The organism is Kineosporia mesophila, assembly GCF_021129235.1.
GTDB lineage: Bacteria > Actinomycetota > Actinomycetes > Actinomycetales > Kineosporiaceae > Kineosporia > Kineosporia mesophila.
In genome coordinates this window covers 690917-748587 of record NZ_JAJOMA010000001.1, presented here as the reverse complement: position 1 = coordinate 748587, position 57671 = coordinate 690917, and the positions used below count along the sequence as shown (strand labels likewise).

The 57671-nt window shown below is 69.6% G+C and carries 33 protein-coding genes and 1 pseudogene (2 of these 34 running past the window's edge); 25 read left to right on the top strand and 9 right to left on the bottom strand.

What is annotated here, in order from left to right:
* Positions 1–89, bottom strand: the beginning of a protein-coding gene (locus LR393_RS02615; protein WP_231481339.1) for a hypothetical protein. It extends 508 nt beyond the left edge of the window; only the first 89 of its 597 coding nucleotides appear in the window; the start codon lies at positions 87–89; its stop codon lies beyond the left edge, outside the window.
* A 162-nt stretch (positions 90–251) separates the two neighbouring features.
* Here LR393_RS02615 and LR393_RS02610 point away from each other — a divergent pair, with 162 nt between their 5' ends.
* From LR393_RS02610 to LR393_RS36885, 3 genes and pseudogenes are all read left to right on the top strand, one after another.
* On the top strand, positions 252–1088 hold the full coding sequence (locus LR393_RS02610) for an alpha/beta fold hydrolase (RefSeq protein ID WP_231481338.1): 837 nt from the start codon (positions 252–254) through the stop codon (positions 1086–1088).
* Positions 1081–1650 carry a TetR/AcrR family transcriptional regulator gene (locus LR393_RS02605; RefSeq protein ID WP_231481337.1) on the top strand — a complete coding sequence of 190 codons (570 nt, stop codon included), beginning with the start codon at positions 1081–1083 and terminating at the stop codon, positions 1648–1650. Before LR393_RS02610 ends, LR393_RS02605 begins: the two co-directional genes overlap by 8 nt.
* 110 nt (positions 1651–1760) lie before the next feature.
* A pseudogene (locus LR393_RS36885) lies at positions 1761–2048 on the top strand (NIPSNAP family protein); the annotation flags it as partial.
* Between the two features lie 48 nt (positions 2049–2096).
* Here the strand turns inward: LR393_RS36885 and LR393_RS02600 are convergent.
* Positions 2097–2597, bottom strand: a complete 501-nt coding sequence (locus LR393_RS02600) for a hypothetical protein (RefSeq protein WP_231481336.1) — start codon at positions 2595–2597, stop codon at positions 2097–2099.
* Between the two features lie 227 nt (positions 2598–2824).
* Between LR393_RS02600 and LR393_RS02595 the strand changes: the two genes are divergently transcribed.
* From LR393_RS02595 to LR393_RS02570, 6 genes are all read left to right on the top strand, one after another.
* Positions 2825–3874: an iron-siderophore ABC transporter substrate-binding protein gene (locus LR393_RS02595; protein WP_231481335.1), complete on the top strand. Its 1050-nt coding sequence runs from the start codon at positions 2825–2827 to the stop codon at positions 3872–3874.
* Complete coding sequence (locus LR393_RS02590; RefSeq protein WP_231481334.1) at positions 3871–4914, top strand: FecCD family ABC transporter permease; 1044 nt, start codon at positions 3871–3873, stop codon at positions 4912–4914. The genes LR393_RS02595 and LR393_RS02590 overlap by 4 nt, the downstream gene beginning before the upstream one ends.
* Positions 4911–5972 (top strand): FecCD family ABC transporter permease, encoded by a 1062-nt coding sequence (locus tag LR393_RS02585; protein WP_231481333.1) that lies wholly within the window; start codon positions 4911–4913, stop codon positions 5970–5972. The genes LR393_RS02590 and LR393_RS02585 overlap by 4 nt, the downstream gene beginning before the upstream one ends.
* Positions 5969–6772, top strand: coding sequence for an ABC transporter ATP-binding protein (locus LR393_RS02580; RefSeq protein ID WP_231481332.1), 804 nt, complete (start codon positions 5969–5971; stop codon positions 6770–6772). Before LR393_RS02585 ends, LR393_RS02580 begins: the two co-directional genes overlap by 4 nt.
* Positions 6773–6820: 48 nt before the next feature.
* Positions 6821–8344: a GGDEF domain-containing protein gene (locus LR393_RS36125; protein WP_231481331.1), complete on the top strand. Its 1524-nt coding sequence runs from the start codon at positions 6821–6823 to the stop codon at positions 8342–8344.
* Between the two features lie 66 nt (positions 8345–8410).
* Positions 8411–9298, top strand: a complete 888-nt coding sequence (locus LR393_RS02570) for an aldo/keto reductase (RefSeq protein WP_231481330.1) — start codon at positions 8411–8413, stop codon at positions 9296–9298.
* A 51-nt stretch (positions 9299–9349) separates the two neighbouring features.
* On the opposite strand, the gene LR393_RS02565 is transcribed toward LR393_RS02570, so the two are convergent.
* Entirely contained in the window at positions 9350–9658 is a 309-nt protein-coding gene (locus LR393_RS02565; RefSeq protein ID WP_231481329.1) for a type VII secretion target, read from the bottom strand.
* A gap of 348 nt (positions 9659–10006) precedes the next feature.
* Between LR393_RS02565 and LR393_RS36120 the strand changes: the two genes are divergently transcribed.
* The 3 genes from LR393_RS36120 to LR393_RS34900 all read left to right on the top strand — a co-directional run bounded on the left by LR393_RS36120 (position 10007) and on the right by LR393_RS34900 (position 14655).
* On the top strand, positions 10007–12349 hold the full coding sequence (locus tag LR393_RS36120; protein WP_231481328.1) for a putative bifunctional diguanylate cyclase/phosphodiesterase: 2343 nt from the start codon (positions 10007–10009) through the stop codon (positions 12347–12349).
* 126 nt (positions 12350–12475) lie between these two features.
* Entirely contained in the window at positions 12476–14530 is a 2055-nt protein-coding gene (locus LR393_RS02555) for an MMPL family transporter (protein WP_231481327.1), read from the top strand.
* A complete protein-coding gene (locus LR393_RS34900; protein WP_269326471.1) occupies positions 14527–14655 on the top strand; it encodes a hypothetical protein in 129 nt (42 codons plus the stop codon). The genes LR393_RS02555 and LR393_RS34900 overlap by 4 nt, the downstream gene beginning before the upstream one ends.
* Before the next feature lie 7 nt (positions 14656–14662).
* Here the strand turns inward: LR393_RS34900 and LR393_RS02550 are convergent, their stop codons facing one another.
* Complete coding sequence (locus tag LR393_RS02550) at positions 14663–15148, bottom strand: DinB family protein (RefSeq protein WP_231481326.1); 486 nt, start codon at positions 15146–15148, stop codon at positions 14663–14665.
* A gap of 145 nt (positions 15149–15293) precedes the next feature.
* Between LR393_RS02550 and LR393_RS02545 the strand changes: the two genes are divergently transcribed.
* Genes LR393_RS02545 through LR393_RS02530 form a run of 4 tightly spaced genes read left to right on the top strand, consistent with a single transcriptional unit; the run spans position 15294 to position 22707 of the window.
* Positions 15294–17039, top strand: coding sequence for an ATP-binding protein (locus tag LR393_RS02545; RefSeq protein ID WP_231481325.1), 1746 nt, complete (start codon positions 15294–15296; stop codon positions 17037–17039).
* 30 nt (positions 17040–17069) lie between these two features.
* Positions 17070–18257: an exonuclease SbcCD subunit D gene (locus LR393_RS02540; protein ID WP_231481324.1), complete on the top strand. Its 1188-nt coding sequence runs from the start codon at positions 17070–17072 to the stop codon at positions 18255–18257.
* Entirely contained in the window at positions 18254–21694 is a 3441-nt protein-coding gene (locus LR393_RS02535) for an AAA family ATPase (RefSeq protein WP_231481323.1), read from the top strand. The genes LR393_RS02540 and LR393_RS02535 overlap by 4 nt, the downstream gene beginning before the upstream one ends.
* Positions 21691–22707 (top strand): hypothetical protein, encoded by a 1017-nt coding sequence (locus tag LR393_RS02530; RefSeq protein ID WP_231481322.1) that lies wholly within the window; start codon positions 21691–21693, stop codon positions 22705–22707. Before LR393_RS02535 ends, LR393_RS02530 begins: the two co-directional genes overlap by 4 nt.
* Before the next feature lie 84 nt (positions 22708–22791).
* Here the strand turns inward: LR393_RS02530 and LR393_RS02525 are convergent, their stop codons facing one another.
* Positions 22792–23412: a TetR/AcrR family transcriptional regulator gene (locus LR393_RS02525; RefSeq protein ID WP_231481321.1), complete on the bottom strand. Its 621-nt coding sequence runs from the start codon at positions 23410–23412 to the stop codon at positions 22792–22794.
* A 128-nt stretch (positions 23413–23540) separates the two neighbouring features.
* On the opposite strand from LR393_RS02525, the gene LR393_RS02520 reads away from it, so the two are divergent.
* Positions 23541–25799: an MMPL family transporter gene (locus LR393_RS02520; RefSeq protein ID WP_231481320.1), complete on the top strand. Its 2259-nt coding sequence runs from the start codon at positions 23541–23543 to the stop codon at positions 25797–25799.
* Positions 25800–25850: 51 nt separating this feature from the next.
* On the opposite strand, the gene LR393_RS36115 is transcribed toward LR393_RS02520, so the two are convergent.
* Complete coding sequence (locus LR393_RS36115) at positions 25851–27632, bottom strand: sensor histidine kinase (protein ID WP_231481319.1); 1782 nt, start codon at positions 27630–27632, stop codon at positions 25851–25853.
* Positions 27633–27784: 152 nt separating this feature from the next.
* Here LR393_RS36115 and LR393_RS02510 point away from each other — a divergent pair, with 152 nt between their 5' ends.
* The 3 genes from LR393_RS02510 to LR393_RS34890 are packed head-to-tail and all read left to right on the top strand — an operon-like array spanning position 27785 to position 29802.
* Positions 27785–29176, top strand: coding sequence for a purine-cytosine permease family protein (locus tag LR393_RS02510; protein ID WP_231481318.1), 1392 nt, complete (start codon positions 27785–27787; stop codon positions 29174–29176).
* 22 nt (positions 29177–29198) lie between these two features.
* A complete protein-coding gene (locus tag LR393_RS02505; RefSeq protein ID WP_231481317.1) occupies positions 29199–29663 on the top strand; it encodes a nucleoside deaminase in 465 nt (154 codons plus the stop codon).
* A gap of 4 nt (positions 29664–29667) precedes the next feature.
* Complete coding sequence (locus LR393_RS34890) at positions 29668–29802, top strand: hypothetical protein (protein WP_269326470.1); 135 nt, start codon at positions 29668–29670, stop codon at positions 29800–29802.
* A 15-nt stretch (positions 29803–29817) separates the two neighbouring features.
* Here LR393_RS34890 and LR393_RS02500 read toward each other — a convergent pair whose 3' ends face one another.
* Positions 29818–30462, bottom strand: a complete 645-nt coding sequence (locus LR393_RS02500; protein ID WP_231481316.1) for an NUDIX domain-containing protein — start codon at positions 30460–30462, stop codon at positions 29818–29820.
* A gap of 138 nt (positions 30463–30600) precedes the next feature.
* On the opposite strand from LR393_RS02500, the gene LR393_RS02495 reads away from it, so the two are divergent.
* The 5 genes from LR393_RS02495 to LR393_RS02475 all read left to right on the top strand — a co-directional run bounded on the left by LR393_RS02495 (position 30601) and on the right by LR393_RS02475 (position 35613).
* Entirely contained in the window at positions 30601–31647 is a 1047-nt protein-coding gene (locus LR393_RS02495) for an XRE family transcriptional regulator (protein WP_231481315.1), read from the top strand.
* Between the two features lie 42 nt (positions 31648–31689).
* Positions 31690–32226, top strand: coding sequence for a hypothetical protein (locus LR393_RS02490; protein WP_231481314.1), 537 nt, complete (start codon positions 31690–31692; stop codon positions 32224–32226).
* 77 nt (positions 32227–32303) lie between these two features.
* Positions 32304–33152 carry a calcium-binding protein gene (locus LR393_RS02485; protein WP_231481313.1) on the top strand — a complete coding sequence of 283 codons (849 nt, stop codon included), beginning with the start codon at positions 32304–32306 and terminating at the stop codon, positions 33150–33152.
* A 144-nt stretch (positions 33153–33296) separates the two neighbouring features.
* Complete coding sequence (locus tag LR393_RS02480) at positions 33297–34769, top strand: hypothetical protein (protein ID WP_231481311.1); 1473 nt, start codon at positions 33297–33299, stop codon at positions 34767–34769.
* A 193-nt stretch (positions 34770–34962) separates the two neighbouring features.
* Positions 34963–35613 (top strand): hypothetical protein, encoded by a 651-nt coding sequence (locus tag LR393_RS02475; RefSeq protein WP_231481309.1) that lies wholly within the window; start codon positions 34963–34965, stop codon positions 35611–35613.
* Positions 35614–35626: 13 nt separating this feature from the next.
* Here LR393_RS02475 and LR393_RS34885 read toward each other — a convergent pair whose 3' ends face one another.
* Both LR393_RS34885 and LR393_RS02470 read right to left on the bottom strand, forming a co-directional pair.
* Entirely contained in the window at positions 35627–35752 is a 126-nt protein-coding gene (locus LR393_RS34885; RefSeq protein ID WP_269326469.1) for a hypothetical protein, read from the bottom strand.
* A gap of 556 nt (positions 35753–36308) precedes the next feature.
* Positions 36309–57671 carry the final stretch of a WXG100-like domain-containing protein gene (locus tag LR393_RS02470; protein ID WP_231481306.1) on the bottom strand. The gene runs 29400 nt beyond the window's last position, so only the last 21363 of its 50763 coding nucleotides appear in the window; the start codon falls outside the window, past its right edge — the gene reads right to left on this strand; the stop codon is at positions 36309–36311.

Below are 57671 nucleotides of genomic sequence, written 5' to 3'. Positions count from 1 at the left end.
GGGGTCTCGCTCTCTCTCGCGCACCCGGTCAGCAGGAGCCCGGCCACCGACATGGTGACGACCGACCGAACCAGCAGCGACCGCTTCACGTTCACATCCTCCAGGGCCTGGGGCGTCCGTTCCCCAGCAGCCGCTGAATCATGGCAGGTCGCTCTGTGATCACCAATCTCCCAGGAGAGCCCCCGTTGACATCAGAAGCTAATGCCTCTAGCTTTTAGCTAACGGAATTAGCCAAAGCCACGGAGGACGTCATGACCGAGTACCTGAACATCGCCGGCAACACCATCGCCTACGACGTCACCGGCGAGGGCCCCCTCGTCGTCCTGGCGCACGGCATGGGAGACAGCCGGCACTCCTACCGCTTCATGATCCCGGCCCTGGTGGCGGCCGGATACCGGGTCGCCAACGTCGACATCCGCGGCTGCGGCGACTCCGGCCTGGACTGGGACGGCTACAGCCGCACCGACATCGCCGGCGACCTGGTCGCCGTGGTGCGGCACCTGGGCGGGCCGGCCGTGATCATCGGCCAGTCGATCAGTGGCGGCGCGGCCACCATCGCCGCCGCCACCGCACCCGACCTGATCGCCGGCACCATCGAGCTGGCCCCGTTCACCCGCAAGCAGTCGGTCTCCCTGGGTACGCTGTTCCGGTCGAAGCGCTACCGGGCGGGCACCACCCAGCTGGGCCTGACGCTGGTGCTCGGCAGCCTGCCGGCCTGGAAGAAGTACCTGACCCTGGCCTACCCGACCAAGCCCGCCGACTGGGACAGCGAAATGGCGCGCATCGAGACGAAGATGGGCGAGCCCGGCCGGATGAAGGCCCTCCAGGCCATGTGCAAGGCCAGCCCCGCGGACGCGGGTGAGCAGCTGCCCAACGTCACCTGCCCGGTGCTGGTCGTCCAGGGCAGCCTCGACCCCGACTGGGCCGACCCGCGCGCCGAGGGCGAGAAGATCATCGCCGACCTGCCCGCCGGTCTCGGCGAACTGGCCGTCATCGAGGGCGCCGGCCACTATCCGCACGCGCAGAACCCCGACGAGGTCGTCGCCCTGGCTCTGCCCTTCCTGGCCAGGAACCTCTCCCTTGCCTAGAGCCGGGCTCGACGCGGGTTCGGTCACCGCGGCCGGGGCCGCGCTGGCCGACGAGATCGGCTTCGACCGGCTCAGTATGGGCCTGCTCGCCGAACGCCTCGGGGTCAAGGCGCCCTCGCTCTACAAGCACGTCGCCGGCCAGGCCGATCTCTCGCACCGGATCGGGATTCTCGCGATGACCGAGATCGCCGACGCGATCGGCGAGGCCACCCGGGGACGAGCCGGTCGCGACGCCCTGGTCGCCGGCGCGGACGCCATGCGCACGTACGCGCTGGAACACCCCGGCCGGTACACGGCCGGCAACGCGGCCCGGCCGGGCGGGCCCGACGACCCGCTCCGGGCCGCCGTCGACCGGCTGTTCGCCTCCTGGAGCGCCATGCTGCGCGGGTACCGGCTCGACCCCGACCAGGAGATCCACGTGCTGCGGTTGCTGCGCAGCACCCTGCACGGCTTCGCGAGTCTGGAGGCGACCGGTGGTTTCCGGATCGGCATCGACGTCGACGACAGTTTCACCTGGGTGGTGCGGTTCATCGACCAGGGATTGAGGACGACGCGACAGTAGGGCGCGGATGGCCGGTTTTTGTGACGGTTGGCTTTCCGGCCACTGGAGACCTGGGCGCCGGTCGGCGCATCCTGGTCGGGTCAGGCCTCGCCACCACCTCGGAGTTCCTCATGTTCTACGAAATTCGCCGCTACCAGACTGTTTCCGGACGACGTGACGAGTGGGTGCCGTACCTGGAGACCGTGGTCATCCCGTTCATGGAGTCTCGCGGCATGTCGGTCACCGCCTCGTTCGTGGACGCGGAGGACCCCGACGGCTACGTGTGGATCCGGCGCTTCGACGACGAGGCCCATCGTGTCGCGCTCTACGCCGCCGCCTACGAGAGCGACCGCTGGAAGAACGAGATCGCGCCCGTGGTCCACGAATTCCTCGTCCGCGAGAAGTCCGTCATCACCCGGGCCGTTCCCACCGCGACACCCGCCCTGCGCCGAGAACGGCCCCACGCCTCAGATCGGAAGCCCCAGAACCGAAACCGGGACGTCGCCGTAGCTGCCCGGCACGGACCCGCACCGACCCCAGGGCAGCGAGTTGACCCCGGTCACCGCCGGGGATTTCGTGGTCGCGCGCTTCTCCCGGCGACGGGACAGCAGGGCCCGCACCAGCCGGCCCCCCAGAGCCGTGTCCCCGCCGGGGGGACCGCAGAACTCGAGCAGCGCAAACGTCCTCAAGCCGTCTTCGAACACGAAATCGTCGCTCTGGTGGGGATCCAGACCGGCCCACCACGGCCCACCCGACGACAGGGGCAACCCGTAGACGCACCCCACCAGCGCGCGTCCCTCATAGGCGGCGACGGCCATGAACCCGGCGGACGCGGCCTGCACGGTGAGGGCGTCGCGGAAGTCTGCGACCGAGCGTCTCGGATAGGCCACGTGAAAGGCACCGCGCACGTCGGCGAAGTGCTCCATCGTCGCCGACCCGTCCCAGATGCTCAGCTCGGCAGCATTCATCCCTCTATATAACGCCTGTGAGGCGGCACACACCAGCCTCGACGAACCATAACGAAAGTACTACAGAACGATCACGTTCCGCACCGGTCATGAGCTATCTGGGGATTTGGTTAGGCTAACCTAAACAACGCCTGTGGATCGCGGTCTCCGTGATCCACGCACCCTGTGTCCCCTCACCACGCGCCCTCCTTCCGACCCAGGGAGGGGTCCGCGAAAGGAAGTTGCTCGTGTTCTCACGTCGTCGCCTGCTGACCGGGGCGGTCGCCACCGCCGCCGCGCTGGTGCTCGCCGCCTGTGGTGGCGGTTCCTCGGACTCCGAGGCCGAAAGCACCGGCTCCGCCGCATCCGATGCCGCGTTCCCGATCACCGTCAAGCACGCTCTGGGCGAGACGGTCATCGAGAAGAAGCCCGAGCGCGTGGCCACGGTCCAGTGGGCCAATCACGAGGTTCCGCTGGCCCTGGGCATCGTTCCGGTGGGCCTGGCCAAGGCCAACTTCGGTGACGCGGACGGCGACGGCTACCTGCCCTGGGCCAAGGAAAAGGTCGACGAGCTGGGCGGTGAGGCGCCGGTGCTGTTCGACGAGACCGACGGCATCGACTTCGAGGCCGTGGCCGACACGCAGCCCGACATCATCCTGGCCACCTACTCCGGCCTGACGGAAGAGGACTACAAGACCCTCTCCGACATCGCGCCGACCATCCCCTACCCGAACGGGCCGTGGGAGACCAGCTGGCGCGACATGATCAAGCTGAGCAGCCAGGCGCTGGGCCAGTCTTCGGCCGGTGACGAGCTGATCGCCTCGATCGAGAAGCAGATGACCGACGAGGCCGCGAAGTACCCGCAGCTCAAGGGCAAGAAGACGATGTTCCTGACGCACGTGGACACGTCCGACCTGAGCAAGGTCAGCTTCTACACCGACAAGGACACCCGCGCGCAGTTCTTCTCCGACCTGGGCATGGGCACACCGGACAGCATCGCCAAGGCCTCCGCCGCGACCGAGGAGTTCTCACAGGAGGTCAGCGCCGAGACCGTCGACACGTTCGACGATGTCGAGATCATCGTGACCTACGGCGACGACAAGCTGCTGAAGTCCCTGAAGGACGACCCGATCCTGTCGAAGATGCCGGCCGTCGCGAACGGCGCCATCGTCGCGCTGGACGGCACCAGCGAGGTCGGAACCGCCGCCAACCCGACGCCGCTGGCCATCAGCTACGTGCTCGGCGACTACGTGAAGATGCTCGCCGACGCCGCCGACAAGGTCGACGCGGCTCAGTGAGCACAGTCGAATCCGTAACACCCTCGGGCGCCGCCGTCGTGCGGCGCCCGAGGCGCGTGCGCCTGCTCTGGTTCCTGGTCTGCCTCGGGCTCATCGCCGTGCTGATCGTGGCGTCCATCGCGGTCGGCACCCGGTTCGTGCCGGTGCCCACAATTCTGGACGCGCTGGGCGGCGCCGACGACACGCTCGATCAGGCGGTCATCCGGGTCCGGATCCCCCGTACGGTCCTGGCCCTGCTCGCCGGGGCCGCACTGGCCGTGTCGGGGGCCGTCTTCCAGGGAGTGACCCGGAACCCGCTGGCCGATCCCGGAATCCTCGGCATCAACATGGGCGCCTCCCTGGCGGTCGTGGTCGGCCTGGCCTACTTCGGCCTCAGCAACCCGAACAGCTACATCTGGGCGGCCATCGCCGGGGCCGCGATCTCTGCCGTCTTCGTCTACGCCATCGGATCTCTGGGACGAGGCGGCCCCACTCCGCTGAAGCTGGCCCTGGCCGGGGCCGCGACCTCGGCGGCCCTGGTCTCCTTCGTCACCGCAGTGATCCTGCCCCGCAACGACATCGCCGAGAACGTGCAGTCGTGGCAGATCGGTGGGGTAGGCGGCGCGACCTTCGAGCGGATCTGGCAGGTGCTCCCCTTCCTGGGAGCCGGCCTGGCCGTCTGCCTGCTGTCCGCCCGCAGCCTCAACTCCCTCGCACTGGGGGACGACGTCGCGGCCGGTCTGGGTGAGCGGGTCGCGATCGCGCGGGGGCTCGCCTCCCTGGGGGCCGTGATGCTCTGTGGGGCGACCACCGCGATCTGCGGGCCGATCGGATTCGTCGGGCTCGTCGTCCCTCATGGGTGCCGTCTGCTCGTCGGACCGGATCATCGCTGGCTGCTGCCCTTCTCGGCCCTCACCGGGGCCGGCCTGCTCCTGGCCGCGGACGTGATCGGCCGGATCGTGGCCCGCCCCGGCGAGATCGACGTCGGCATCATCACGGCGTTCGTCGGGGCACCGTTCTTCATCTACATCGTCCGCCGGCAGAAGGTCCGAGCACTGTGAGCACTCCTGCGGACCTGCGACAGGCCTCCCCCGCCACCGTGGCGGCCGTCACCCGGGGCCGTACGCGCCGAAATCGTCGCCGCCGCATCGTCATCGGGATCCTTGTCGTCCTGATCGGGGCCATGGTCGCGGTCTCGCTGATGGTGGGACGAACCTTCTACCCACCCGGGGACGTCCTGAAGGTGATCCTCGGGCAGGACGTGCAGGGCGCCACGTTCACCGTGGGCCGGTTGCGGCTGCCGCGCACCTGCCTGGCCGTACTGGCGGGCGCGTCGTTCGGCCTGGGCGGCGTCACCTTCCAGACCATGCTGCGTAATCCCCTGGCCAGCCCGGACATCATCGGCATCAGCACCGGGGCGAGTGCTGCCGCGGCGGTCGCGATCATCACGCTGGGGCTCTCCGGCTCCGCGGTCTCGGTCTTCGCCATCACGGCCGGCCTGGGTGTGGCGCTGATGGTGTATCTGCTCGCTTACCAGGACGGGGTGTCGGGCATCCGCCTGATCCTCATCGGCATCGGGATCGCGGCGATGATGAATTCGATCGTCTCGTACGTGCTCTCGACCGCCGGGCAGTGGGACCTGCAGGAGGCGCTGCGCTGGCTCACCGGCAGCCTGAACGGGGTGCGCTGGGAGGAGACCGTCACCGTGCTGATCACGATGATCGTGCTGGTACCGGTGCTGTTCCTGGGCTCTCGCGACCTGACCGTGCTCCAGCTCGGTGACGACACCGCCTCCGCGCTGGGGGTCCGGGTCGACCGCACCCGCCTGCTGGTCGTCGTGTGCGCCGTCGGCCTGATCGCCTTCGCCACCTCGGCCACCGGCCCGATCGCCTTCCTGGCGTTCCTGGCCGGCCCGATCGCCGCCCGCCTGGCCGGGCCCGGCCATTCCCTGCTGTTGCCCTCGGCCCTGGTCGGGGCCCTGCTGGTGCTGCTGGCCGACTTCGCCGGGCAGTACGCCTTCGGCACCCGGTTCCCGGTCGGCGTCGTCACCGGTGTGCTCGGCGCCCCCTACCTGATCTACCTCATTGTCCGCGCGAACCGCGCCGGAGGATCTCTGTGACCACCGAACACCAGCTCACCGCCGAGAATCTCAGCCTCGGCTACAAGGACCGCACGGTCATCGAGGGTCTGGAACTGGCCGTGGCGCCCGGCCGGGTGACCGCCATCGTCGGGGCCAACGCGTGCGGCAAGTCCACCCTGCTGCGCTCCATGTCGCGTCTGCTCTCGCCCCGGGCCGGGCAGGTGCTGCTCGACGGCAAGGAGGTGCACAAGCTCCCGGCCAAGGAACTCGCCCGCACCCTGGGCCTGCTCCCCCAGTCGCCGCTGGCTCCCGAGGGCATCACGGTCTCCGACCTGGTCGGACGCGGACGGCATCCGCATCAGGGGGTGTTCTCCCGGTGGTCGGTGGCCGACGACACCGCCGTCGCCGCGGCGCTGGAGGCGACGCACACCGTGGAGCTGGCCGACCGGGCCGTGGACGAGCTCTCCGGCGGTCAGCGTCAGCGGGTCTGGATCGCCATGGCCCTGGCCCAGGAGACCGACCTTCTCCTCCTCGACGAGCCCACGACCTTCCTCGACGTGCAGCACCAGGTGGAGGTCCTCGACCTGCTCACCGACCTCAACCGCTCCCGCGGCACGACGGTGGTGATGGTGCTGCACGACCTGAACCTGGCCGCCCGCTACTGCGACCACCTGGTCGCCATCGCCGGTGGAAAGGTCCACGCCGCCGGCCGCCCCTGTGAGGTCCTGACCGAGGACACGGTGCGCGCGGTGTTCGGGCTGGACTCGAAGGTCATCATCGACCCGACCTCGGGCGGGCCGCTGATGCTGCCGATCGGGCGGCACCACATGGTTGCCTGACCTCGGCTGGGTCCTTGAATGTTCAGCGGCCGGGCCGACAGGCACCGGGTGAGCCAGGACCGCCCAGCCAGCCGACGCGCCACGACGGGCGTCCTCGGGATCGTCAGTCACTGGTTCGCCGCGGGACTGGATGCCGACTCGCAGCGGCAGCGCAAGGGGCGGATCGGAGCCTGCCTCTATCTGGGCGGTGCCGTCTACGGGGCGCTGATCGTCTGGCAGACACCCGATCCGCCGGTGTCGCAGACGGTCGTGGCGATCGCGGTCGCCGTCGTGGCCCTCGCCCTGATGGTGCTGCCCTGGCAGCGGGTTCCCGACTCGGTGCTGATCTGGCCGGTTCTGCCGAGCGCCTTCTTCACCACGCTCGGCTCCGGCTCGTCGAACATGCTCGGCCACTACCAGGCGATCTACCTCCTGGCCCTGGGCTACGCCGGGCTGGTACTGAGGCCGGGACAGACCGCGCAGGTGGCCGGAGTGAGTCTGGCCCTGCTGGCGGCGGTGGCCGGGTTCGGTCGGCAACGCGACAGCCTGGTCGAGATCACCGGGACGATCCTGTTCGCCGCCCTGATCGGTGAGCTGATCGCGGCCGCGATGTCGGCCCAGCACCGGCAGCGGGTGAAACTGGAGCACCTGCACGCCGGGGTGCGTCCGCTGCTCTCGGCCCATTCCGAACCGGAGGCCGCCCGCCTGGTCAGCGAGCTGGCGCTGGACCTGCTCGGCGCCGACGGAGTCGTGACCCTGGTGGCCGACCGGTTCGGCCCGCCGAGCGCGCGGGACACCTCGCTGAGCGCCCGGGGCGGCGCCGGGCTCGGTTCGGAGGTGGCCGCGGTGCGGTCCGGTGACCACCCACCCGAGTCGGGCATCGGAGCGGTCGCCCGGGACCGGCGTCCCCTGTTCGTCCCCGATGCCCGCAACTCTCCCGTGAGCCTCCCGACGACCGGGAACGAGACGGGCTGGGCGTCGGCCCTCTTTCTCCCGATTGAGGTGGTCGACCAGTTGGCCGGGGTGATGGTGGTCTTCTGGACGAGACCGGTGGACGACCTGGATCCCTTCGACGGCCAGGTGATGGAACTGCTCTCGCTCCAGGCCGGGCCGGTGCTGATGCGGGTGCGGCACGTCGAGGAGCTCGACCGGGCCGCGACCACGGACCCGCTCACCGGGGTCTCGAACCGGCGGGCCTTCGAGCAGGCGATGGCGAACCTGGAGGACGACGCCCTTCTCCTGCTGTTCGACCTGGATCGTTTCAAGGGGGTCAACGACACCCAGGGCCACTCGGCCGGGGACCGGGTGCTGCAGGCCTTCGCCTCGTCGCTGACGGCCTCCGTGCGGGACAGCGACCTGGCCTGCCGGATCGGGGGCGACGAGTTCGCCGTCCTGACGCACGGCGGTGACGAGGTCGCGCGAGCGATCCTGGACCGGCTCTCGGCCGCCTGGTCGTATCCGGAAGGGGTGGGATTCAGCGTGGGATCCGCCGAGCGACGGCCGGGTGAGTCCGCCGAGCACCTCAGCGCCCGGGCCGACGAGGCGCTCTACGCGATGAAGCACCGGCGCCGCGAGCGCGTCGAGGTCGACTGAATTCCTGCTCTGACAGGTAAAGCCAGAGCCAGTCAGACCCGCCGGTAAAGATCTAGCGTGGCAGCCATGGACATCACGCTCACCCTCAACAACGGGGTTCTGATGCCGGCCCTCGGGCTCGGCGTCTTCCAGAGTTCGCCGGAAGAGACCGCGGCGGCCGTCCGCTCCGCGCTCGAGACCGGTTACCGGCACATCGACACGGCCGCCATGTACGGCAACGAGCGCCAGGTCGGCGAGGGGATCCACGCCTCCGGCGTGGACCGGTCGGAGATCTTCGTCGAGACCAAGATCTGGGTCAGCGACTACGGCCGCGAGCAGACTCTGAACGCCTTCGCCAAGGCCTCGCGCAAGCTCGGTCTGGAGCAGATCGACCTGCTGATCCTGCACCAGCCGGCGACCGACCGGTTCGAGAAGACGATCGGCGCCTACCAGGCGCTGGAGCAGCTGCTCGCGGACGGCCGGGTGCGCTCGATCGGGGTCAGCAACTTCACCCCGCAGCACCTGAAGGACCTGTTCGCCGCCACGCAGATCGTCCCGGCGGTCAACCAGGTCGAGCTGCACCCGTACTTCGCGCAGCCCGAACTCCAGCGGGTCGACGCCGAGCACGGCATCGTCACCCAGGCCTGGTCACCGATCGGCGGCATCACGTTCTACCCGGGCTGGGGTGAGGAACGCAAGAACGTCATGCAGGACGGGACGATCGGCGCCCTGGCCAGGCAGTACGGGAAGTCCCCGGCCCAGGTGATGCTGCGCTGGCACCTCCAGCAGGGCCGCTCGGCCATCCCGAAGTCGGTGAACCCGGGCCGGATCGCCGAGAACTTCGACGTCTTCGACTTCGAGCTCACCCCGCAGGACCTGGCCGCGATCGACGCCCTCGACGCCGGTGTCCGCAGTGGCCCGGACCCGGACGTTCCGCGTCCGGAGCGCTTCGACACGGTGATCCCGCAGGACTGAGACCCCGGATCAGCCGTGGGCCGCCCCCTGGCCTACGGCTGATCCGCGCGTTCACCGGCCGCCGGGCACCAGCTTCGAGAACTCTTCGGCGCCCACGTCGTCCCCTCGCTGGTAGTCGTCGGCCGCGACATCGAGGTGCTCGCCGAAGGTCTGCATCTGGTCGTGCCAGGACTTGAGGTCGCTCTCCCACTTGCTGCCCACCTGGGTCAGCGCCGCGATGCTGTCGGCCCCGGGGATCCCCTTCCCCGCCGAGTCCAGCTCACGGCCGGGATCGAGCTGGCCGACCGTGCCGGCCGCCGACTCGGCCTTGCCCCCGGATGCTCGTAGCTCCCCCACGAGCACACTGAATTGCCCCTTCATGATGCCCCTCCGCCGTCTCGGAAGCCGCCCATCGTAGTTATCGGGCGGTTCCGGCATAACCCCTGAGGGCTACCGACCTGGGCGTTCTGACCCTGAGTGACATACTGGCCCATCTGGGTGGCCACCCTCCGGGGTCACGGTGATGCCTCATCACCCGTGCGTTCCGACCGATGGACCGCCCAGAACTAGTTGCCTGGGCAACATGATCGGTGGGAGAGAAACTCATGCGCGGATGCCTGTCCGGGACCGTTCAGGATGCCCGGGGCCGGTTCCGTGTCTGAGATGTCAAGAATCACCGCGCCGAAGCCGATGGCCTGGGGCGTAGGCATTCTCAGGAAGGACCCCACAGTGGTTGAGCAGGCGGTTCCGATCCGTCCGCTGACCGGTCTGCTGCGCGATCCGGTCCTGCGGGGACTGGTCGCGCTGACCCTGGTGGCGGCATTCCTGTTCCTGGTCTTTCCCGACGACCTGGCCCGCCGGGTTCAGATCTACTGGATCAGCCAGATCCCCATGGACGCGGCGCTGGCAGTCGGCGCGTGGCGGCTCCGGCATCTCGCGCCCGTCCGGTACCGGCGCTTCTGGTCGTTCATCGCCTTCGCCGGAACGTCCTTCACCCTGGGCGACAGCTATCAGGCGTTCGCGATGGTGCTGGGCCTCGACCGGCCCTCGATGGACGGCGGCGCCGTCCAGAGCGCGTTCTTCGCGGTCGGCATGTCGAGCAACGTGCTGGCCTGCCTGATCTTCCCCCAGGGACCGCAGTCGGGCCGGGAGAAGGTCATCTTCTGGATGGACTCGGCCACCGTCCTGGTCGGTGGCGCAGTGCTGGCCTGGTGCTTCGCAGTCAACCCGATCGACCGCAGCACCGACCGGGCCACCGCCAGTCTCACCGTGGCGCTGGTGATCGTGGCCGCTTTCGCGGCGACCAAGGTGGCCCTGTGCCCCGCACCGCCGATGGACCGGATCGCCGCCTGGCCGATGGTCGCCGCCCCGATCGTCCAGGGGCTGAGCACCTTCCTGCTCAATCTCTTCGAGCAGCAGGACCGGCCGTACGCGTTCGCCATCCGGCTGATGCCCTCGCTCCTGATCGCGATGGGTCCCCGCATCCAGGAGATCACGGTCCGGATCTCGGGCAACGAACCGCGTCCCAAGCGCCGACCCTACAGCCTGCTGCCGTACAGCATGGTCGCGTTCACCTTCGTGATGTTCTTCCTGGTACTCCCCTCCGACGTGTCCATCCAGCTGTGGGGGGCGATCACCGGCGTCATGGTGATCACCGCACTGGTGGCCGGGCGGCAGCTGATCGCCTTCCAGGACAACACCCGTCTGATCCGGCGCCTCGACGTGGCGCTCGGAGACCTGAAGGGCCAGGACGCGCTGCTGCGCTACCAGGCGACCCACGACGCCCTCACCGACCTCGTCAACCGCACGCGGTTCCAGGAGGAGATGGCGATGCTCCCCCCGGAGCTGCCCCACACGGTCCTGCTCATCGACCTCGACGACTTCAAGACGGTCAACGACACCATGGGTCACGCGGCGGGAGACGCACTGCTGGTCTCGGTGGCCCAGCGGCTACGGGCGGCGCTCCGGCCGGAAGACCTGGTGTCCCGGCTGGGCGGCGACGAGTTCGCCGTTCTGCTGCCCGCCACGGACCTCAACGATGCGCTGTCGGTCTCGGAGAACATCCTGCGCAGCTTCGCCGACGACGTGGACATGCTCGAGCACAGCGTCGCCGCCCGGGCCAGCATCGGCATCGCCGTGGCCCAGACCGGTTTCGACCCCTCGACCCTGCTGAAGAACGCCGACATCGCCATGTACGAGGCGAAGCAGCGGGGTAAGGGCATGTGGGCGCTCTACACCGACGAAATGGGCATGCGCATCAACGATGAGGCCGACCTGATCCGCGAGATGTCCACGGCCGTCGACGAGGGCCAGTTCACGCTCGAGTATCAGCCGATCGTGCGGCTGGAAGACATGGAGATGACCGGTGTCGAGGCGTTGATCCGGTGGCACCATCCGACCCGGGGCCGGATCTCCCCCGCCGATTTCATCCCGCTGGCCGAGAAGTCCGGCCTGATCGTGCCCATCGGACGCTGGGCCCTCGGCGAGGCCTGCCGCCAGGGCGCCGCCTGGCGGCAGGCCCACCCCCAGGCCGAGCACCTGGCCATCGGGGTCAACGTCGCCGGACGGCAGTTGCGCTCCGGCACATTCGTCGACGAGGTACTGAAGGTGCTCGCCGAGACCCAGCTGCCGGTGGCCAACCTCAGCATCGAGGTGACGGAGACCGCCGTCCTGGGCGACCAGGAGTCCACCGACGCGATGCTCCGACTGCGGGAGATGGGCGTTCGCCTGGCCCTGGACGACTTCGGCACCGCGGCCTCCTCCCTCGGCCTCCTGCTGACCTGCCCCGTCACCACGCTCAAGCTGGACCGCTCGTTCGTGGAGTCGATCATCACCGTCGGCCGGCAGGCCGCGGTCGCCACCGCCGTGAGCCAGATGGCCAACGCCCTGGACCTGGCCTCGGTCGCCGAGGGCATCGAGACCGAGGAACAGTGCCGCCTGCTGCAGGAACTCGGCTACCACTACGGGCAGGGCTACCTGTTCTCCCGGCCCGTACCGCCCGAGGTTCTGGCCGGGCGGTGGGCCGCGGTTGCTGAAGCCAGCCACTTCCCGCCGCCGTTCGAACGGCTCTGACCACCCACCGGGCGGGATTCGGCACCCGCACGGTCCTCGGCGGGCGACGCCGGGTCGGTATGGGTAACGTGCCCCGTGGTGAGTACGTGATCTTGGCCAGTCCCTGACGCTGCCGGAGGAATGCCCATGACTGCCCTCTCCCGCCTGGTGATCGCCGGACGCTGGTGGGTGGTGGCCTTGTGGATCGTGCTGGCCGCGCTCGGGGGGTTCGCGGCGCCGCGGGCCACGCAGCGGCTGACCTTCGACTTCGGGCTTCCGGGGCAGCCGGGGTACGAGGCCAACGTGGACATCCTGAAGACGTTCGGGTCCGGGGGGATCGGGGCTCCGGTGTTGCTCGTGGTGGGTGACGGATCGAGTGAGGTACCGGCGGCCGAACCGATCGCCCAGGCGGTGGCGAAGGCGGCGCCGGGAGCGCGGATCGCGACCTACGCCGATCAGAGCGACCTGCTGGCGGACGACGGCAGAACCGGTGTCGTACTGGTCTATCCGATCCCGATCGCCTCGGACCAGCCCTACGCCTCGGCGCTGGCGCAGTTGCGGCCGGCCGCGGAGGAACTCACCCGGGAACTGGGCACACCCGTGGTGGTGACCGGCCGGGACGCGCTCAATTTCGCGGAGGGCGACACCGGCGGCAACCCGCTCGCCGAGACCCTGGCCGGCGGGATCGGGGCCGCGATCGTGCTGGCCCTGGTGTTCGGGTCGTTCCTGGCCCTGATGCCGCTCGTCATCGCCGCCGCCTCGATCCTGACGACCTTCCTGATCCTCTGGGGACTGACCGGACTCACCGACGTGAGTTTCGTCGTCCAATATCTTCTCGCCCTCATCGGTCTGGGCGTCGCGATCGACTACGCCCTGCTGCTCGTGACCCGCTGGCGGGAGGAGACGGGGAACGGATCCACCCCGGAAGAGGCTGTGCGCACGGCCATGTCGACGGCCGGGCGGTCAATCCTGTTCTCCGGCATCACGGTGGCCGTCAGCCTGGCCGCTCTCATCGCCGTTCCGGTGCCCTTCATCCGCAGCGTCGGATACACCGGCCTGCTCATCCCGGTGCTCAGCGTCGCGGCGTCGCTCACCCTGCTGCCCGCACTGCTGCTGATCCTGGGCCGGCGCCTGAGCTGGCCGCACCGGCGCACCACCGATCCGGAGAGCCGACTGTGGCGCGGCGTGGGCCGTTTCGTGGTGCGGCACCGCTGGGTCGCGGCGACCGCGGCCGCCGCGGTCCTGATCATCCTGGCCGTGCCGAGTTTCGGGCTGCGGCTCGGTCAGGCCACCAACGACGCGCTCGCCGCCGGGTCCGGCCCGGCCGCCACGGCCGTCCGCAGCCTCGACGGCAACGGTCCGGGGGCCGGGCTCTCCGCACCGGTCGAGATCCTGACCGACACACCGTCCGAGGTGGTCGAGAAGATCAGGACAGTGGACGGGGTGGGCGGCGTGGCCGCGCCCGGACAGTGGCGCTCGGGTGCCGGTGAGTCGGTGGTGGACGTCTGGACCCAGGACGACGCCAGCTCCTCGTCCGGTGCCGCGGTGGCCGCCGAGATCCGCACGGTCGCCGAGGATCTCGGGGCCCGGGTGGGCGGTATCCCGGCGCAGGACGCGGACTTCATCCACACCGTGTACGGCAGCGCCTGGTGGATCCTCATCGCCATCGTCGTGGTCACGTTCGTGCTGCTGGCCGTGGCCCTGCGCTCGATCGCGCTGCCCGCCAAGGCCCTGCTGCTGAACGTCGTCTCGCTGGGCGCCGCGTTCGGCATCACCGTGTGGATCTGGCAGGGCGGCCACGGCACCGAACTGCTCTTCGACCGTCAGCCCTCGGGCGCGGTGACGGTCTGGATCCCCATCGCCATCTTCGCCTTCCTCTTCGGCCTGTCCATGGACTACGAGGTCTTCCTGCTCTCCCGCATCAAGGAGGAGCACGACGCCGGCCACACCACCGACGAGGCCACCGTGCACGGTGTCGCCCGCACCGGGCGCCTCGTCACCAGCGCCGCCCTGATCCTGTTCCTGGCCTTCGTCTCCCTCAGCCAGATCCCCACCGCCGACGTGAAGATCCTCGCCACCGGCCTGGCCCTGGGCATCATCATCGACGCCACGATCGTGCGGGGTGTCCTGGCCCCGGCGCTGGTCGCCGCGCTCGGCCCCGTCAACTGGTGGTGGCCGTGGGGCCCGAAGGAGAAACCTTGACCGTCCAGGTCAGACCGGCCACCGCTGCCGATGCCGAGGCCATCACCGAGGTCCATCTCGTCTCCCGGGCGGTGACGATGCCCTACCCGCCGCGCCGGCACAGCGACGAGGAAACGCCGGCCTGAACCGCCGTCAGAGCACCAGCCAGCGGCGACCGTCGAGCAGTTCCCTCGCCGCATCGAGATGTCCGGCGTGACAGGCAGTCTCCGTGATCACGTGCAGCATCGTCTCGTGCAGGTCGCGGTGCCGCATCGGGAAGTAGCCCGGCCACCAGGCGGGCGGCCGGTCGAGCGCGGTTCGGGTGATGATCTCGTTCGCGAGAGCGATGTGGGTTCGGTAGTCGTCCAGAACAGTGGACGATTCAACCCTCGCCGGCACCTGCCAGTAGTCCGGGTCGTCGTCGGACCCCTGCGCCTCTTTCACCCCGGCGACCACGCCCTGGAACCAGAAGCGCTCCACGTCGTGGGTCAGGTGGCTCACCAGACCCAGGCACGACCAGCCGGAGGGCAGGGCGGGCCTTCGGAGGTCTTCGTCCGGCAGTCCTTCCAGGATTCCCAGCACATGTTCGCGCTGAGAATTCAGGGACGACAGCAGACTCTCCACCTGCGGCGATGTCATGCGCCTCATCGTATCGGCCCGAAATGCACCTTTTGAAGACCGCGTTCCCGGTGAGTCCGGGGCGATCTTGTCGGTGGTCTTCCCTAGTCTCTTTTCGACAGACAGAGCAACGCACGCACGACCTGACGGAACGAGGGATGCACCAGTGAGCGACGCGGTCGGGTTGGTGGTCGGCACCGAAGACTCCACGCCCCTGAAGTTCCACGTCGCGGTCGCCCCCGACGCCTACCTCCAGCTGGACGACGTGGTCGTCACCCAGCGCCTGATCCCCGGGGTCGGGCCGGTGATGACGTCGGGCATCGTCACCGAGGTGCGCTCGCGTCACGAGGGCGCCAGCTTCGGCTCCGACGTCTTCCTCATCGCCGACGGCGTGCTCCCGGCCCAGGTGCAGGAAATCGCCGAGATCACCACCACCCGGGTCGACCCCGAGGTCTACGTGCCGCCCCGCCCGGGTGAGCCGGTCCGCCGGGCGCAGGGCGAGGAACGGGCCCGGGCCCTGTATTTCGACCAGATGGACAAGAAGGTTCCGGTCGGGCTGGGGCGCGACGGTCAGCCGGTGTACCTGAACCTGGAGTTCCTCAACGGTGTGCGCGGTGCCCACGTCTCGATCAGCGGCATCTCCGGTGTCGCCACGAAGACCAGTTTCGCGCTGTGGCTGATGCACTCGATCTTCCGCTCCGGTGTGCTCGGGGGCGGCGGCCGTAACTCCAAGGCGCTGGTGTTCAGCGTCAAGGGCGAAGACCTGCTGTTCCTCGACAAGACCAACGTGCGCCTGGACGACGACCTGCGCGCCGACTACGCCGGGCTGGGCCTGCCCGCCGTGCCGTTCGAGTCGGTGGGGTTCTTCGCTCCCCCGACCCCGCAAGACCCCACGGGCCGTCCCCACGTCACCGGTCGCACCAGCGGCGTCTGCGCCTTCTGGTGGACCCTGGCCGAGTTCTGCGCCGACGGCCTGCTGCCGTACGTGTTCGCCGACGTCGAGGACGAGCGCAACCAGTACACGATGGTCGTGCACAACGTCGCCACCCGCCTGAAGTTCGAGGCCCAGGCGGCCGGGGTCGACGGCGCGGTGACCATCGAGGGCAAGACCGTCCGCACCTACGAGGCCCTGGTCGACTTCGTCGTGGAGAAGCTCAGCGACGACAGCACGCGCGGCACCTGGGCCGGGCCGGCCATCGGGCAGGGCACTGCGAACGCCTTCATCCGGCGGCTCATCTCGTCGGTGCGGCCGTTGCGCGAGATCCTGCGGGGAGACCTGCAGAAGTCCGACGAGCGCGTCGTGTCCACCGAGGGCCAGCAGATCACCGTGGTCGACCTGCACAACCTGCAGGAACGGGGGCAGCGGTTCGTGGTGGGCGTGGTACTGGCCGCCGAGACCCGGCGCAAGGAGGCCTCCGGCACCGGCAGTCTGCTGTTCACGATGATCGATGAGCTGAACAAGTACGCACCCCGGGAGGGCAACAGCCCGATCAAAGACACGCTGCTCGACATCGCCGAGCGCGGGCGGTCTCTCGGCATCATCCTGATCGGTGCCCAGCAGACCGCCAGCGAGGTGGAGCGGCGCATCATCAGCAACAGCAGTATTAAAGTGGTGGGCCGGCTCGACCCGGCCGAGGCCAGCCGTCCGGAGTACGGCTTCCTGCCACCCTCGCAACGGCAGCGGGCCACCCTGGCCAAACCCGGCACCATGTTCGTCACCCAGCCGGAGATCCCGGTGCCGCTGGCCGTGGAGTTCCCGTTCCCGGCCTGGGCCACCCGGTTGTCCGAGTGCATCCCGGGAGATCTGGTAGCACTGCCGGCCCCCGCGAGCGGTGGCACGAGCACCGCCCCGGCCCCCAGCGTCTTCACCCGCCTTCCTCCCACTTTCGAAGACGACGAACCCCCCTTCTGATCCTGCTCTTTCGTAAGGAGTCGAGCCGCCGTGAAGTTCCTGCACACGTCCGACTGGCACGTCGGGAAGCAGCTCAAGGGCCGTGACCGGCTCGACGAGCAGAAGGCGGTGCTGCGCGAGATCGTCGAGGTGGCGCGCACCCACGAGGTGGACGCCGTACTGGTCTCGGGCGACCTGTACGAGAACGCGGTACCGGGCGCGAGTGCGCAGCAGCTCGTGGTGCACACGCTGATGTCTTTGCGTGACCTGGGGTGCGAGGTCATCGCTCTGGCCGGGAACCACGATCATCCGGGTAGTTTCGACGCCTACCGGCCACTGATGGGCCGGGCCGGCATCACGCTGCTGGGCAACATCCGGCGCCCCGGATCGGGCGGCGTGGTGAAGTTCAAGGCCCGGTCCGACGGGCAGGACACCTCCGTGGCCCTGCTGCCGTTCCTGTCGCAGCGGTACGCGGTGCGAGCCGCCCATCTGATGACGCAGACGCCCGCGGAGAGCTCCGGCGCCTACGACCAGATGGTGCGCGAGATCCTGGGTGCCCTGTGCGGCGAGTTCCACGACGACACGGTGAATCTCGCGATGGCGCACCTGACCATGACCAACGGGGCGTTCGGCGGCGGTGAGCGGATGGCCCAGTCCATCTTCGAGTACTCGGTACCGGCCACCGTGTTCCCGGCCGAGTGCAGCTACGCCGCGCTGGGCCACCTGCACCGGCGGCAGACCCTGCCCGCGGCCTGCCCGGTGGTGTACAGCGGCGCTCCCCTCGCCGTGGACTTCGGCGAGCAGGACAACCCGTCGGTGGTCTGCATCGTCGAGGCCACGGCGTCGACCCCGGCCAAGATCACCGACGTGCCGATCACCTCGGCCCGCCGGCTGCGCACGGTGAACGGCACGGTGGCCGAACTGGAGGCGATGGCCGACGACCTCGGTGACGACTATCTGCGGGTGCTGGTGCGGGAACCGGCCCGGGCCGGGCTGCGCGAGGCGGTCAGCGACGTGCTGCCGAACGCGCTGGAGGTCCGCATCGACCCGGAGTTCACCGGCTCGGCCGAACGTTCCGCCCGGCACCGCGACCGCACCACGGGCAGCCCGCAGGAGCTGTTCGAGCGGTACATGGAACAGTCGGGGGCGAAGGACGATGCGGTGTCCAGGCTGTTCGCGCAGCTGAGTGACGAAGTGACGGCCTCCGACGCGGCCGATCGCACGGAGATGCCGGCATGAGGCCGGTCCTGCTGGAGATGGAGGGCTTCGCCTCGTTCCGGGAGCGGGCCCTGGTCGACTTCGAGGAGGCCGACTACTTCGCGATCGTCGGGCCCACCGGTTCGGGCAAGTCGACGATCGTGGACGCGATGACGTTCGCGTTGTTCGGGTCGGCGCCCCGGTGGGGGCGCAAGAACGCGGTCAGCATGGCGCTGTCGCCGCACGGCAACCGGGCGGTGGTGCGGCTGGTGTTCGAGCTGGCCGGGCACCGGTACGTGGTGGCGCGCGAGGTGCGGCGCACGGGCGCCTCGATCAGCGCCCGGAACCAGCGTCTGGAACGGCTCCCCTCGCTGGAGAGCCGGGGCGACCCGGACGAGAACACGGTGTCGATCGCCGCCGACAGCAAGGTCACCGAGGCCGTCGAGAAGCTGCTGGGCCTGACGTTCGAGCAGTTCCGGCAGTGTGTGGTGCTTCCGCAGAACGCCTTTGCCGAATTCCTGCACTCCACGCCGAAAGACCGGCAGGAGATCCTGCTGCGGCTGATCGGGGCCGAGCACTACGAGCTGATCCGGGGCGAGGCCAACCAGCGGGCCCAGTCGGCCCGCGACCGGGTGGAGCACCTGGACCGGCAGCTGGGCGAGCTCGGTGACGCCACGGCCGAGGCCGAGACCACCGCGGCCGCCCGGGAGCAGCGGGTCTCCGGGCTGGTCGACCAGGTCCGGGCGGTGCTCCCGGGGCTGGCCGCGGCCCAGAACGCTCTGGCCGAGGCACTGCGAACGCAGGACCGGCTCGGGCTCGAACGAGACCGGCTGGCCGCGATCGTCGTGCCCGACGGGGTGTCGCAGATCGACCGCGCGGTGTCCGAGGCGTCGGCCGCCGCCTCCACCGCGAGTGCGGCCCAGTCGGTGGCCGAGGCGGCGGACACGGCTGCCCGGGAACAGCTCTCGGCGGCTCCCGCCCGCGGTCCGCTGGAGCGGGCGGTGAAAGACCGCACCGAGCTGGGCGCCCTCACCGTGGAACGGCCCTCCCTGACCGGGGCCGAGGCCGAGGCCCGCGAGCAGCACAAGGCGGCCGGGCATCAGGTGACGGCGGCGGAGCTGCGGTACCTACAGGCTCAGACTTCTTCCGAACGGGCTGCGCGCACGGCCGACGAGGCGGGGCGCCGGGTGAGCGATCTGGAGGCCCAGTACCAGCTGCTGACGCGGCCGTACCCGCCGGCGGGCCTGGACGAGCTGGACCGTGACCTGACGAGTGCCGGTACCGCTCTGGACTCGGCGACGGCCGAGCTGGCCGAGGCGGAGAAGGCCGACGAGACGGCGACGGCCGCGGTCGAGGCCGGTCCTCCGCGGGTGCCGCTGGAGCGGGCCAAGGTCACGCTGGAAGAGCTCGCAGCGCTCGGTGAGCGGCTGGCCGGGCTCGAGGCTGACGACGAGAAGGCCCGGGCGGCGGCGCAGAAGGCCTCCGCCGCGGTGGACCAGGGCGTCGTGGCCGTGCGTGAGACCCGGCAGCGGCGCGACGAGGTGCAGTTGCGGCACGCGGCCTCGACCTTGCGCGGGCATCTGGTGGCCGGCGAAGACTGCCCGGTCTGCGCGCAGAACGTGGCCGTGGTGCCCGGGGCCGTCTCTTCGTCCCCCGCGAACCTGGACCGTACCGCTACCGAAGGGGGCGACTCATCCGCCCGCACGGGTGCCGCCCCGGTCGGGCCGAGCGCTGCCGGAGTCGCGGCGGGCACGGGCGGTCACCCGGGTCTCGCGGCGGCGGACGCCGAACTCGCGGCTGCCGATGCGCTCATCGCCACGGCCGAGGGTGCGCTCGAGAAGGCGCGGGCGCGCTGGAACACGGCGGCGCGGGCGGAGAGTTCGGCGCAGTCACAGGTGGAGTCGGCCAGGCGCCGGATGGAGGAGTTGCGGGTCAACGTGCCCCGGGCGTGTCCCGACCTCCCGACCGCGGAGCGGCTGCTGGGTGAGCTGGAGGCGCTCGAGGCCCGGCAGCGTGAGTCCGGCCGGCTGGTGCGGCAGGCGCGGGCCCGGGCCGACGGGGCGCGTCGGCAGGCGGAGCAGCTGGCCGCGGCCCAGGCCCGGATCCGGGGTGAGCTGGGGCGGGCGCGGGATCCGCTGGTGGGCCTGGGAGCTCCGGCGGTCGAGGATCTTTCGCTGGTCGAGGCCTGGCACCAGCTGATCGGCTGGGCTTCGGAGCGGGCCGGGATGCTGGCCACGGAGATCACCGCGGGCCGGCACGATCTGGAGCGGGCCGAGGCCGAACGGCAGAGCACCGGCAAGGAGCTGGAGGCGGGCGAGGCCGAGCTGCGGAAGGCGCGGGCGGCCGAGTCGGACGGGCTGGCCCGGGCCGAGCGGGCCCGTGAGCGGGTGCGACAGGCCGAGCAGCGCATCGCCCGGCTGACGGCCGATCTCGCGGACGCGCCCGCGGAAGATGCTGCACGGGAGCAGATCCGGCAGATCGATGCCCTGGAGGAGGCGGCCCGGCAGACGGACGGCGCGCTGCGCTCGGCCCGGCAGGGCCGTGAACAGGCCCAGCGGAAGCTGCGGGATCTCGACGGCCGGCTCAGCGAGGGCTGGGCGGGGCTGCGGCGCACCCGTGACGAGGTGGTGCAGCTGGGGGCTCCGGAGCTGACGTCCGAGGGGTTGCTGGAGGGGTGGACCGGCCTGACGGCCTGGAGCTCCGCGGCGGCGGCCGCCCGGGATCGCGAGCTGACCGGTGCCCGCGAGGCCACCGGCCACCGGCGGGAGGAGGCCGGGGCCCTGAGAGGTGAGCTGATGGGCGTCCTCCAGCAGCACGAGATCCCGGTGACGGGCGAGGATCTGGCGACCACCGCACCGGCCGCCGTGGCCGGCGCGCACGCCGAGGCCCGCGCGGCGCTGGACCGGATCCGCGAGCGGCGGGCGCAGGCCGCGACCGTGGTGGGCGAGCGGGAGACGCAGGAGCAGAACGCGCACGTCGCGAAGATGCTCGGTGACCTGCTGCGCACCGACAAGTTCCCGCGCTGGCTGGCCACGGCGGCGCTGGAGAGCCTGGTGATCGAGGCGTCGGACACGCTGCTGCGCCTGTCCAACGGGCAGTTCGACCTCGACCACGACGACAAGGGTGACCTGGTGGTGGTGGACCACACCGACGCCGACGCCCGGCGTTCGGTGAAGACCCTGTCCGGCGGGGAGACGTTCCAGGCCAGCCTGGCGATGGCCCTGGCCCTGTCGTCGCAGATGTCGCAGCTCTCCAGCGCGGGTGGTGCGCGCCTCGACTCCATCTTCCTGGACGAGGGTTTCGGCACGCTCGACCCCGACACGCTGGAGACAGTGGCGGGCACGCTGGAGAACCTGGCGCGGGGCGAGCGGATGGTCGGCGTGATCACGCACGTGCCGGCGCTGGCCGACCGGGTGCCCGTGCGCTTCAACGTGCGGCGTGATGCTCAGACCTCGAGGGTGGAGAGGCAGAACCTGTGACGATCACCGTCCCCATGACCTATTCGGTCGAGGCGTGGGACCCCAGCTACGGCACGACCTTCGCCACCGAGGAGCAGGACGGGCTGGCCGGTTCGGAGGCCGAGCTCGAGGTGGACATCGAGGTCCCGGCCGACCGGTGGCGGGCGGTCTCCCCGCGACCGGGTGTGAAGCATCCGCAGACCGTGCTCTTCGTGGACGGGGTGCGGCGGGTGGACGCCCGGATCTGGATCAGTCAGCCCGAACGGGTGGACGACCTGGACGACGGGGTCGCTCTCGGTCTCTGCGCGTCGTACGCCTCCGGAGTGACGTTGTGCCAGCACACCGCGGCCGGGAACACCGCCCGGGTCGTGGGCAGCCAGATCCGGCGGGGACTGTTCACCACGGCGGTCACTGCCTCGACCATCGACGCCCCCGGTGGGAACTACCACGCGCACATCACCGACGCCGACCCGGCCACCCCTCTGCCGCAGCTGCTGTCGGCCGAGCTGCAGCAGCGCCTGGCCGATCTCGAGGTGGTGACGGCCGTGGCGGCCCGCGACCAGCTCGCCCCCTCACAGCAGGAGGGTGACCTGCTGGTGGTCGACGGTCCGTTGCGCGGCCGGCAACATCTCCCCCGTACCCTCGGCTACATCAAGACCCACCACAGCCGGTACCTGGAGGTGGAACAGAACCGGCTCGTCGCGCAGCTCGAACCCGGGCAGCGCACACCGGTCTTCCGGATGGGCACGAACTGGAAACGGTTTTCCTGGTACCTGCGCCTGCCCTACCGCGAGGGAGCGCCCTGGGCCGGGATCGTACGGGTGGAGTGCAGCGCCGACCTGGCCGCGGCCGAGGCCGTCGAGCTGGCGTATCTGAGCCAGGCCGTGCTGGTGCGGTACGCGAGCAGCGAGATCAAGGATCCGCGGGCGCCGCAGAACCTCTACCCGATCGCGGGTCTGGAGAAGGAGTTGCGCCGCCGGCTGGGCAACCCGCAGATCCTGCACCGCTCACTGCGCACGCGGCGTCCGCGGTGAGTGAGGGGGTCCCGGCCGGTCGCGGCCCGGATCTCTACGGTGTGTACCGCCGCTGGTGGGTGAAGGGCATCGCGGCGGACGAGGTCAGGTCGCTGCCGTGAGCACGGGCACGGCCGGGGGCTCGGCCGACATCTGGGAGGTCACCGAGGCGAACACGTCGCGGACGTACTGCTCGGCCACGGCGCTGTCGTCACCGGGCACGTTCCAGGTGAGCTCGGCGATGTACTCCAGCATGGCCGCGGCGAGCCGGGCCGTCATCACGCAGTAGACGTCGTCGGGCGCGCGGCCCAGGCGCTCGGCGATAGCGCCCTCCAGGAGCACGCGTTCCTTGACGAACTCCTCCAGCAGGCGCATGCGGGGGCCGGGCGTGCTCTCCACCACGGAGTTGATGCGCCGCAGACGTTCGCGGTCACCGCGGGGCTCGACGAAGAGCTCGAGCATGGTCTGACCCAGGGCCACGTCGATGGGCTCGTCGGCGGGCCGGTTCCGCAGGCGCTCGGCCAGTTTTCCGCGGAAGGCGAGGGGCTCGATGATCAGCAGGTCTTTGGTGGGGAAGTACCGGTAGAGCGTGGAGGTACCGATCCCGGCGGCCTCGGCGACGTCTTCCATCTTGGTCGTCTCGTACCCGCGCTCGAGGAACAAGGACAGCGCGGTGTCGATGATCATCTCGCGAGTGCGCGCGGCATTCCGCTCCCTGAGCCCCATGACGCGCACAATAACAGCGGGGGTCATCTTGGTAGTGACTTTCACTTCGGGCTACTGTGCCGATCGGGCAGTCACTGCTGACTGCGTAGTGACCTTTTCCCCCGCTTCCCCCGAAAGGTTGCGCCTTTATGGCATGGCATCTGTTCCGGCTGGGTAGGTGGTCGTTCGTCCACCGCCGGATCGTCACGGCCGTGTGGCTCGCGCTCCTGGTCCTCATGGGCGCAGGCACGGCCACCCTCGCAGGCCAGACGAACGACAACTTCTCGCTGCCCGGGCTGGAGTCGACCGACGCGTTCGCCCTCATCGAGCAGCGCAGCCCCGCCACCAACGCCGAGGCCGCCACGGCCCGCCTGGTGTTCGAGGCCCCGCAGGGCCAGACCCTCGACACGGACGCGAACCAGAAGGTCATCTCCGAGTCGCTGGCCGCGGCCTCGACCGACCACGTGCAGCGGACCGAGGGCGTCGACCCGCTGAGCACGGTGACGTACTCGAAGAACCAGAAGGTCGGTCTCGCCACCCTCTCGTACACCGTCACCGCGGTCGACGTGACCGAGGCGGACAAGGACGCCCTGGAGAAGGCCAAGGAGGTCGCCCAGGACGCCGGTCTCACGGCTGCCTTCGGCGGTGACGCCGTGGCCGCCGAGGCAGCCGCCCCGACCGGCGAGATCGTCGGTGTGGCCGTGGCTCTCGTGGTGCTGCTGGTGACCTTCGGGTCGTTGATCGCGGCCGGGATGCCGTTGCTGACGGCCATCATCGGCGTCGGTATCGGCGCGGCGGGCATCACCACGCTGACCGGTTTCGTGGAGCTCAGCTCGGTCACGCCCGCCCTCGGCTCGATGCTGGGCCTGGCGGTCGGGATCGACTACGCGCTCTTCATCATGAGCCGCTACCAGCACGAGGTGCGCACCGGACGATCACTGGCGGACGCAGCCGGAAGTGCCGTCGGCACGGCCGGTTCCGCCGTCATCTTCGCCGGGCTCACCGTCATCATCGCGCTGGTCGGCCTCAGCATCACCGGCATCACGTTCCTCACCCAGATGGGGATCGCGGCCGGGGTCATGGTCGCGATCGCCGTGCTCATCGCCCTCACCCTGCTGCCCGCCCTGCTCGGGTTCGCCGGTCAGAGGGTGCTCAAGGGCGGCATCAAGTTCCTCAAGCAGCGTGACCCCGAAGACGACGGCGTGCGCACCAACGGCCGCCGCTGGGTCGAGGGCGTCAGCCGGTACAAGTGGCCCGCGCTGGTGCTCGGTGTCGCGCTGGCCGCCGTGATCTCCATCCCCGTCACCCAGATGGAGCTGGCGATCCCGGACGAGTCCACCGCCCCGGCCGGCAGTGACAGCAACATCGCTTACAACCTGATCGCCGAGAACTTCGGCGCCGGGGCGAACGGCCCGCTGACCGTCATCGTCGACACGGCCGGCGCGAGCGACCCGGTCGGCGCGGCCAACCAGGCCCTCACCACGCTCCAGGGTATTTCGGCCGATGTGGTCAGCGTGGGTCTGTCGGGTGTGCCGGCGGGTACTCCGGACGCCGCGGTGCAGAGCGCGTTGTCGCAGCAGCTCCAGGCCGTGAACTTCGCGAGCATCACGGTGATCCCGAAGAGCGGACCGGCCGACTCGTCCACCAAGGAACTGGTCGGCACGATCCGGGACGACCTGGCGTCCCTGCCGGGTGACACCGGGGCCCGGGCCATGGTCACCGGCCAGACCGCCGTCGGCGTGGACATCTCGCAGAAGCTGACCGATGTATTCCCGCTCTACCTCGCGGTGGTCGTGGGTCTGGCGTTCATCCTGCTGGTGCTGGTGTTCCGCTCGATCCTGGTGCCGCTCAAGGCCGCCCTGGGCTTCCTGCTCTCGGTCGGGGTCGCGCTGGGTTCCACGGTGGCGGTGTTCCAGTGGGGCTGGCTGAACAACCTGATCGGCCTGGACGTCACCACCCCGGTCGTGTTCATCCTGCCGCTGCTACTCACCGGCGTGCTCTTCGGCCTGGCCATGGACTACGAGGTCTTCCTCGTCACCCGCATGCGCGAGGCCTACGTGCACGGCACCCAGGCCCGGCAGGCCGTGATCGAGGGCTTCTCCCACAGCGCCCGCGTGGTGGTGGCGGCCGCGATCATCATGTTCGGCGTGTTCGCGGGCTTCGCCCTCGGCGACGACGTCATGATCAAGACCATCGGCTTCGGTCTGGCCGTAGGCGTCATCGCCGACGCCTTCCTGGTACGCATGCTCATCGTCCCCGCCGTGATGGCCATCGTGGGCAAGAGCATCTGGTGGCTGCCGACCTGGCTCGACCGCGCACTGCCCAACCTCGACATCGAGGGTGAGGCCCTGCTCGAGAAGCTCGGTCCGCCGCCGGGGCACCGCGAGACGGTCTCCGCCGGTCAGTAAGAGCTCACATGATGGACGACGGCGGGCTCCGGCCCGCCGCCGTTCGTCGTCTCAGACCCCCGGTACCGCGGCGACCATCAACGAGCCACCGTGCCCGAGCGCGGAGAACATCACGTCGCCGCCGAGAGCGCGCACCTGATCGATCATCCCCGGCAGCTCCGCCCCCAGACGCAACTGGGCCGGGCGGGCGTCATCGTCTTCGATCTCGATGATGAGCACCCCCTCCGACTCGTGCCCCCGGATCTCCAGATGCACCTGCCGGCCCGTCGGCTCCCGCGCCGCCGTCAGCACCGCGCAGATCAGGGTGTAGGCGGTCTCCTCGGTGGCCGCCGGGAACCGCACACTCGGCAGGGCCACGCCGACCGGCCCCGGCTGCCGCTGGGCGACCGCCTCGACCGCCGCGCCCAGACCGGCCTGGCTGAGCAGGGCCGGGTGAATACCGCGGGCCAGGTCGCGCAGCTCGTCCAGGGCCCGGGAGATCTCCTGGCTGATCCCCTTCAGCCGTTCCCGCGAGGTCTTTGTGAGATCGTTCGAGTCCGACGCCGCCAGAAACAGTTTCAGGGCCAGCAGCCGCTGCTGGGCGCCGTCGTGCAGATCGCGCTCGATGCGCCGCCGTTCGGCCGCGCCCGCCCGCACCGCCTGCATCCGGTTCGAGCGCACCTGGCTGAGCCGGCCCAGCACCGCCGCCTGGAGCTGGGCGTTCTCCAGGGCCAGGCCGCTCGCGGCCACCGCGTTGGCGACGACGTTGGGATGCCGGCGCAGGGCCGGGTCGGTGTCGATGACCGCCAGAGCGGCACCGGAGGCCGACGCGACCGGTAACAACAGGCGTCCCTCATCGGTCGGGGTGTTGCCGTCGGGGGCGCCCGTCGTGTCGACGTAGGTGTTGAGCTCGGGGGCCCAGTACCGCACGTGCAGCGATTCGTCGAGCAGGGCCTCGCGCAGGGCGTTCTCCACGGCCTCCGGGGTCGGGTGACGCTGCACCAGCCGGATCAGGGCCAGCACCGCCTGGTCGGCCAGCCGCCGTCGCACCACACTGGCCAGGAAGGCCATCGGGACCAGGGCGAACAAGGTGGCCTGCAGGGCGAACGTGTAGTCCTTCCAGTCGCCGTGCACCTCGAGCAACTGGGCCACGGGCACGCTGACCGCGGCCAGCGTGGTGGCCGGGGCGGCCAGGGCCATCGGGGTCAGGAGTTGCCGGTCCAGGCCCCGCATCCGCCGGATCCGGACCGTCCAGAGCACCGTGAACAGCACCGCGAGCACCAGCTGCCCGGCGCTGGCGACCTGGATGACCGCGTCGTTCAGACCCCGGTCGGCGTACAGCGTGACCCACCAGGTGCCCGGGTCGTAGTCTTTCCACTCCGGGCGCATGGTGAGGTCTTGCGCGAGGATGCCCCCGACCAGCACAATCGCCAGCGCAGCGGCGAAAACCTTTTCGGTGCGGTTCATCAGCGCCGGATCGGGATAGCGGAACATGGCCCACACCGCGAGCGACAGCGCGAGGAAGCTGGACAGGCCCGAGAGCAACGGCAGCGGCCCGAAGGCCCACTCCTCGCTCCAGCCCAGCGCCCAGAGCAATGCCGACGCGATCAGCAGCACAGCGGTGCGCCGGTGACCGGGCTCTTCCCAGAGGATCACCCCGGCGCACGTGAGCATCGCCCCGAACAGCAGGCTGCCGAAGGCGACGACCGGGTACTCCCGCCAGAGCGGGCCCATGAACACCGCACCCAGCAGCGAGAGCACCAGTGTCATCGCGAAAGTACGCGACCACTGCCGCGTGCCCGAAGCCGGCACGGACGGCGATGGCGCGGTCACGACCAGCGACGCCGAACTCACCACCACACACTGAACCCCGGCATGAACCGGGACAAGAGGGAAACCACCCGGCCGCCGGTCCCCTCACCGCTCTGGAAGCCGCAACACAATTTTTACGCGCGCACACGCGTCCTCCGCTGTTGCTTTTCACCGACCCGGCGCATCGTTGCCCCATGACGGCGCAGACGAACACCGACTCGTCGGACCTCACGCAGTACGGCGACAGCATCACGGCCGTCGAACCTGGCGGTGTCGAGCGGGTGCCGGAGTCCGCGCGGCACGGCACGCCCCTCCAGCTGCTCTGGACCTGGGCCTCCCCCAACCTCGAGTTCGCGACCATCTACGTCGGCATCATCGCGGTGCTGTTCTTCGGTCTGTCCCTGCCGATGGCCGTGCTGGCCGTCACGCTCGGCAACGCCACCGGCGCGATCACCCACGGCGTGCTCTCGTCCTGGGGCCCCCGGGCCGGGGTCCCTCAGATGATTCTCTCCCGGAGTGCTTTCGGCTTCCGGGGCAACGTGCTGCCGGCCGGCCTGAACGCGGTGATGGCCGGGATCGGCTGGTTCGCCGTCAACAGTGTCAGCGGTGCCCTCGCGCTCAGCGCCCTGACCGACCTGTCGGCCAAGGTGTCGCTGGTGATCATCGTGCTGGCCGAGCTCGTGGTGGGGTTCTTCGGGCACAACCTGGTGCACGCCTTCGAGCGCGTGGCCTTCCCGCTGCTGGTGATCGTTTTCACCCTGGGCGCGATCAGCGTGTTCGGCCAGGCCGACCTCGGCGCTCCCGGGAACGGGCCGGGGTTCGGCGGTTTCACGCTGGCCTTCAGCGCGGCCTTCGGATACGCGGCGGGCTGGAACCCCTACGCCAGCGACTACACGCGCTACCTGCCCACCTCGACCAGCCGCCGGAAGACCGCGCTGTACGCGGGCGGGGGCAACTTCGTCTCGTGCACCCTGCTGATGACGGTCGGGGCGGCGGCCGCGAGCGCGGGCACCATCGGCAACGACAACCCGGTGGGCGACCTGACGGGCATGATGCCCGGCTGGATCGGCAACCTGGTGCTGCTCGGGATCGCGCTGGGCGCGGTGTCGGCGAACGCGCTGAACGTGTACTCGGCGGCGGTGTCGTTCCTGGCCATGGGCATCTCGCTGCCGCTGAGCCTGCGCCGGGCGATCGTGGCGCTGGGGTTCGGCGCGGTGGGTTTCGTGCTGGCCTGGAACGGCCTGGCCGACGCCGGGCACAAGTACGAGGCGTTCCTGCTGGTCATCGCCTACTGGATCGCGCCCTGGCTGGGCGTGGTGCTGACCGACCGGTGGCTGCGGCGGGGTGCGGCGCTCGACGGCATCATCGAGGACCCCTCCTACGTGAACCTCGCCGGGCCGGTCGCGATGCTGGTCGCCATGGTGGTGTCGGTGTGGTTGTTCTGCAACCAGGAGAAGTACGTGGGGCCGCTGGCCTCGGCCTCGGTCGGCGATCTGACCCCGGTGGTCGGATTCGGGCTGGCGGTGGGGTTTTACGCGGGCTTGTTCCAGCTGCTGAAGCCGGCCCGACCGACGTCTTTGCCGTGATCACGAAAGGGGAAGGAGGGGCATGACCGCGTCACCACCGCTGCCGCCGCCGGCTGACATGCTTGCCGTCGCCGTCGAAGAGGCCCGGGCCGGGCTGGCCGAAGGGGGGATCCCGATCGGGGCCGCGCTCTTCGCCGCCGACGGCGTACTGCTGGGCCGGGGGCACAACCGGCGAGTTCAGGACGATGACCCCTCGGTGCACGCAGAGACCGATGCTTTCCGGAAAGCCGGACGGCAGCGCAGTTATCGCGGCACGACCATGGTGACGACGCTGTCGCCGTGCTGGTACTGCTCCGGGCTGGTGCGGCAGTTCGGCATATCGAACCTGGTGATCGGGGAGAGCCGGACCTTCACCGGAGGGCACGACTGGCTGGCCGAACTGGGCGTGGGGGTGACGATTCTCGACGACGAGACCTGCGTGTCGCTGCTCGGGGGCTTCGTCACGGCCCGGCCGGACCTGTGGCACGAGGACATCGGAGAGGACTGAGCACGTGACATCGTCGGTACCCGTTCTGGATCTGGGTGTCTGGTACGAGGGCGCGCCCACAGAACGCGGGGCGCCGGCCCGGCGTCTCGACGAGGCGCTCGGCTCGGTCGGGTTGCTCGACGCCGTCACCGTGGGGTGACGCCCGGCGGGCGGATCAGCGCCGCACGCCGAACCGCTCGGCCGTGCGATTACTGCGGTGGTCGTCGCGGCGGCGGAACACGAACCGCCGCCGGATCCGCTGGCCGAACTCGAAAGTTGCTGCGGCCGGGTCGAAATCCGGCAGGGGTCCAGGCACCAGCAGCGGGTCGGTAAGGTCGATCACCGGCTCCCCGACCACAGAATTGGGGACGCCTACAGCGGCGGTCTCGTCGACGTCCACCATTGGTCTCACTGTCGCCATGGTGGCCGCGACGGCGATCGACGCCGTGGTGACCAGATGACGCACCGGCTGACGCAGGGGCAGACCGTCGAGCGTGGCCGCGTCGACCCAGCGCGGCGTGTAGCGGTTGTTCCGGTTCTCGTGCTTGGCCTCCGGGCCGGACATGACGAGCCGGGTCTCCTCGGGCACGACGGCGAGGAAGTAGGCCTGCCCCTCGTGATCGGGCAGGCGGCCGGCCAGGGTGATGCGCAGGCCCAGCTCCTCCTGGATCTCCCGCAGCGCGGCCTGCTCGGGTGACTCCCCCGGCTCCAGGCGACCTCCGGGCACGCTGAGGAAGCGGTGCCCGCGCACGTAGCGCTCGATCATGGCCACGCGCCCGCTGGGGGCGAGCGTCACCACCCGGGCCCGGCGAATCTTCATCGGTCGGTCATCCCTCTTCGTCCGCAACAGGCCGCCCACCCTGCCATCGTGCCCCGGCCCCGGCCAAGCGCCAACCGGGACGGGCGCACCATCGTTCCGGTCGTTGCGAAAATCGCAACGATGGCTTACGGTCGAAGCATGCCGAATACGTCCGAGAGAGTGCGCGAACTCATCGCGGCATCGGGCCTGACCCACCGGGCCTACGCCGACCAGATCGGCCTCGACACCACCAAGCTGTCCAAATCTCTGCGCGGTGGGCGGCGTTTCACCTCCCTCGAACTGGCCCGCATCTCCGAACTGTCCAACGTCACGGTCGACTGGCTGATCACCGGCACCGGCCTCGAGATCACCGTGGCCGCGCGGTCGAACGGCGGCAGTGCGGCCACCGCGGTGCACGAGGCCCAGCGCCTCAGTTCGCTGCGGTCCGACATGACCTTCCTCGGCCTCGGCCAGCCCTGGCAACCCCTGCCGCGGGAGCAGAACGTCCGGCGGATGGCCGAAGCCGCACGGGCGCGGGTGGAAGAGGCCGGCCATTCCCCGGCGGAACCCGATCTGGCTACGGTGATCGAGGCCAGTTTCGGGGTCGACGTGGCGATCAGCTCCCTGGGAACGGGTTTCGACGGGCTCTCGGTGTCCAGCGACGAGGTGAAGCTCATCCTGGTCTCGACCTCCCAGATTCCGGCCCGCCAGCGGTTCACCCTCGCCCACGAACTCGGGCACCTCCTGGCCGGCGACGACCAGCAACTGCACATCGACGAGAACATCTACGCCGGCTCGTACCGCCTCGACCCGAGCGAGCAGGGTGCCAACGCGTTCGCGGCGGCCTTCCTCATGCCCGAGCACCAGTTGCGAGCGGCCACACCGACCACCTACGCGGCGCTCGCCGACGAGCTCCTGGTCTCCCCCGCCGGCCTGGCCGTACGCCTGCGCGAGCTCCAGCTGGCCGACGACGAGACCTGCGAGCGCCTTCGACAGCTCACCGGAGCGCAGGCCGCGCAGACAGCCGGGCGCAGCGAACATTTCGCCGCGCGGGTGGCCGTGGCGAGCAGCGTTCGCCCACCAGGCCTGCTCCTGCGCGACACCTATCAGGCGTACGAGTCCGGCGAGGCCACCCTGAGACCGTACGCGGCGCTGATCGGGGCCGATGTGGATCAGCTGCACGAGTCGCTCGAGGCGCAGGAGTAGAGCGAGTTGGCCCGGCGCCCCGATCTACCGCAACCGCCCTGCGTGTTTCCCGACAACACTGTTCTCTGCAATTTCGCCGCGGTCAGCCGGCTGGACGTGCTGGAAGCCGTTCTCCACGGGCGGGGCCGTTGGACGGAGGCTGTCGCTGACGAGGCCCAGCGGTCGAGTCGCGTCCTGCCCGAGCTCGCGCTGATACCGCTCCGGGGCTGGCTGGATGATCCGGTGGAGCTGTCCGGACGGCGGGAGGTCGCGACGGTCGAGCGCATCCGGCGGGCGGTATTCGGCGGTAGCAGCGCACAGCCGCTCGCCCATCTGGGTGAGGCGCAGACCTGTTACCTGATCAAGCATCGGGCGGAGTTCCGCGGCTCCTGGTGGATCTCGGACGACCGCGAGGCCGTGCGGTACGCCCGCCGCCAGCAGATCATCACGTACGAGACGATCGACCTGGCCGCGACGGCCGTCTCCAAGGGCGTCCTGACCAGCGATGAAGCCTTCGCGCTACTGCACGACACGGCCGCGAAGGGTCGTCATCCGCGGCTGCCCTCATCACCGCACGAGCTTCTCCGGCCGAATCCGTGAAGAACATCTGCCCCGCCCGCCGTAGTGGCGTAACGTGCCAGCGACAGCACCGAGAGTAGTCATTCTGGAGGCATGCCATGGCCCTGCACATCACCCGGCACATCACCCGGCGCGGTGTGGTGGGCACCGCGTCCGCGGTCCTTCTCGTGGCGACCGCCGGCACCGCTCAGGCCGCGCCCGGCCCCGCCACCGCGAGCGTCAACGCGCACGGCTGGAAGCTGACCTACCAGGCCTCGAAGGGACAGAGCAACAAGGTCGTGGCCTCGGTGGCCTGGAACGACGAGCGCACGAAACTGGTCTATCTGATCGATGATTCGGTCAAGGTGAAGATCGGCAGGGGCTGCTCGTACCCGATCGACGACGACCACACCAGCATCCGCTGCGAGGTCGAGCCCGTCGACAGCCAGGACCCGTACGGCAGCCTGGGCATGAACCTGCGCGACAAGAACGACTCGGTCGAGTTCCACAACAACACCACGCAGGTCTACTACTTCAACGAGTTCTGGCTGGGCGACGGCAAGGACACCTTCGACAGCAGCCACTCCGCCACCAACGACGGCAGCTTCGTCTGGGGCCAGAACGGCGACGACCAGATCACCACCGGTTCGGTCGCCACCGTGCAGGGCGGCAACGGTGCAGACACCATCACCACCACCGGCAGCTACAGCGATGTCGACGGTGGCAGCGGCAACGACACGATCCTGGCCGGCGTGGGCTCCCAGTTCCTGCGCGGCGGGGCGGGCGACGACGTGGTGCGCGGGGGCGGCGGTAAAGACACGCTCTACGGCGGCCCGGGCAACGACAAGCTGTACGGCGAGGCGGGTGCGGACTCGCTCTACGGCAACAGCGGCAACGACCTGCTCGACGGCGGGCCGGGCACGGACAAGTTCAGCGGTGGGCCGGGGCAGGACACGCTGCGCCCCTGAAAGGCGTACCGCCTGTCACCCCGTGGATTTCGCAGGTCGACGGGCCCGGGTGGACAGTACACGATTCTGGAAGACGGCTGGGAATATGCCGGATTTAGCCCGTAGGCCAGACATGCTTAAGGCAGCCCCCGAAACCCTGCCGTCATGCGAACTTCTCCCCGGCCGCCCGGTAGGCGCAAGCACCCCACCTGGCGGATCTGGACCCTGAGCCTCGGCGCTGTCGTACTCGCCCTCGCAGGTACGACCGTCGCGGTGCAGTCCGCTTCCGCCCGTCAGCCCTCCCACCACAACCGGACACCGCACTCCCGGCCCCACACCTCGGCCAGGCCCACCACGTCGGCCACCCCGACCAGCACCGCCAGCCCTAGCGTCGCGCCCACCGCGACCGCGACCACCACAACCGCGAGCCCCACGCAGACCACGAGCCCCGCCGCGACCACACCGGGAGCGACCACGGCACCCGTCGCCGGCGCCTGCGCCCGCAAGTCCTCCGCAACGGCCGAGGTCAAGGTCACCGACGTCAAACTGCCCACCACCGTGAAGGGTTACGGCGGGGAGAGCGACACCGAGGTGCTACCGGTGGCGATCGCCTCCACCCCGGGCGGTACGTCGTGGCTCGCCTGGGTGGGCACCGACGAGAAGGTGCACCTCGGCCAGCTGGACTGCGAGGACCAGCTGGTCGGCACTCCCGTCACCTACGACGGCTTCGACCTGCAGGACGTCCAGGCCGACAGCAAGGGCGGCGTGCTGCTGATCACCAGGAAGGGTGACTGCGGCACCGGCCCGCTGTGCGGCGGCGAGTCCAGCCCGTGCAACACCATGCACATGATCCGGTTCGACACCACGGGTCAGCAGGTCTGGGACCAGCAGGTCACCAACCTGACCGACAGCCGCAAGGGCTACAGCGACGGCGCCCGCTTCGTCTGGTGGTACCAGCACCACGGCCGCCTGGCCTACGACGGCACGAACTACGCCGCCTACTTCGGCGTGGCCATCACCGTGAAGAACGGCAGCTGCGTCGACATCCACGAGGGCGACCGGATGCAGGTGGTCAACGCCACCACCGGGAACTTGGTGTCGGGCAAGGGTTTCGAGGTGGGCTGTAGTCACGCCTGGACCTCCCGGATCGTCTACGACCCGGCCAAGAAGGACTTCGTCACGGTCTGCGCCACCGACAACGACTGTCGCATAGCCCAGCCCAACCCGTATCGAACGGTAGCGGCGAGCACCTGTGACGGAACTCTTTTCGGCGGCGACCTAGTGCTGGCCGACACCGGCTACTGGACGGCATGGAGCCAGGGCGGCACCGCCAAGCTCTCCCACTTCACCACCGGCGCCGCCGACAAGACCGTGCAACCGGGAGCCTCGACCCAGCACCCGCACCTGGTGACGTACGGCACCGACCGGATGCTGCTGAGCTGGGGCTCCGGCAGCAGCACCCAGGCCCAGATCCTCAACCGCTCGACCGGCGCAGCGATCGGCTCGCCGCTCACGCTGGCCGTGAAGGACCACAACTACACGGCTTTCAAGGCGTACGAGGACGGCAGCGTGGCCTACCCGGCTGAGGGCAGTACCACCAGCTCGATCAAGGTCGCCCGCGTCATGCCGATGAGCTGACCCGGATCGTCCCTTCCGCCACCGGTCCGACCGCCGGTGGCCGGGGACGTCGGTGTCTCAGGCGCCCGACGGGACATGCGGAACTCGAACTTGCGCCTCAGGCCGTGCCCCCAGGCTCGCTGCGGGTATCTAGAATGGGCGTGGGTATCCGCCCACCGGGAACCTGGCTCGGCACCAGTGAAGGAACAGGCGAATGTCATCGAACACCTCCTCCAGCAGCGACCGGGCGTTCGGATACCCGAACGTTCACGCCCGGCTGAGGCGGCACCGTCGGCTGCCCGGCACGCCGGAGACCACGACAATGATTGACATCTGGCTGCACGGCAATCGTTTTCGTTTACGTGACGGGAACGGACGGCGTGCGGTCGAGCTGCGGGCGGACATCTACGCGCCCGACGGTTTCGGGCTCGCGCCGCGCACAGTCACCGAATTCATGGAAGCGGAATCCCAGACGACGCGGCCCTTACCCGGCCCGACCGAGGTGTCCGGCGACCTGGCCACCGGCCTGGCCATCATTCACGAGGCCGGCCAAGAACCCCGGACCGTATCGGCCCTCGAATTCGCGACCGCGGCGGAGCAACTGCTCGTTCCGGAGGACCGTCGGTCCTGGCGCCCGGCCGGGACCGGCCTTTTCGAGTCCGAGGTCACCGGGAAGGAGCACGGAGCCTCCTACCGCAGCATCTTCACCTGGACCGTCTCTGGGGCGTTCGTCCTGCGCCGACGGGTGCAGGACGCTGACAACCCGGGCCGGTTCGTAGTGGTGGAGCTGACGCTTCTCGAGCAGGACTGTGTGACAGACGCGGACCTTTCTGGGGGGCAGACGGTTCCGTTGGCCAAGAGCTGAACCCGGCTGAGGTTCACATCGGCTCCCGGCTCAGCATCTCCCAGGCCAGGTCGCTGAGCGTCTGGTGTGCAGTGCCAATCAGATTCGGGAACGTGGACAGGTCGTCGCGGGGAATGTTCTCGTGGACGAAGGACGGCACGCTTCCGGACTCCTGACTCACCGCCGCGAGCACATCGAACGCCGTGGACTGGCGGTGATGTTGGTTCCGGTGGGCGAGAACCGTACCCCCATAACGCCTCCGGCCGCACCGAAGACGTTCCCGAGATAGCCAGTTTCCCCTCGCGCACAACGAATCAGCTCGTCCGCACTCTCGAACTCGCGCACCTGCGGGCCCCTGACCAGCGCGGCCACCCCCGGCTGCAGGGACAGCGGATTTTCCCCGGTGATCTTCTGCCGCCCAGCCCACAGGCCACCGGGACCGGTGACGACGACGCACTCGAATAGGGCGCCATCTGCTGGGAACCCGGTGAAGACATCTCATCGTCCGACGATGTCTGCAACGCCGCCGGATCCTGGCGTTCACCACCGTGATCTCCCTCGCCCAGCCCACGTCCGTCATCTACACACCACCCACCCCCGGCAAAAGCAGCAGCCGGATAAGCAGCCTCACCATACGAAGCGGACCTGCCATACGAAGCAGGCGGTGAATGAATCCATCTCCACTGTCCGGTTCCTGGGTTCTGCTCGTTCACCACTTACGGCCACCACTGTTGCAATTCCAGCAGCCGGCTTTCGGCAGCTTGGGTGAACGGACTGTCGGGCCCCAGGCCCGCCCGTCGCATGTGCAACACCGCGCGCTGCCGGGCGAGCGCCTCATCGATCCGGCCCTCCTGTGCCAGTACCTCCACCTGATCCTGCATGGTCCGGAGGCGTTCGTACGCCGTCTCCGCATTATCCCGGCGGCCCAATTGGGTCCAGGCGCGTGCCAGTGCCTCCAGGTAGCCCAGAACGTAGCCACCCTGTCTTTGTTCGTCGACGTTCAGCTGACTGAGGTCAGAAATAACCATGATCTCGTAGTCGCCCACCAGGCGTTCATTTTCCGCAGTAAGGAACGACGTCAGTGCGGCTACGCTGCCGGGCGTTTGCCAACTTGTTTCCTGGTCTATCAAGACGCTGTAGTCCTCAGGGATCGGAACCGGATACAGCAGGTCCTCGACTCTGCTACGCCACCGTTCGAAAGCGTAGTCATTCGGTTCCAGTACCAGTCCGCGCTGCACCAGGTCCTGATAGGTGAGCGACGCCGCCCACGCTTCCAGTCGCTCGTCGCCTTCGGCTCCGGACGCGCTGTAGAAGTCGAGCAGTGGACGATTACGTTCAGCCGGATCCAGAATTACCTTGCGATCGTCAAGCCATACGCCATGAACTCCCTCGGTGGGGTAGAACCACGGTCCATCCCCATCGGGGTCGAACTCGGGGCCGAATTTCTCCCATATCCACCGAGCCCGGACCAACGCATGGAGCGTCCGTGCGGTATAGGGGGGCGGATCCACCTGCTGACCGCTCATCAGCTCCCACAAGTGGCGCACCAACTGCTGTGCTGTCTCCTGCACCTCCTCGCTCAGTGCGCCTAGACCCACGTCATGAATCAGCATGTCAAAGCGCGTTTGTCCAGCGGCCCCGGATTCCAGCGCGTTCAGCAGCCGTTCCGGCAGCTGGGCGGCAGGGCCGGGATCCCCGAACCACGCCGCATCACGGCCGAACCGTGCCTGCTCGAACCCGTGGGTCGCCGAGGTCGCGCTCGAATAGGGCAGCATCTGCTGGGAAAGCGGTGTCGCGGTTGCGCTGAGCGACACCGACGAGACCGGCGAGAAGGTGCCCAGGATTGTTTGCTGGGTCAGATCGTGGAAGTGTGCGCCCGGAACCAGCCCATCCGATTGCAACTGGCGGGCGTGATCGGCGCCCATCCCGATGTAACGCACACCCCGGCCCAACGCGTCACGTGAAGCCGCCGCGATCGAGAAGTTCCGCCAGGTCATGAACTTGCCCGTGGTGTCCGCGACCTGCTTCACCCTGGTCTTCTCGCCGACGCCAAGGGCCGGGTCCAGGTCCAGGCGGGCCTGCATGACCGTGGTGAAGGCATCCGCGAAACGCCTCAACTGCGGCAGGAACCAGGACTCGAACGCCGGCCCGCCCGCGACGGCGCGCAGGGCAGTGAGCAACTGCCCCAGCGGACGCTCGCCCGAGTCCGACGAACTGGTCAGGAACGCAACGGCCTTCGGCCAATCCCGCACCAGATCGCGCTGGGCCTCTACCAGCTCGCTCTCCCCCGTCAGCCCGACCGGGTTCTGGGCCAGGTCTTCGGTGTGGGCCCAGGCCAGCTGCAGCATCTCCAGCGCCCGGGCACCCCAATAACGGTCGGAGAGGTCGGCGAAGTTGCCGCCCTGCTCCAAGTCGCTGCGCAGCTTGGCGACCACCCACCCCATCTTGGGGAAGATCGATTCGCCGCCGACCTCGCTCCAGTCACCGCTGGGGTCGAACCGGAAACCCCTGAACGCGTTCGCCAGCGCCTTGCCCAGCAGCTCGCGCAGCTTCGGGCTGTTGCTCAGATCGTCGTTGGGAATGCTCTCGTCGATGAACGAGAACTTCTGGTCACCGTGCGTCGCCCCCAGAATCTGAGCCAGCGTCACCTCTTGGTGGTCCTCACCGATGATGTTCGTCCCGGTCGCCGAGAACCGCACCCACTCGTCCTGACGGTGCGGACCGGGCAGGTTGCCCAGGTGATCGGTACCCCCACGGGCGAAATCGGCCAGCTCCCGGAAACTCTCGAACCGGTGCTCACGCCCGTCCCCAGCCAGCCGCGCGATCGCCGGGTCGTCCCGGAACGGATGGTCGGCCGCCAGCGGCTGGTTCTCCACCCAGATACCCGGCGCAGCAACGGGAGCCGGCTTCGGCGCGGGCAGAGACAGGGTTGCCGGCGCGGAGAGCGATAAAGGGGTCAGCTGCTGGTAGGGCAACCACTGCTGCTGGTAGGGCGAGGGCTGCGGGGGTGCCATGTCCCGCTGCCGCAACTGCTGCGTCTGCGTCTCGAAGGCTCGGCGGGCCGGGCCCGACAGGTCATAGATGTGCGTCCCGCCGTAAGCGGCCTGACCGAGCATGTTCTTGGCGTGGTTGGCACCCAGCCCGACATACCGCACACCCTGGTTCATCGCGTGACGGGTGCCCGCACCGATGGAGAATTCGCGCCACCAGTGAAAGAAAGTTCTCCTGTCGTCCATGTCCCTGAGATCGGACAGGTACTGGCGTTCGACATAGCTCAGGGAAGTGTCCAGCGGCGCCCGCTCCGCCATGGCGTCCATGACACGCTCCAGGAAATACTGCAGGGCCGGGACTACCCGCCACTGAACGTACTGGTCTCCACGCATTCGCCGAGCCTCCTGCACGGCGCCGGAGAAACTCTGGGTGGCGGCAACGAAGTTGTTCAAGAAATCCTTGAGCACATCGGCCCGGTCCTGCCCGACGTTCACCATCTCCTGATCGGCCCGGGCCACCTCCGGCCCCTCGGCCGGATCAGGCACCCGGTTCTGCAGATCTGAGCGCAGAGCGCCGATCCAGATCAGACCCCACATCTGCATCATGTCCGTGTAGCTACCCACAGGCCGCAGGGTGGACAAGTTGTTCAGATCGTGGCGCGTCTGCGCGGCCACCCATCCGAGCCGGCCGAAGATCGACTCAACCCCGTACCGGGACCAGCCGCTGGCCGCCTCGATGCCAAGACGACGCAGAGCAGGCTCGACATGGTGTTGCCACACACTGTTCTTCAGATTGGGGAACGTGGACAGGTCGTCGCGGGGAATGTTCTCGTGGACGAAGGACGGCACCCTTCCGGACTCCCGACTCACCGCCGCGAGCACATCGAACGCCGTGAACTGGCGGTGATCCTCACCGATGATGTTGGTTCCGGTGGATGAGAACCGTACCCACGTAAAGCCTCCGGCCGCACCGAAGACGTTCCCGAGATAGTCAGTTTCCCCTCGTGCGAAACGAACCAGCTCGTCCGCACTCTCGAACTCGCGCACCTGCGGGTCCCTGACCAGCGCGGCCACCCCCGGCTGCCGGTACAGCGGGTTTTCCCCGGTGATCTTCTGCTGCCCGACCCACAGACCACCCGGGACGAGTGCTGAGGGGGCGCTCGAATAGGGCGTCATCTGCTGCGAGACGGGTGCGGCGACCGACTCCTTGGAGGACGCCGCAAGCGGGTTCTGGGCAGGGTCGCTCACCGGCCGGGAGACCTGCGGACGAGGCTTTCCGTCCGCCCCGTACGTCACTTTCTCGATTGTGGCGGTAACACCTGACGCGGCCGGGCGACGAGTGCGCGGGCGGGGCCGGGACGGAATGGCCGGGCGCGGGGACGACTCCACCAGGGCGGCCTCGACCAGGGCCGCCACCGGCTCACCGGACGGCTGCTTCGAAGACGGATCGAAGACCGGGGCGGGAACGTCGGGCTCGTCGTCGGAGGAATCCGAAGACTCCGGGTCGTGGTGCGAGTCCTCGGGTTCGAGGTCGGTGATCCGCGGTGTGCCGTCCGCCATCGAGTCTTCCGGAAGCAGCTCCAGCAGGGCGGTTTCGAAGGACTGCTGCCGCAGCCAAGAACTGCGGTACAGCTCCTCGAGCCGGTCCGGCGCCGTGCGCAGCAGCCGGGCCACCTGCTCGGCCAGCCGGTCCGCCTCGAACGGGTCGTGCGCCCGCAGCTCGGCCACCAGGCGCCGGGCCGCATCCGTGGCCGAGGGCACCCGGCCGTTTGGGCCCGTCCGGAACATCCGGCCCCGCTCGTCGAAGCGGTAGCGGGTGAGGTTGCCCGGACCGTCCAGCTCCTGCAGCTCCACCTTACGGCGCAGGTTGAAGGCGATTCGCCGGCCGGTCTGGATCAGGTCCCAGCCACTGGCCTGGAGCTCAAGCGGGAACTCGGCCGGGGCACCGGGGCGGCCATTCGCCGTGACCAGGCTGAGCAGCGACTCGGTCCGGCCGGTCAGCCTGGCGATGTCGGCAGCCGTGGCGGCCCCGTCGGGCCGGCTCAACAGCCACAGGACCACCGCCCGATCGGCGTTCAGCCGCTGACGAACCACCTCGGCCTGCGTCGGGTTGGTGCGGCTCAGCTGCTCGACGGCCCAGTTGCCGACCGCCAGGTAGCGGCTGAGGGCGCGCTCACCGGGCGAGGTCTCCAGTACGAGCTCGTCGTAACGGCCGTGCTGACGGATGGTTTCGGAGACCGCATCGACCGCGGAACGCCAGTCCTGGCCGACACGGGCCGCATCGGCCAGCAACCGGGCCAGGGGGTAGCGCGGGGTCAGCGCGGTCGGGCCGGACCACTGCTGGAGCGGGTCGGAACCGGTGGCCGGCAAGGTGGCCACCCGCCGGTCCTGCTCCATCTTCGTCCGCAGCACGTCGATGTTGCGGGCCGCGCCGGTCCCCCAGACCTGCCCGGGGATCACGTCACTGGCACCGATCCGGGCCTGGTCGATCGTGCGATGGGTGAAGCTGGCCCGGTACGGCACGGCCACGAACCATCCCCGGAACCGGCCGGTGAACAGATACTGGGTGTAGGTCGCCCCCGGGACCTTGGCGTGCGACTCGATCCGCTTGTTCTCCGCCTTCCCCCGGCCGTCCCCGCGAGGGCCCTTACGGTCCATCGCCCCGGAGAAGTTGCCGCTGTCGCTGCGCCACGGGTCGTCCAGATGCGCCGGGTTCGTCGCACCGGTCGGGTTCGTCGTGCCGCTGGGGTTGTCGGAACCGCCCAGGGCCCCCGGGTCCGGGCCCATCAGCTGTTCCGAACCGCCCACCGAACCGGTCGCGGTCGGACGCAGGTAGTCCTTGGAGGCGCCGATGTTGGTACCGGTCTGGTGCTTGACGTAGTTGCCGGTTCCCAGGTTCTCCATTCCGTGGGTAGGTTCCAGCTCGGTGAGATCGCCCATGAAGTACAGGTCGATCCGGTTGCCGGTCTTGCCCGGCAACGGCATCTCGTCGTTCAGCTTCCACCCCCCGCCGGAGACGATGTCCGGCAGGTGCGCCCGCAGCGAGGTGGGCGTCAGTAGCCCGGAGATCGGTACCGATCGGTATTGGGTGTTGTTCGCCGTCTCCTCGCCCACGCGCCCGACCAGCTCGTACGCGGCCTCGAGCGCCCGGTCCACGAAGGCGGCGTCGAACTTGATGTTCCCCAGCTTCGGCATCCGGGTCAGGTCGTACGGGTCGAAGACCAGGTTCAGCAACTCGGCCTCGATGTGCGGGGACGGGATGTAGAACTCCATGGTGCCGCCGTAGGTGCGCACCACCGGCTTACCTCGCCCGGTGACGGCGTTCAGCGCCGAGACCATCGCGTTGTTGATCGGCCGGTGCGGCATCTTCACCGCGACCACCTGGATGTCCAGCTCGAACTGGGCCTCGTGGTCGTAGTAGGAGTGGAAGGTCGACTCGGTGCGCTCCTCGGTCTCCTGCTGGGACGTGGTGTTAGAGCTGTGTACGCCGCCGCCGAAGTCCAGCTGCGGCGCCCCGGAGACCTTGGAGGTGTTGTCCGCACCGGCAAAACCGAGCTTGCCGGCGCTGAACCCACCGGTCAGGTCCCGGCTGTTGCCCTTGCTCTGGCCCTTGTAGTTGTGGTCGAAGATCTCCTGGCCGGTCTTCGGGACGTAGTCGGTGATCACCGGCTTGGTCGTGCGGCGTAGCTTCAGGGTCACCTCGAGGACGTTGGCCACTACCCCACCGCGGGTGTTGACCAGCTCGAAGGTCATGCCGTTGGGGCCCTCCATGTCGTCGACCCAGCCCATCTCCCGCTCACCGGAGAAGAGGACGCGCAGGAAGTCCGTCCCCGAGGTCAGCCGGCCGGTCATCCGCTGGTTACCGGCCAGGGTGCGCCACCAGCGGCCGAGTCGGCTGTCCGGCGCCACCCCCCGTAGCGACCACTCCTCGCCCAGCGGCGTGAGCAGACCGGGCGAGGCCTGCTCGATCGTGTCGTGCAGCGCCCGCAGCGCCGAGACCTCGACCGGCTTGGTGCCGGTGTCACCGGCCGAGGGCTTGCGCTGGAACGTCATCGAGTGGACGCCGTGATGCCCCAATGCCTTGGGCAGATAGGGCAGCTGGGCCAGCTGGTCCTTGGTCTTACCGATCTCCCGCAGACGCACGGTCAGCGCGTCCCGGTCGCCACTGGCGTGCGTGGCCCGGAAGGAGGACCGGGCGATTCCGGCCGGACTGGCCGGCCCGACCGGGATCTCGTCGTCCATCCGGTCGAGGATCGCCTGGACGGTGGCGTTGCTCAGCGCCAGGGACGACTCGCCGTCCTTGAGGTCCCTGGCCTGCCAGCGCCGCAGCGCGTCCATCAGCAAAGGCTCGGTCATCGGGCCCCAGCCCTTGCCGTAGTTCTTCAGCGCCCACGGCTCGGGGAACAGCAGGATGGCCCACCGATCGCCGTGCACCTCCACCTCGGCGATCTTCGGATAGGTGGGGACGAACATGTTGTGCTTCTCGGCGAAGCTGCCGACCCGGTAGGTGAGCGGAATGGCGATGGCGATCACGTGCTCGAAGTTGAGCTGCAGCAGCTCCACCCCGGAGGTGTTGCTCTTGGACTGGTTCAGGTTGCGGCCGTAGCGCAGGTTTGCCCCGGTCTCGGTGTTGATCCCGCTCAGGTGGGAGATCCCGTCGACCGAGTCACCCGCACGGGCGCCGGCCGAGACGCTCCAGCCGTGGCCCCGGGAGTTCGCGATGGCGATCTCCCGGATATTGGCCCGGACCTTGCCGGTGACCAGCGGATCGTTGGAGCGCCCGAGCACCGTCGGGCGGCCGAGCTGAGCGGACAGCCGCAGCCCGCCCAGTCGGTTGAACCAGAAGCCGGACTCGAACAGCTGGCCCGTCTGCAGCGTGCCCTGGGCGGCCGTCTCCCACCAGGAGCGGATGAAGGCCGCGCTGCCGAAGTTGCTTACCTCCTGGTCGTTCGCGCCGTCCGGCCCGCTGAACCGGCTCTGCAGGTCGCGCATGGCCTTGAGGACGCCGTGCACGTCCGCGTAGGAGACGACCCCGAGTTTCAGGGCGCGCACGTCCATGGGCCGGTCGGCAGCCGCCGACGGCGCGGTCGGGTCCGAGAACGGGGGGATCAGGTATGCGGTGACCGGCACGTCGACCTCGGCGCTGGACCAGGTGCTGGTCCGGGCATCCATACCGCGATGAACAGCGTGTGACCGCGGCCGTTCGGCCAGGTCGCCGTAGGTGATGTGGAGCTGGTACTTGTCGGTGAACTTGTGCTGGTCGAGCCATTTGCCGAACTCGATCAGGATCGGGACGTTGCCCACGAACGTGTCGTTCACACTGGCGCCGATCAGCCGCTCGTACTGCGCGCTGACGCTGAACATCTGCAGCAGGCCGCGGCCCACACTTCCCTTGACGCCGAACGTGAACTTCTTGCCGCCACCCAGACCGTAACTGGCCACCCCGATCGGAATGTCCAGGTACGCAATGGTGAACGCCGGCGTCCGCCGCGTGAACGTGACCGCGTTGCCCCGCGCGTCGAAGGCCTTCAGGTGGGCCGGGTCCGAGCGCCCGGACAGCGTGACCCGCACGTGCCGTACCTTGCCCAGCGCCGGGTCACCCCGGAGAAGGAACGACAGGCCGACCTTGTCCGCGTTGGCCACACCGTGCGAGTTCTGGTGCGTCTCGTCGTACCCGCCGTCGAACCCGGGCCGGGAGACGTTGTTCAGGAAGATCTTCAGGTTGGCGATCTTGCTGGCCTCACCGAACTGCATGTCGGCGCCGCCGAGCTTGCGGCGCCGGTCCGCCCCCACATGGGTCTTCCACTTCTTCAGCAGCTGATCCCAGTTCTTCGGCACCAGACCGGCCGCCGCGAGCTCGTTCAGCCCCTGGTCCATCAGGTCGCGGATCCCGGCGTCGTCGTGCTCGATCAGCGACGTGTGAAATCCGTAGCCGTCCGAGAGCATCTCGTCCATCCGCACGTTCTGCAGCTGGTCGGCCGGGACGCTCTTGTCGTCGATGGCGTCCTCGGAGTACGGGACCTCGGTGACGCCGGCGGGCGGTTTGCGGCGCAGGACGTCGGCGTCGGTCGGGAAGCCGTACTCGAACGCGTCCACCTGCGGGATGCGCAGCATCGCCGAGCTCCGGAAGGACGGGATGCGAAGGGGGGGAAGGTCAGGTCGGCCGAGCAGGTGGACGGAGATGTAGTGCCGGAGGCTGATCTCGTAGCCGGCCGATCCCAGGATGCTCTTGTGCACGTTGACGTGCAGGCCGGTCTGGCCCCCCGACGTGGTGTCGGTGTTGTTCCAGGCCCACGCCATGAAGAGGCCGACGCCGGCGCTGATCTGCGAGGCCAGCGGCAGGCCGGGCGTCGGGTACAGGCCGAACTCGCCGGAGAACTGGACGCTGGTCTCCTGCCGGGTGTTCTGCCGGTCGGTCAGACCACGGATCAGGGTCTGCACGCGCTCCAGAAGGTCCTTGTCCTTGGTCGCACCGATCCGCCGGATCCGCGGCAACCTCTCGGTCTTGGTGGTGGCCACCAGTAGCGGTTTGGTGCCCCGGGTGCTGTGGACCGAGAACAGATGTCCCTGCCGCTGATTCACGGCCTTGTCGAGGTTGTGCTTGAGCTTCGTCAGCTCCCGCCACAGCTCCTGGCGTCCGTGCGTCGACAGCTTGATGTCCTGAGCGCGCAGGGCGGCCAGCACCCGGTCGTACCCGATGGGCATCCCGGTCATCCCGGCGATGAAGTGGGTGTCCGGCAGTCGGCGGGCGTTGTCGCTGACCTTCTTGCGCAGCGCCTGCGCATCCGGGGTGGTTCCGGCCGGCGCGACCGCCCGGACCTGGGGACCGGAATCCTGCAGGTAATGCTGCGGAATCCAGAGCAGCAGCCGGTCCTGGTCCTCCGGGCGGGTCCCGGCGCTGGTCCAGGACGGGTTGATGGTGTCCCAGGTGCGCGAGTCGCCCACCGGCCGGACCTTGACACTCAGGTTCGGCCGGTAGCTGAGCAGTTCGGAGTCGGCCCGGTTGTCCGCCACCCGGGCCGACTCGACGTCGCTGAACGCGGAGGTGGCCCGGTCCCGCTGGTTGATGGTCAGCGCCAGGGACCCACCGATCCGCAGGACCTCGAACACCCCGGGGGCGATACCGATACCGAAAGCCACGCCGGCCCGGCCGGCGGTCCGACCGATCAGCCCGGAATTGCTGTTGGTGTTGCCGCCCAGGTTGAACCCGCCCTGGGTGGTCTGGCCGGCCCGGAACTCACCGGGGCCGGGCTTGCGCCCCCGCTCCTTGCCCCCGACGGTCGGCAGCGGCTCGGGCCGGTCGATCGAGCCGAGCGGGTCCTCGACGGCCTGCACGTGGCTCGGGGCGGCCCGCACCAGTACCTCGACGCCACCGACCTCGAGGATGTCCCCACCGCTGGAGAGCTCCCGGTAGTTGTCCAGGAGCTGCTGGGCCAGCTTGAGTTCCAGTGTCTCCCGGGCTTTCTGGGCGTCGGCAGTCTTGTAGGTCTGCCGGATCTTCCTGGGCGTCGGCGCCCCGGCATTCTTCTTCCGGAGGACATGGGGGGGCACCACCGGGGCCGGCTTCTGCGGCAGCTTCGCACCGGCTGCCTCGGCGGCGGCGATGATCTGCTGCACCATCTCGTCCAGGTACGGCAGGCCGGAGCGCGGAATGCCGTTGCGGTGCACGATCGCGCCCGCCCGGGGCAGGGTCAGGGTCGGCTTCACTGTCGGCGGCCCGTCCAGACCGGCCGCGTCGATGCCCTCCGGGACCGAACGGCGGATGACGTCGTGCGCCTCGGTGGCCGCGACCGCCGGCATCAGCTGCCCGTCCACCCCGGCCACCAGCCACAGCACCGGCCGGCCGGAGGTGCCTTCCTCGTCCGAGAGCAGCACGTGCTGATCGGCAGTGATCAGCGCCATCTCGATGCCGAAGAGGTCGCGCACCACGTCGACCAGGGACTGGGCGAGGAGATCGGGGGCGGCCGCGTTCGGCATCGACAGCTGCGCCAGTCGGCCCAGCAGGTCTTCGGCGTTCTCGGCGAAGCGGGCCTCGTCCACGCCCAGCAGCGGCATCGACCGGCCCCCGGCCGCCATCAGGTCGGCCCGCAGCAGGGCCGCCATCCCGAGCCGAACCCCACTGGGCGCCCATCCGGCCAGGCCGGACAACGGCGTCAGCCCGTGCTTGCCGGCCAGGATCAGCGCCTCGAAGAGCGAGTCGCCGCCGGGCTTGGTCCACAGCGCGGCCAGGTTGCGGTTCGCCAGCTCCCGCTTCTGGAAATCGGTCAGCTGGTTCGGGTCGCCCGAGCGGGGCTGGACCTTGACCAGCCGCTCCGGTGCCGCGGTCGGCGCCGGCAAGGCCGCCGCCGCGGTGCGGGTCTGGTCCAGCAGCCGGTTCAGGGCCGCGTCGGTGATCACCGGGGCGTCCGCCCTGGCCTTGCCCTTGGCCCGGCTCGAGGAACCGGACGAGGGCAGGCCGGCCGGATGCGAGTCGGCCAGCAGCTGCCGCCAGTGATCGGCCAGGGCCTCGGGCGACGACGTGTCCAGGCCGTCGATCTGCGCACCTCCGCCGATGGCCTGGACGAAGTCGTGCAGGATCCCGAAAGTAGCTTCGTCGGCGGCCATTCCGCCGAGGTTGGACATGGCCCCGGCACGCAGCACCCCGGTGCGGCCGAACGGCATCAGGGCCGGCACCGCGGACTGTGGCACGGTGGCCAGCAGGTCACCCAGTTCGTCCTGGGCCAGAACGATCTCCGGCTTCGAGACCTCACCCGGGAACCGCATCTGGTCGCCGGCGGCGGTGATCACCCGAATCGGGTTGCCGAGCATACGGGCGGTCAGCCGCAGCAGGATCTGGTCGCCGGCCGCGGGCTCGTCGGCCAGTCCGAGGGCGTCGAGGACCTCTTCCGGCACCTCGTCGACCGGGAAGTCGCCGTCCATCCAGTCGATGACCGCGGCCGTGACCTCCGGCGCCGGGTTCGTGATCCCCAGCAGCGGCCAGCCGCGGCCGGCGCCGAAGTCCTTCAGCAGCATCCCCGCCAGCCGCACCGACCAGGTCTGCGGCGTGTAGTCCCCGGTGAGCAGGCTGGTCAGGGAGCGGTACAGGCCGGCGGCCACGGCGGTGGCGATCGGGCCGGGCGCGGGCGAACGCACCGGGAGCAGCTCGAGTTCGTCCAGCGTGGCCCGGGCGGCGTCCGAGATCTTGGCCCGGCCGGGTTCGACGTCCCAGGCCAGATTGCCCAGGAACTCCTCCATCGCCACCGCGTCGGCCGCCGCGTCGGGACGCGGCGCGCGGAAGTCGTCGAAGTACTGGACGGCGGTCCGCAGGTCCTTCTCCTCCAGGGAACCGTCGGCCGGCAGCTGCGTGATCATGGTGGAGCCGCTCGCCTCGGCCGCGGGCGGCGCGAGTGCCGGGACGCTGGTGCCGGGCCGGTCCTCCTCGTCCTCCACCTCTTCGACGATCCGGTCCAGGACCGGCGGCGGTTCCTCCGTCAGCGGCTCCATCGGCGCCGAAACCGGGGCGGGCCACGGGGACGGCCGGCCGAGCAGGTACTCCTCGACGAAATACGTGGCGAACGAGTTGGCCGCCAGGGTGCGCCAGTTCGGATTGTCGGTCAGGTGCAGGACGTCGACCACCCGCTGGGTGACCTCGGTCGGGTACTTCCGGAAGTTCTCGCTCCAGCCGCGCGCGTTCGCCCCGGCCAGATGCCCGTGCTCGGCAATCGCCTTCTCGGCGCGCCTGGTCAGTGCCTCGCGCTGCTTCGGGTCGATGGCGTTGACCCGCCGCTCGACGTCGGGCCACTCCATGGGCAGTGCGCTCACGGTGGCCGGGTCCTGCGCCGGGCCATGGCCCCGCTTCTCCCAGTTCAGATCCAGGGGCGGCGGATCGTCGGTCCTGGCCAGGTCGGGGCGGTGGCGCGGTGCCTCCCCGCGCGGACTGCCGACCGGCTTCATCGTGGTGGGCGACTGGGCCCCGGCCGTGGCCCGCAGCTTGAGCAGGGCGTCGCCGACCTTGACCGGTGCCATCCGGCCCGACCGGTCGACGACCAGCCTGGTCTCCGGTGCCGCGGAGTCCGAGTCGGAGGTCACCGAGATCTGCGCGATGTGCCGTGTCGACCGGCCACCGATCAGCCGGGTCTGCTGCTGGCTGCGGATCACCAGCTGGGTCGGTTCCTCGGTGGAGGTGATCGCGATGCCCCGGCCCGGGCGCCGGTTCACCTCGACGATGACCGACTTCTTGGCCGCCAACTGGTCGAGCCGGCGCCGCACCAGCGGCTCGCTGATCAGCGTGGTCTCGGAGTTCCAGAGCCGGGCCAGGTGGTCCGGGCTGGTCAGGTTGGTCAGCAGCTCCAGGTTCTGGGTGGCCCGGGTGGACGAGCGGGTCACGGCCGTACCGGAGGTGGCCCCCTTCCCGCTCACCTGCACATGCGGCAGAAGATCGGCGAATCCACCACGGGAGAAGATGTTGTACGCCGCGGAGAGGATGTCGCTCTGCAACTGCTCGAGTTCGGCCCGTGAGGGCGTCTGCGGCAACAGCGCCGTGGGCAGGGGCACCACACCGCTCACCGAGGCACTCAGTTCTTCGACCTGGAGATCCGGGTCGGCCGGTTCCGGCTCAGACGTGGACGCCTCGACGGCTTCGGTACGCAACGGCCCATGTTTCACCGACGCCGGATCCTTGGCCGCAACCTTGCGCTTACCACCGCCGAGGAGACGGTTGGCCTCGTGCCCGAGCAGCGGGAACAATCGCCGCACCATTTCCCGGGCGGCCCCCACAATCTCCACGGTGGTCTGCGAGCTGCCCTCCTCACCGCTCGCCAGCATCACCGCCGCTACGAACGATTCGAAGTCCTTCTTCAGCGCCGCTGCCGGCCCGTACGTGGACGAGACCCCGCTGCCCCGGATCACGGCGCCCTGCTGAACCACGTCCCACGCCAGCTGGGTGGCCGTCCGCACCTCCTGCCGATCGGCAATGCTGCCCAGGTACTGCTCGGTGGCGGCCCTCCAGCCGTTCCACCAGTCACGAACCTCCTGGACACGCGCGGGATCGACCCGCAGGCCAGGCCCCGGCTCGGGCAGCCACGACAGCGCGCGAGTGACCGCTCCGGAGTTCCACGCCTGGGGAAGGGCCGGCAGGGTCTCCGGCAGCTCGGCGAATCGCTGCGATGCTCCGACGGTTTTCGGATTGGCGGGTGCGAACTGCGTCTGACCGGCCTCCCGGCTGGGCATCGGCGGAGCCATCCGGCCACCCGGCAGGCCCCGGCCGAACTGTTCGGCGGGAACCTGCGTCAGGAACGGATCGATCCGACGCGTTCCCTCGTCGCTCCACGAGCCGGCCTGAGCGGCCGGCTGCCATTCGGTCTGCGTCGCCTGATATTCCGACCCGGCCCCCCGCAGCCGGGGGCGCTCGCGGTCCAGCAGCCGGACGACGGCGGCGATCGCGGAGCGTGTCTGCTCGGCGGTGCCTGAGCTCACGTTGGCCTCGGACTGCCCGCCCTCGATCAGGGCCACCGCGGCCAGATCGGAAAGCTGCTGCTGCAGAGGCTTCTCGGCGGTCGCGCGGTCCGAGAGCCGTTCACCGGTGCCCGCGAAGACCAGGGCCTCGGCGATCGGCCGGACCACGGGCAAGGTCTGCTTCGGGGCCGCGCCCACCAGGGCCCCGGTCCGGGCGGTCCAGTTCGACCACCAGGCCGGCAGGACTCTGGCGGAGGGCCGGTTCGGGACCATCACCTCCAGGTCGTCCATCAGCGTCGGCAACTGCGCCATGGTCTTCACGGCCCGGGTCTCGGCCGCGCGCAGTGCCTCGATCGATCCTGAGCCAGAAGCGGCCGGGTTCAGCTGGTCGAGGATCTCGGTCAGCAGCTCGTAGCGGCGGGCCGGTGCGGCCGAGGCGAACTGCTGGGCCTGCGCCCCGAAGCCGAGACTGGTCAGCGCCCGGACGGCCGGGGTCATCCGGATCGGCCGTTCCAGCACCTGGTTCGCGTGAGCGCGGTGGGGCTCGGGGGACGTCAGCCGCGCAGGGCCGGTCTCGTCGGCCTCCTCGATCTGAGCAACCACGTGCCCGGTCCACACCGGCTCGGCGCCGAACTCACCACTGCCGGTCCGGATCAGCACCGAGAACCGCGCCTTGGTCCGGGTCGGCGGCTGTCGTTCGGCGCCGGGCTCGAACATCACCTGCCGGCTGATCTCGACCCAGATCGTCTGCGCCGGGCTCTTCTCGCCGGACGCCGGCAGCGGGCCGTTCATGGTCCCCAGCGTCGTCAGCCGGTCGGGCAAGCTCTTGACCAGGGCCGGATACTGATCGGCGCGGCCGACCGCGCTCAGCCCGTCCTTCAGCGTTTCCTGGATCTGGTCCAGGACGTCCCGGTCGAGCGCCAACGGGTCGGCGACCGTCTGCGGGCCGACCGGAGCGACCTGCCCGCGCGGCGCCCGCCGCGGCCGGGGCGGAATCGCCGGAGCAGGCCGGGCCGTCTCGTCGTCCGAACGCTCGTCGTCCGAACGCTCGTCGTCCGAACCCTCGTCGTCCGAACCCTCGTCGTCCGTCTGCTCGTCGTCCGCGTGGTCGGACTCCGGCCGGCCGGAGTCCGAATCCTCGGGGTCCACCTCGACCACCGTCGGCAGCGCGACCGAAAAGTTCTCCCGCAGTGCCGCTTCGAAGGTCTGCTGGCGCAGCCAGGAACTGCGGTACAGCTCCTCCAGCCGGGCGTCGGTCAGCTGGGCCGCCTGCCCGGCCAGCCAGTCCGCGGTGATCGGGTCCTGCACCCGCAGGTCGCTCACGATCCGCTGGACCGCGGCCCGGGCGGACAGCACCCGGCCGTCGGACCCGACCCGGAACATCCGGGCCTGCTCGTCGAAGCGGTACCGGATGGGGTTGCCGTCGCCCTGGAACTCCTGCATCTCGACCTTGCGGCGCAGGTTGAAGGCGATCCGCCGGCCGGTCTGGATCAGGTCCCAGCCGGTGGTGCCGGTCAACGGCGTCGGCCGGGCCGGCACCCCTTCCGGCTGGTTGGCCTGGACCAGGGTGAACAGGCTCTGGATCTCGCCGTCGACCCGGGCCACCTCGGCGGCCGCCGGCCCCTGCGGCACGCTCAGCTCCAGCAGCTCGGAGCCGAGTTTCTGGTCCAGCTGCCGGCGCACCACCTGGGCCTGGGCCGGGTTGGTGCGATCGAGCTCGTCGATCGCCCAGTGCGCCACCGACAGGTACCGCACCAGCGCCCGGAAGCCTGGCGAGGTCTCCAGCACCAGCTGGTGGTAACGGCTGTGCTTGGCGATGTACCCGGAGACCTCGTCGACGGCGGCGCGCCAGTCCGGGTTCGTCCGGACGGCCCCGGCCAGCAACCGGTCCAGCTGGTAGTGAGGGGTCAGGGCGTCCGGGCCGGACCAGGTCTGCAGGGGGTCCGGGTCGGAGGTCTGATAGGTGGCCGTGCGCCGCTTCTCGTCCTGCCGCGTCAGCACTTCGTTCACGACATGGGCCGGTGCGCTGCCCCAGATGCTGCCCTGGATCACGTCGCTGCCCTGCTGAAGGGACGGGAACCGGGTGATGTGGGTGAAGCGGGCCTTGTGCGGCACCGCCAGCAACAGGCCGCGGAAACGCCCGGTCAGCAAGTAGGACTCGAAACTCGTGCCGGAGAGTTTGGCGTGCGCCTCGATTCGCTTGTTCACCGCCGAGGAGCGGCCATCGCCCTGCGGCGCCTTACGGTCCAGGGCTCCGGAAGGGCTGACGGTGTCGGTGCGCCACGGGTCGTCCAGGTGCGACGGGTTCGTCGCCCCGGTCGGGTTGGTCGTCCCGCTGGGGTTGCTCGAGCCCCCGGCGGGCGCCGTATCCGGCCCCTTGAGCTGTTCGGCTCCGGCGGCCGAACCGGTCAAGGTCACCCGCATGTCGTCCTTGGAGGCGCCGACACTGGTTCCGACCTGGTGCTTGACGTAGTTGCCGCTGCCCAGCCCCTCCATCCCGTGAGTCGGCTCGAGCTCGGTGATCTCCCCCTTGAAGTACAGGTCGACCCGTTCCCGGGTCTTGCCCGGCATCGGGACGCCGGCCAGCAGCTGCCACCCCTGCTCGGCGAGGATGTCCGGCAGGTGGGTGCGGTCGGAGGTACGGGTGAGCGCGCCGGAAAGACCCACCGGGGGCCGATAGGCGGTGTCGTTCGCCTGGTCTCCGGCGACCCGGCCAAACAGCTCGTAGGCGGCGTCAATGGCCTTGTCCAGGAACGCGGCCGACAGCTTGGTGCTCTGCAGCGAAGGGGCCGGCGTCAGGTCGTACGGGTCCAGCGAGGGCGCCAGCGGTTCGGCCTCTACGTACGGGGCCGGGATGTAGAACTCCATGTCACCGGCGTAGGTGCGGCGCACCGTCCGGCCGCGACCGGTGAAGGCGTCCAGCGCGATCTTCGCGACGTTGTTGACCGGCCGCTTCGGCATCAGCAGAGGCGTCACCTCGACGTCCCACTCGAACTGCACCCGGTGCTGGTACTCCGCCAGGAACGTGGACTCGGTGTCCTCCCGGGTCTCCAGCTGTGAGGTGTTCTTCGAACTGTGCCGGCCGCCGCCGACGTCCAGCTGCGGGGCGCCGGAGACCTTCTTGGTCGCCTCCGCACCGGCCAGCCCGATCTTGCCCACGGTGCCGCCGTAGCTGACGTCCTTGCTCTTGCCCCGGCTCTGCCCCTTGTAGTTGTGGTCGAAGATCTCCTGACCGGTGCCCGGCGTGTAACCGGTGATCTCCGGCTCGGAGGTCAGGCGCAGGGTGAGCCGGACCTCCAGGATGTCCTCCACCGAGCCGGCTCGCGTGTTCACCAGCTGGAACGACATGCCCTTGGTGTGCATCATGTCGTCGGCCCAGCCCATCACCCGTCCACCGGAGAGCAGGACCCGCAGGAAGTCGGTCCCGTTCGCCAGCCGCCCGGACATCGGCTTGCCCCCGAAGAGCTTCTTCAGCAACCGGCCCAGGACGCTGGCCGGCGGTGCGCCCATGATCTCCCAGTCCCGGCCGAGCGCCCCCAGCAGGCCCGGGGCGGCCTCCTCGACGGCGCCCTGCACCGCCTCCAGCGCCGAGACCGGCGTCGGCAGACTGCGCGGGCCGACGCCCGGCAGCTTCTCGTGGAAGGTCATGTCCATGACGCCGTGGTGGCCCAGGGCTACCGGGCCACCATCGGTCCTGACCAGGTACGGCAGCTGCGCGAGCTGCTCCTTGGTCTTGCCGATCTCCCGCAGCCGCACCGTCAGGGCGTCCCGGTCCCCACTGGCGTGGGTGTCCCGGAAGGACTGCCGCGCGGCCCAGTGCTCGTCCTCCGGGGTCACCGGCATCTCCCGGTCCATCCGGTCCAGCACCGAGCCGACCACCTCGTTGCTCAACGTCAGCGGTTTCTCGCCGTCCTGGAGGTGCACCCCCTCCCAACGCCGCAGCGCGTCCATCAGCAGCGTCTCGGTCATCGGGCCCCAGTCCCGGCCGAAGTTGCGGATCGCCCACTGCTCCGGCCACAGGACGATCGCCCAGCGCTGGCCGGCGATCGTCACCGTGTCGGTGGTCGGGTAGGTGAACCAGAACTTGTTGCTCTTCTCGGCGAAACTGCCGGCCTCGAAGGTCAGCGGGACGGCCACGGCGACGACGCTGTGGATGTCGATGTGCAGGGTCTCCACGCCGGAGGTGTTGCTCTGCCCCTGGTTACGGTTGCGGCCGTACCGGATGTTCATCCCGATCTCGGTGTTGACCCCGCTGACGTGGTCGGCATCGGCGACCGAATCGCCCAGCCGCAGGCCCGTCGAGGCACTGAACCCGTGCCCACGGGAGATGCTGGTGGCGATCTCCCGGATGTTCGCCCGCACCTTCGCGGTCACCACCGGGTCCGTCGAGCGGCCGAGCACCACCGGCTGGCCGGCCTGGGCGGCCAGCCGGAGCCCGCCCTTCTTGTTCGTCACGAGACCGGCCTGGAACAGCGCCATCTGGAAGTCCCCAGCCAGCGTCGACCCGGCCCAGGACCTGGTGTTGACCTGGCTGAAGACGTTCCGGACGGGTATCGCGGCGGAAGCGTCCGGATGCGTGAACCGGCTCTGCATGCGCAGCATCTGGGTCAGCACACCGTGCATGTCCAAGTAGAAGACGACCCCGGACTCCAGGGCCCGGACGTCCAGCGTCTGGTTCACGGTCTGCGGCGGGTGGGCGGTGCTGTGGAACGGCTGCGGCAGGTAGGCCGTGACCGGCATCTGGACCTCGGTGCTCAGCCAGGTCCGGGTCACGCCGTCCATGCCCCGGTAGACGGCATGGTCGCGGCCCCGCGGGGTCAGCTCCCCGTAACCGATCTTCGCCCGGTACCTCTCGAGCACCTTGTGCTCGTCGAGCTTGTCGGTGGGCTCGATGACGATCGGGACGTTGCCCACCATGGTGTCGTTCACGCTGGCGCCGATCACCCGCTCGTACTGGGCGCTGACGCTCCACATCTGCAGCAGGTTCTCACCCACGCTGCCGCGGACGCCGAAGGTGAACTTCTTGCCCCCGCCCATGCCGTAACTGGCCACCCCGATCGGGATGTCCAGGTACGCGACCGTGAACGCCGGTGTCCGCCGCTGGAACGTGATCGAATTGCCCTTCGCGTCAACGCTTTTCAGGCTCGTCACGTCGGAATGACCGAAAAGGGTGACCAGGGCGCGCCGGGTCTTGCCCACGGACGGATCACCGCGCAGCAGGAACGACAGCCCGACCTTGTCCACGTCCGGGTCGCCGGGATCGTTCTGGTGCATCTCGTCGTACCCGGCGTCGAAACCGGAGAGGGAGATGTTGTTCAGCACGATCCGCAGGTTGGCGATCTTGCTGGACACCCCGAACTGCATGTCCGCGCCGCCCAGCCGCCGGCGCCCGTCCCGGCTCTGGTGGGTCTTCCAGGCGTACAGCAACCGCGCCCAGTCCCGGGGCACGAAACCGGCCTGGGCGAGCTCGTCGAGCACCTGCCGCAGGATGTTCGTCACGCCCGCGTCGGGGTGCCGGATCAGGGCGGTGTGGAAGCCGTACCCGTCGGTGAGCGGCGGGTCCAGCCGCACGTCCGCGAGTTCGCCGGCCGGAGTGCTCTTGTCGTCGATCGCGGAGGGGCTGAAGGTGACGTTCGTGGTGCCGTCCGGCACCGTCCGGCGCAGCGAGTCGGCGTCGACCGGGAAGTCGTACGCGAACGCCTCCATCTGCGGGATCCGCAGCATGGCGTCGCCGTCCACCGGACCCAGCGTCTGGGACGGCTCGTCCGGGCGGCCGGCCATCGCCACCAGGAAGCGGTGGCGCAGGTGGACGTGGTAGCCGGCCGAACCAAGGACGTGCTTGTTGACGTTGACGTGCAGGCCGGTCTGGGCCGCCGAGGTGGTGTCGGTGTTGGTCCAGGCCCAGGCCATGAACAGGCCGACCCCGACACTCACCTTCGGCAGCGGGTACAGCCCGAACTCGGCCGAGAGCTGGACGTTGGTCTCGTTCTTGGTGTTCTGCCGGTCGGACGCTCCCCGAATCAGCGTCTGCACCCGCTCCAGAAGGTCCTTGGCCTCGGTGGCGCCGATCCGCGTGATGCCGCCGAGCCGCTTGCTCTGCACGGTGATCGTGGCCAGCGGGCGGCCCCGTCCGGTGTGCACGGTGAACACGTGACCGCCGTCCGGCACACCGGCCTCGGCCAGATCCAGCCGCAGGTTCACCGCCTGCTCGAGGTTGTACTTGACCTGGCTCAGCGCCTGCCGCAGCTCCTTGCGGGCGGACTGGGGCAACTGCAGGCCCCGGGCGGCCAGGTGCGCCCGGATCAGGTCCCCGGCCTTCGCCATCCCGGTCAGCCCGGCGACGAAGGGATGGTCCGGCAGCCGCTCGGAGTTGTCCTCGAACATCTTGCGGTCGGCCCGCGCCTGCGGCGACCGGCCGGTCGGGGCGATCGCCTGGATCTGCCGGCCGGGGGCCTTGAGGTAGTGCTCGGGCACCCACAGCAGCAGCGGCTTCTGCCCGGCCGGATGGGCCTTGGCGCTGGACCACACCTCCCGGGCCTGGTCCCAGCTCAGCCCGCTGTCGGCGCGCCGGACCCTGACCACGACGTTGGGCCGGTACTGCAGCAATTCCGAGGCGGCCCGGTTGTCCGCGACCCGGGCCGACTCGACGTCGCTGAAGGCCCCGATCCCCCGGTCGAGCTGGTTCATGGTCAGTGACAGGGAGATCCCGAAGCGGAACACCTCGAACAGTCCCGGAGCGATCCCGACACCGAAGGCCGCACCGGCTCGCAGCGCCGTGCGCTCCATCAGGCCCGAGTAGCTGTTGCTGTTACCCCCGAGGGTGAAACCGCCGTGGGTGGTCTGGCCGGCCTTCAACTCCGCCGGCGCGGGCTTCTGACCGTCGCCCTGGATCTTCGCGCTCGGCTCCCCGGTGCGCACGTCGTCCACCGAGCCGAGCGGGTCGGGCACGAAGTCCGCGTGGCTGGGCTCGTACTTCACCAGGACCTCGACGTCCCCGATGTCGATGACGTCGCCGTCGGTGAAGAGTTCGCGGGCGTTGTCCATCAGCGCCTGCTCGAGCTTGCGTTCGAGGATCTCGCGGGATTCCGCGGCGTCCGTGCGGCTCCACCGCTCCCGCACCCGGCCATCCGAACGCGGACCCGGCGCCCGGCCCTTGCGCAGCACCGTCGAAGACGCCTGGCTGAGCGGTTTGATCGGCAGGGTCTCGCCCTCGGCGACCGCGGCGGCGAGCGCCTGGCGCACCACCTCGTCCGCGTAGGGGAGGCCGGACCGGGGCATGCCGTTGCGGTGGGTGATCGAATCGGGCCCGGGCAGGATCAGGGCCGGCTTGTCCACCGGCGGGCCCTCCAGCCCAGCCGGGTCGGTCCCGGCCGGCACCGACCGGCGGATCACGTCATGGTCCTCGGTCACCGGGACGGCCGGCATCACCTGGCCGTCGGCACCGGCGGCGAGCCACAGCACGGGGCGGCCGGACGCCTCCTGCGCCTCGGTCGTCAGCACGTGGCGGGTCGGGCTGATCAGGTTGACCTCGACGCCGAAGATCTGCGGCACGACCCGGGCCAGGGACTCGATCATCAGCGGCGGCGCGTCCTGACCGGGCCGGGACAGTTGCCCCAGCTGGCGCAGGAAGTGGTCCTTGTGCGCGGCGAACCGGGC

Bases quoted from the DNA above. Each gene is read 5' to 3' on its own strand.
- LR393_RS02550 (WP_231481326.1), bottom strand. From the start codon at position 15,148: ATGACATCGCCGCAGGTGGAGAGTCTGCTGTCGTCCCTGAATTCTCAG.
- LR393_RS02610 (WP_231481338.1), top strand. From the start codon at position 252: ATGACCGAGTACCTGAACATCGCCGGCAACACCATCGCCTACGACGTC.
- LR393_RS02475 (WP_231481309.1), top strand. From the start codon at position 34,963: ATGTCATCGAACACCTCCTCCAGCAGCGACCGGGCGTTCGGATACCCG.
- LR393_RS02505 (WP_231481317.1), top strand. From the start codon at position 29,199: ATGACCGCGTCACCACCGCTGCCGCCGCCGGCTGACATGCTTGCCGTC.
- LR393_RS02565 (WP_231481329.1), bottom strand. From the start codon at position 9,658: ATGAAGGGGCAATTCAGTGTGCTCGTGGGGGAGCTACGAGCATCCGGG.
- LR393_RS02500 (WP_231481316.1), bottom strand. From the start codon at position 30,462: ATGAAGATTCGCCGGGCCCGGGTGGTGACGCTCGCCCCCAGCGGGCGC.
- LR393_RS02480 (WP_231481311.1), top strand. From the start codon at position 33,297: ATGCGAACTTCTCCCCGGCCGCCCGGTAGGCGCAAGCACCCCACCTGG.
- LR393_RS02600 (WP_231481336.1), bottom strand. From the start codon at position 2,597: ATGAATGCTGCCGAGCTGAGCATCTGGGACGGGTCGGCGACGATGGAG.
- LR393_RS02555 (WP_231481327.1), top strand. From the start codon at position 12,476: ATGACTGCCCTCTCCCGCCTGGTGATCGCCGGACGCTGGTGGGTGGTG.
- LR393_RS02570 (WP_231481330.1), top strand. From the start codon at position 8,411: ATGGACATCACGCTCACCCTCAACAACGGGGTTCTGATGCCGGCCCTC.
- LR393_RS02495 (WP_231481315.1), top strand. From the start codon at position 30,601: ATGCCGAATACGTCCGAGAGAGTGCGCGAACTCATCGCGGCATCGGGC.
- LR393_RS02520 (WP_231481320.1), top strand. From the start codon at position 23,541: ATGGCATGGCATCTGTTCCGGCTGGGTAGGTGGTCGTTCGTCCACCGC.
- LR393_RS02535 (WP_231481323.1), top strand. From the start codon at position 18,254: ATGAGGCCGGTCCTGCTGGAGATGGAGGGCTTCGCCTCGTTCCGGGAG.
- LR393_RS02485 (WP_231481313.1), top strand. From the start codon at position 32,304: ATGGCCCTGCACATCACCCGGCACATCACCCGGCGCGGTGTGGTGGGC.
- LR393_RS02510 (WP_231481318.1), top strand. From the start codon at position 27,785: ATGACGGCGCAGACGAACACCGACTCGTCGGACCTCACGCAGTACGGC.
- LR393_RS02525 (WP_231481321.1), bottom strand. From the start codon at position 23,412: ATGGGGCTCAGGGAGCGGAATGCCGCGCGCACTCGCGAGATGATCATC.